The sequence below is a fragment of the Citrobacter sp. Cpo040 genome (assembly GCF_030332915.1).
GTDB lineage: Bacteria > Pseudomonadota > Gammaproteobacteria > Enterobacterales > Enterobacteriaceae > Citrobacter > Citrobacter portucalensis.
In genome coordinates, this window is sequence record NZ_JAOWGX010000036.1 from 745172 (window position 1) to 794576 (window position 49405).

Genomic DNA, 49405 nt, shown 5'->3' on the forward strand with positions numbered 1-49405 from the left:
TCGGGTGATCCACAGCGGGTTAAGCGGCAATGTATCCTGTTCACCGGTATAGCGAACGGCTTCACGGATCAGAACCTGCCAGGCATCGGGAGCGGGGTAAGGCAAATTATTGCGCATGGCAGTATGCGTGACCCATTGACACCACTGTGTCATGGTTTCGGCATCGACTATCTGCAGGTTGTCTTCAAATTCGCTGTAAATGGCCTGCTCAGCCAGTTCTGGCTCCATGTCCTGGAAATCCGCCAGCGATTCACGCTCACCCACCAAAATCACTTTCAGTTTAAGCGGCATAGGCGGAACGGAGACAGGCAGCGGACGAGACTCATCAAAAGCTACCCAGTCAAAACGCTCGTGGCTGACAATGGCTTTCAGGCGCATCCACAACAGGGGTTGGGCCAACAGCGTGCGCAATGAGATAACCAGCACACCCCCATTGGCCAGATGTACCAGACCTGGCTGCAGCGTAATTTCGCCATTGAACTGACGCAGACAGCCAAACAGTTGTTCGGCTTCGGCCCAGTCAGCGCTGACCACCTGCGTCAACGTCGCAAAATTGTCTTCCGCTTTCTCAGCTGTACGATAATGAATAGTGTGACCGGAGATGTCGTAATGACCGCCAGTCAGGCTTCCTGCATCCGTGTGCAAGGGACGTGCAGCCTTTGCAATAAGGTTGAGATACTCAAGCTCTTCCGGTGCTTTTACCAACATGAACGAGGATGTTGTCCAGTGCTGAAGAAGCTGCTCTAGCGCGAATTGTAAACGTGGCTGAGTATCACTAAGTAAGGTGTCGGTGTCGTCAGTGACGTGCGGCTGTGCAAATACTTCCTGATAACTGTCGGTATCAGGAACCAGATCACGCCATGCAAGTTTCGTAATGGTCAAAGTTGATGTTTTTTAGTCTGTTGTAAAAAACGAGATTATACCGTAACCCTCACCACTAAACACCTGGAAAGCGCCGCGAAACGCTTGTGATGACGCGCGGCAGTTCACAGGCTGGATATTCTTTTCTTCAGATGCCGAAAAAGCTGATATTCTGATAAGAGTTACACGGTAACATTGAGATCGCAATGAAATATCAACAACTTGAAAACCTTGAAAGCGGCTGGAAATGGAAGTATCTGGTGAAGAAGCATCGTGAGGGGGAATTAATCACCCGTTACGTCGAGGCCAGCGCTGCCAAAGAAGCCGTTGATTTATTGCTAACCCTCGAAAATGAACCGGTTCGGGTCAATAGCTGGATTGAAGAACACATGAATCCGGCGCTGCTTAATCGTATGAAACAAACCATACGTGCCAGGCGCAAGCGGCACTTTAATGCTGAGCATCAGCATACCCGGAAGAAATCCATCGATCTGGAATTTATGGTCTGGCAGCGTCTGGCAGGTCTTGCGCAGCGGCGCGGAAAAACGCTTTCTGAAACTATTGTGCAGCTGATTGAAGACGCAGAGCATAAAGAGAAGTACGCGAACAAAATGTCGACATTGAAACAGGATTTACAGGCGTTGCTGGGGAAAGAGTAGCGGTCGGCTGGTTTAATGCGTGGCTTACTTTGGATGAAAACAGATGAAAAAAAACCCCGCATAGCGGGGTTTTTTATAAGACGATAACTTAAGCCTGAGGCTGAGTTACAACGTCTTTGATGCCTTTAACTTCGATCTCAACACGACGATCCGGAGCCAGGCAGTCGATCAGTGCAGCGCGAGCTTTCACGTTGTCACAGGTGTTGCCAGTAACTGGGTTGGATTCACCCATGCCACGTGCAGAGATTTTGTCAGAAGGAATACCTTTAGAGATCAGGTAATCAACAACGGACTGAGCACGTTTCTCGGACAGACCCTGGTTGTAAGCGTCAGAACCGATGCGGTCAGTGAAGCCCAGAACCACTACGGAGCCGTCTTTCGGATCCAGGTTGCTCAGCTGGCTGTACATCTGGTCCAGAGCCTGCTGGCCTTCTGGTTTCAGAGTTGCTTTGTTGAAGTTGAACAGAACGTCAGACTTCAGAGTGAAGTGCTTGGTCTGTACTTCTGGAGCCGGAGCCGGAGCAACAACTACTGGAGCTGCTTCTTCCTGCTGGCCGAAACGGTAAGAAACACCAACGCTCAACAGGCCGTTATCTGGACGACCACCAACGGTGTTCGCGTCACCGATGTTGTTGGTCCACTGGTATTCCAGACGGGTAGCGATTTCAGGAGTAATTGCGTACTCTACGCCACCAGCGAATACTGGGGATACACCAGTGTCGTGGTCTTTGAAGCCGTTGCTGCTTTTAGCGTCTGCACGCCAAACCATACCACCCAGACGGGTATAAACGTCCAGATCGTCAGTGATTGGGTAACCCAGTTTAGCGGTCAACTGAACGCCCTGAGCTTTGAAAGCGCCATTTTGATTGGTAGTGTCGGCAGTGCCTTTGTACGGCATACGACCTAACCAGTCATAACCCATTTCGAAACCAACGTACGGGTTAACCTGATAACCACCGAACGCACCGGCACCCAGTTGGCTTTCGTGGGTAGGCCCGGTGTTATTGATCTGGTTGTTGCCAATATCATGGTACTGAGACCAGCCCATTTTAGCACCAGCGTACCAGGTGTTATCTTTCGGAGCGGCCTGCGCCACGGTAGCGAAACCAGCCAGTGCCACTGCAATTGCGATAGCTGTCTTTTTCATTTTTTGCGCCTCGTTATCATCCAAAATTCGCCATGAATATCTCCGAAGAGAGATAACACGGTTAAATCCTTCACCCGGGGACCAGTTCAATAGTTACTCTACCGATATCTGCGGCTTACGCCGAGCACCCCTGGCGATGTAAAGTCTACAACGTAGTTGAAAACTTACAAGTGTGAAGTCCGTCAGGCATATGAAAAAAAAAGGCTTGTATACACAATATTTAACATTTATAGCTGAACAAATGTACTGAGGATATCCTGAAAACCGCTTCAGACAGGCGTTCAGACGAAAAACACATTACAGCTCAAAGGCAAATTGAGTGATGAAAAAAAATTCCAGGATAAATCCTAATTTTACTCAATGATACAAATTCGAGTGAATTTTTAGCCCAGAATGCTGTCTCCCCGCAAGTGTCTGAGCGCGAACTGGACGCATGATAAATCCCATCGCATTACCTTCATCAGCCGCTTTGACAAGTTCGGCATGTTCATCTTCCGTTAATTCTTCCGCCAGCCAGCCAATAACGACGCTGTAATTACCCGTGCGCAGCGCACGAATCATCGATTCCAGCGTATTGCAGGGGGAGAGCTGACTAATTTGCATGACTTTCGTCAATGGAAGTCCAGCTGACTGCACCCACTCCCGGCTTAATTTTTGCTGAGGCGTCAGCCACAGCTGCCAGCGTGATTGTTGCCCTAACTGTTGCAGCAGGGGAAGCAGCAGCAGTTGTGTCATCATGGGCTGGTCCTCGCGATAGACCACTTCACTGATAAGCCCAGCGGTTGCGTTCTCTGATGAAACGCGCGCAATGTTGCTTGATGTGGAAGAGAACGACGAAGAACGATTTGCATAGCCTGAAGTGTACATAATCAATCCAGCCCTGTGAGTTACTGTATGAATATACAGTAACTCTGCCTTCAACAAAGATCAACCTTATTTTCGGAAACAGGTTCGCAATTTTTAGTCGTCGTCATGGGAAAAATAAAATTCATCTTGCCCCATACGCATAAGTTGCCTATTTTCGTCATTAACGGATCCGCTACTGAAAATCATTTGCTTACGTTATGATTTAAAAAGGATTTTTATGAAAGAGCTTTCTTATGCAAGGATCTATAAATCGCAGGAATATCTGGCTTCTCTGGGGACAATTCACTATCGCTCACTGTTTGGTGGCTACAGTCTGACGGTTGGCGATACGGTCTTTGCCATGGTCGCTAATGGTGAGCTGTATCTTCGCGCCTGTGAGCAGAGCGCCCAGTATTGTGTACAAAATTCTCCTGTCTGGCTGACATTTATTAAGCGCGGACGTCCTCTTGTACTTAATTATTACCAGGTGAACGATGCCCTGTGGCAAAACCAGCAGCAGTTGGTGTCGTTATCGCGATATTCGTTGGATGCAGCGGTTAAGGAGAAACAAAGTCGCTTTGCCCAGCATCGTCTGCGGGAATTGCCGAATATGACGTTTCATCTGGAGACTCTGTTGAATGAAGCTGGAATTAAAGATGAGGGGACCATGCGATCGTTGGGAGCACAAATGTGCTGGCTGAAACTTAGGCAAAATAATCCGGCTCTGACGGTAAAAGTACTCTATGCCCTTGAAGGCGCGGTAGGGGGGATACATGAAGCCGCGCTCCCGGCGACGCGTCGCCAGGAGCTGGTTGAGTGGGTAAGTTCTCTTACGCCGGAACCGGGGTATTAGACGGCAGCACGTCAATTTGCTGCTGTAATCGCCGGATTTCCGGGAGCAGAGCAATCAATAACCCAACTTGCTGAACGACCAGAGGCTCTTTACTGTCCGGGCGTGGTTCCAGGTGCTGAATTCGCTGCTTCAGCCCTTCTAACGCCTGGTATACACGCTGCTCGTCAGCGGGTTGATGGTGAAGGGCATCATCAACATAGCAAACAGCGTCATCCAGCAATGCCAAAACGTCTGGATTGGTCAACTGTTCGCGATGTGCGCCCAGCGCAGAAATATAGCTGGTAAACGTATGGTTGAGACACAGTAAACGGAACGCCGTTTCGCGCGTCTGGGCCGTGACATCAGGCTCGCTCGACATGTTTGACACCACGGAGGCGAGTTCAGCATCACGGTTATGCGCGTCACGGCGAGCGATACGGTAGGCCAGACGATTATCACGACCCTGATGATATTGTTCGAGAATTGCATCAAGGTAGCGGCAGTTAGCGTCAGTCGCCCGTTCAATTACCCGTGGTAGGTTACGAAAACGCCAGTCTGGCCAGATGAAACTGACAGCAGCCCAGGCGATAGCACAGCCAATTAGCGTATCGATGACACGCGGCAGCGCAACCTCAAAACCTTCGCCGAGCAGGTTAAAGCACAGTAACACCAGCAGCGTGATAAACATGGTGGCGTGTGCATACTGGACGTTGCGAAAGGCAAAAAACAGTACACCAGTGATCACCAGGAGTATCAGCTGCCCTTCGAGAGAGGGCACAAACCACAGGATCGGTAAACCAATGGCAATCCCAACCAACGTGCCGATAATCCTGAGCGCCAGGCGATGTCGGGTGGCGTTGTAGTTTGGCTGACAGACAAACAGGCTGGTCAGCAAGATCCAGTATCCGTGATTCATGCCGGTTATCTGGATAATGGCATAACCAACACAGAGCACTAACGACATGCGAACGGCATGGCGAAACAGAGCAGACTCAGGGGTGAAATTACGGCTCAGGCGTAACCAGATATCACTGAATCCATGGGGACTGTCATCGGCAAGCTGATTTTCAGACTCATTGCGCGAGAGTACCTGAGCCTGTTCAGACTCTATGGTAGCAAGCTGCGCGTCGATTGCCCGTAGGTTTGACAGTAAAAAACCCAGCGTATTGAGCAGGTCGGCAGGTTCACCACTGGCACGCATGCGCTCAAGTGCGGCATCTATATGGGTGAAGGCGCGCTCAAAGTGCGGATCGTGCTGGTAAGGTGTGCGCAATAAAATACAGCGAGATAATTGTGAACAGGCTTGCCCTTGCATCGACATCAACCGCTGGAAACGGAACATCACATCGCTGTGACGGAAATGATCGCGTAGCGTTTGATACTGAATATGTGAGGAGCTTGCGCGTTCATGAATATCCTGCGCCACAAAATAGTAATGTAGCGTGCGACGTGTTCCTCGTTGTCCACGGTCACCGCGCAGGCGCGTCAACAGCGACACTTTAGTCTGATTCAGCGTTGCCATCAGTTGGCCATTCGCGAGAGCTAAATCATACAACGGTGCCTGGCTTTCATCTTCTATGTCGGGGTCAAAAAGACGCGATTTCAGTTCCAGGTAGTGCGCTAACTGTTCGTAGCTGCGTGCAAGATTGTCCTGTAAGGGGCGGATGGGGAACAGAAGATGACCGGTGAGCGTCAGCAGGTTATACCAGATAGCGCCAGCGAGCAGCAGGATGGGTTGTTGATACCACTGATCGTAAAGCGAGGTGCCCAGCATCGTGTAAATGGCGATCAGCAATGCGCCAAAAGCAATAGTTGCATAGCGCTGGCCTAATCCCCCCAGCAGAATAAAGCCGCTGGTGGAAAGCGTTAACCCAATAGCAAACAGCCATGGCCATGGGAAGAGCAGCTCAACGGAGGCCGAGGCAATAAAAAAGCACACCAGTGTGATGATTAAATTGCGCAGTCGGCCTGCGAGACGATCGTCCAGATCGGTAAGTGCGGCAGCGACCATACCCAGCGTGAGTGGGATAGTCAGCTTGACGTCACCCAGCCACCAGGGGAGCGCCGTTGTGCCACATAGCGCGATAAAAATCCGCACGTAGTACAGCCAGGTGCTGTTCCAGGTATAGCGTTTGAGCAGAGGACTTAACATAAAGGCCATCGGTCCTGATTATTCAAAACGACGACGCGCATTGGCTTCACGCGCTGCACGGGCAACTTCTACTGAAACCACCCGGCGACCCACCGGCCAGAGCGCAATGGCAGCGATTTTAAAGTTTGCAATGCCAACCGGAATACCAATAATCGTAATGCACTGAGCAATACCAGAGATAATGTGCATCAGGCACAACCACCAGCCGAAGAAAATCAGCCAGAAAATATTGAGCACGGTGCCGCCGGTATTTAACAGGACGCTTTTACCGGCCGGATTCAGTTCATCGACATGAATCGCTTCGTTACCATAGGGAAACAGCGAAAGTCGGGTTATCTCCCAGCATGAACGGGTCAAGGGTAAAGTAAAAATAAGCACGACACTGACCAGCGTTGCCAGTAACCAGGCCAGGGTGGTGGCGAACCCCCCAAGCACAAAATTTAAAATATTCAGAACAGTACGCATAAACCCTCGGTTAACTCTGGTTTTCTGTGAATTCGGCAATTGTAACGTTTTTTTGGGCTGGAGCACGTTTTCTCTGGCGGTTACACTGATAAGCAAACCTCTTCGTGTGGATCCGCTTGAGTCTTATGGAACTGAAAGCAACTTCTCTTGGAAAACGTCTGGCACAACACCCTTACGATCGGGCCGTTATTCTCAATGCCGGGATTAAAGTTTCCGGCGATCGTCACGAGTATCTTATTCCCTTCAATCAGTTACTGGCTATTCATTGCAAACGCGGCCTGGTATGGGGCGAGCTGGAGTTTGTACTCCCGGATGAGAAGGTGGTTCGTCTTCACGGTACAGAGTGGGCGGAAACCCAGCGCTTCCATCATCATTTGAATGCGCTCTGGCAACAGTGGAGCCAGGAAATGAGTGACGTTGCTGCGAGGGTTTTACAGCAGCAGTTGGATGCGATAGCGGCGCGTACTAGTGAAAGTAAATGGCTGACGCGCGAACAAACGTCAGGGCTGCAGCAGCAGATTCGCCGTGCCTTTGCCGCGTTACCGCTCCCGGTTAATCGGCTGGAGGAATTTGAAAATTGCCGGGAGGCGTTACGTCAATGCCAGGCATGGTTGAAAGACATTGAAGCCTGCCGCTTACAGCACAATCAGGCGTACACCGATGCAATGCTGGAAGAGTATGCCGAGTTTTTCCAGCATATTGAATCTTCGCCGTTGAACCCTGCTCAGGCGCGCGCGGTGGTGAATGGTGAGCAATCATTGTTGGTACTTGCAGGTGCTGGAAGCGGTAAAACATCTGTGTTGGTTGCCCGGGCTGGTTGGTTGCTTGCGCGAGGAGAAGCTGCACCAGAACAAATCCTGTTGCTGGCGTTTGGACGCAAAGCCGCCCAGGAGATGGATGACCGCATCCGTGAGCGTCTGCATACGGATGCGGTCACCGCACGGACGTTCCATTCACTCGCGTTGCACATTATTTCGCAAGGCAGCAAAAAAGTTCCAACGGTGAGCAAGCTTGAAAATGATGCTATCGCGCGCAACAAACTCTTTATAACAACCTGGCGTCAGCAGTGCAGTGAGAAAAAGGCTCAGGCTAAAGGCTGGCGACAATGGTTAGAAGAAGAAATGCAGTGGTCTGTACCCGAAGGTAACTTCTGGGATGACGAAAAATTACAGCGGCGTCTGGCTTCCCGGTTGGATCGCTGGGTTAGTTTGATGCGTATGCATGGCGGAGCACAGGCGGAGATGATTGCTAATGCTCCGGAGGAGATCCGTGATCTGTTCAGTAAACGCATAAAGCTAATGGCGCCGCTGCTCAAGGCCTGGAAGAGTGCCCTGAAGGATGAGAATGCCGTCGATTTCTCCGGGTTGATCCATCAGGCTATTGTCATTCTGGAGAAGGGGCGGTTTATCAGTCCGTGGAAACATATTCTGGTCGATGAATTTCAGGATATTTCCCCTCAGCGCGCCGCCCTGTTAGCCGCCTTGCGTAAGCAAAACTCGCAGACCACGCTGTTTGCCGTGGGAGATGACTGGCAGGCCATTTACCGGTTCAGCGGAGCACAGCTTTCTCTGACAACCGCATTCCAGCAAAATTTTGGTGAGGGCGATAGCTGTAATCTGGATACGACTTACCGTTTTAATAGCCGTATTGGCGAAGTCGCAAACCAGTTTATCCAACAAAACCCACACCAGCTCACAAAACCGCTGAACAGTCTGGCGACCGGTGATAAAAAAGCCGTCACGTTGCTCGACGAAAGCCAGTTAGATCTGTTGCTGGATAAGCTGTCGGGTTTTGTAAAAGCCGAAGAGAGAATTCTGGTGCTGGCGCGATACCATCATCTCAAACCTGCCAGCCTGGACAAAGCGGCCACCCGCTGGCCCAAGCTGCAGTTGGATTTTATGACTATTCATGCCAGCAAAGGGCAGCAGGCGGATTACGTCATTGTTATGGGGCTTCATGAAGGGAATGACGGTTTCCCGGCTCCGGCCCGCGAGTCGATTATGGAGGAGGCGTTACTCCCGGCTGTTGAAGATTTTCCTGATGCAGAAGAGAGACGGTTGCTGTATGTGGCGCTAACGCGTGCGCGGCATCGGGTATGGCTACTGTTTAGCAAAGACGCGCCATCTTGCTTTGTTGATGAGCTTAAGCAATTAGACGTTCCGGTGACCCGGAAACCCTGAAAAGCAGGCGGCAGTTGCCTCCTGCTTAGCGTTTATTTGAGGCGTTCTGCAAGATAACGGACGTAATCCGGGATCAAGATATCTGTTGCGTCGTTGAAGTTTGGCGACTGGATAATAAAATCAGCCGTTGACACGTTGGTGGCGACTGGAATGTTCCAGACCGTGGCCAGGCGTAGCAGGGCTTTGACATCAGGATCGTGGGGAACGGCGTTGAGCGGATCCCAGAAGAAAATCAGCACATCAATTTTCCCTTCTGAAATCAGCGCACCCACCTGCTGGTCCCCCCCCATTGGGCCGCTCAGCATGGCGTTGACGTCCATTCCTGTCGCGCGTTGAATTAAGTTTCCTGTTGTTCCTGTTGCATACAGAACGTGTTTTTCCAGTAATGGCTGGTGGCGTTCAACCCAGCTCATCAACATCTTTTTGCAGTGATCGTGTGCGACCAACGCAATATGTTTCTGCGCTGGCAATGTGCGAGTCGTTAATTCCATAGTACAGCTCCCAAGTTAACCTTGTTACAGAGTACTGGAAGCACTTGACGCTGCAAGAGAAAGACAAAAAAAATGCGTATACGAACATAAATGTCACGATGGGGGTTGTTTCTCCGCCCATTGTAAGAAGTTACTTCGCGTTTGTGCGTCAGCCTGTTGAAACCAATATTTTAAGCGCTGCTCGGTCAGTGTTTGCGACTGAGGCGGCACGCGATCCAGTTCAGACACCCCGGAAAGCAGCGAACTGTCATCGGCCATCATCGTGGCAAATTGTGGTAAAGAAGCATGCTTAGCCGCTTTGTTATAGCGCTCTGTTTCCATTTCATAATCTACGATTTTTGCGGTGGACGTGATTGACAGAATATCCAGCTTAACCGGTATAGGCATGGAGTCCCCATCCAGCAGTTCTACGCGCGGGGCATCATCAAAATGCGTTGCATCCCGCTCGTTGCTCAGGCGTGGGAGGTGGAAATTAACCTGACTGACGAGTTGGGTATCAAAGCTGATGACCAACGGAGGCGAAATATACAGACGTTCTTCGTGGCTGGACAGGCGAATGGTTTTTTCTACGCGAAACACGAGCTGGTGCCGACCATTTTCCAGCTCAATACTGTCGGCACCACGCAGTAATGAGCTGGAGACTTTTTTTCCGTCCAGTACCAGAAGGTCAATATCATTGGACAGACGTAAAGAGGTAGCAAAAACGGTTGCCGGCAAACATAGGGCAATCAAGGCTGTCACAATGCCGGCTTTCATAGGTTTCTCCTGTCCAGAAAATATCTCTATAAGATGTATCTAAATTTTTCGATAATCATGTTTACTAACATATAGACATATTTTTGAGTTTAGCTCTCATGCGCCAGTATGGGATGAATGGTTGCAAAGTCAGGTTTGTCGTACACTTTGCTAAACAGCCTGGAGGAAAACGATGAAAGAGACCGATATTGCTGGCATTTTGACAACGACCCGTACGATTGCGCTGGTGGGGGCAAGCGATAAACCCGATCGTCCAAGCTATCGGGTGATGAAATATTTACTCGATCAGGGCTATCACGTTATTCCTGTTTCACCGAAGGTCGCTGGAAAAACACTGCTGGGGCAGCAGGGTTATGCGACGCTGGCAGATGTACCAGAGAAAGTGGATATGGTAGATGTCTTCCGTAATTCTGAAGCGGCGTGGGGTGTTGCTCAGGAGGCAATTGCCATCGGAGCGAAGACGCTATGGATGCAGCTCGGCGTGATTAACGAGCAGGCAGCCGTGCTGGCTCGCGATGCAGGGATGACGGTGGTGATGGATCGCTGCCCGGCGATTGAGATCCCGCGGTTGGGACTAGCGAAGTAAGGCTGATCTGTAGCCGAACAAAACGCACAGGCCCGATTAGCGAATCGCCATCGGGCCTGTGTTAGCATCAATTGCGCAGGCGCGGGGCCTGAAGCTGTTTTCGAATTGTTCGCGCCAGTTCATCCATCGACGGTTGTTCCGGATGTTCTTCCTGTAGCTCACTACTCAGCTGTGCTTCGGCCAGATACGTATGCACTGGCAGACCATTATCGTCTTCCATCACCACGTGATACCAGGGAGCGGCGCGAAGTTCGTCGTTAACCGCCAACTCATCGGCTGACGGTTGATCAAGCGAATATTCCGGGTCGATATCCACGACCACTCCGAGGTAACCTAACAGGGAATGGCGGACCTGCTGGCCGATACCGAATTTGCTGGCAATCATAGTCACCTCCCGGGAAATAGATACCCTTTATGTAAGGGTAATATTCCACTTTTCAAGTTACATGATGCGACAGGCAAACCCTTTCAGATACAGCCCTTCCGGGTAGGTAGCGATCACCGGGTGATCGGCGGCCTGACGGAACTGCTCTATAAATTGTACATCACGACCAGCATCTATTGCGGCATCAGCGATGATTTTCTGAAATAAATCGGTGGTCATTAGCCCAGAGCAGGAGAAAGTCAGCAGCACACCGCCCGGATTGAGCAACTGAATAGCCAGCATATTGATGTCCTTATAGCCGCGGCAGGCACCCATCAACTGGCTTTTGTTTTCGACAAATTTCGGCGGATCCATCACGATGACGTCGAATTTCTCACCACGATCGCGATAAGCACGCAGAAGTTTGAACACATCATCACGCACGAACTCAGCTTTGCTCAGATCCAGCTTGTTCAGTTCCACGTTCTGGCGGGCAATATCGAGCGCTTCCTGAGAGGTGTCAACGCTGACGACCTGACGGCATCCGCCCATTAATGCTGAGACCGCAAAGCCGCCGGTATAAGAGAAACAGTTCAGTACACGCTGATTTTCCACATAACGACGCGTGGCCAGGCGGCTGTCGCGTTGATCGAGGTAATAGCCGGTTTTGTGACCATGCTGAATATCAACCAGCAGCTTCATTCCGTGCTCTTCAATTGGCAGCAGGGCTGGCGGAAGCTCACCCGTTACTGGCCCTTGAGTCAGCTCCATACCTTCTTTTTTACGTACGGCCACATCGCTACGGTCATAAATGGCGCAGTCCGGGAAAACAATTTGCAGAGCGCTAATCAGCGCGGCGCGTTGGTATTCAGCCCCCGCACTGAGCAACTGCAACACCAGGAAGTTGCCGAAGCGGTCAATGGTGATGCCCGGCAGGCCATCGGATTCTCCGGCGATCAGACGGTAACTGTCCAGACCGTCTTTTTTCGCCAGCCAGTCACGCCATGTTTGCGCTTGTTGTAGACGACGGGTGAAAAAATCAATATCGATGGACTCAGACTTGTCGAAAGTCCAGACGCGTGCACGGATCTGCGACGCGGGTGAGTACGCGCCGCGTGCTAACCATTTACCCTGATGGTCAACAATATCGATGGTTTCACCGAGGTTGGCTTTACCTTCCATACGTGCGACAGCACCGGAAAATACCCACGGATGGCGGCGCAGTAATGATTTTTCGCGCCCTTTGGCTAACACTAAACGAGGATAATGTGGAATTGTAGATTCAGTCATGCGGAGCAACCTCTCACAAACAGTGACGCGGGCTGGAGTAAAGTACCAACCTGAAACCATTAAAATAAAATGGCGCGTAGAGTAGCACAGATGGTGAGGTCAATCATCAGGGTATGGCGTTGAGCGTTTCGGCACAAAACTCAATCACAGAGGCACAGTTTCTTTTATGCCCACCGTTTACATTGCTATTTCTTAATCAGAAAAAGGAAATGCAATGAAAGCTGTCTACTTTCTGGCTACCGCCGCCATTGTTGCGTTGAGTTTTAATACCTCTGCCGCCTCGACGTTTCGCCTCAACAGCACCGACATACCCGCTAACCTGAAGTTAACGCAAAAACAGGTGTTTAAGGGATTTGGCTGCAGTGGCGACAATATCTCCCCGCAACTGAGCTGGCAAAATCCGCCAGTTGATGCCAAAAGTTTTGCCATTACGCTGTTTGATCCTGATGCGCCAACGGGAAGCGGCTGGTGGCACTGGACCGTCGTAAATATTCCTGCTCAGATCCACACTCTTCCTGGCGGGGCCAGCATGGATAAGTTACCCGCTGGAGCAGTTCAGGGACGCAATGATTTCGGTTATGCTGGATTCGGTGGCGCCTGTCCACCGCCGGGCGATAAACCTCATCGCTATCAGTTTACCGTGTGGGCGTTAAATACAGACGAGTTGCCAATTGACAGTAACGCCAGCGGTGCCCTAGTCGGTTTTATGCTGAACAGCCACGTGATTGCTAAAGCTGAATTAACCGCCACTTACGCAAGAAAATAAAGAGGATACTCTGGTGCAGGATGTACATTTTCGCCATAACAACCTTACCACCGCTGAGGTGCGTTCCGGCCATCTGCACCACTTGCATCGGGTTAAACTGTTTTCTGCTGCTATTTGCCATATTACGCAGGGAAGTAAGGTCATTATTCAGGATGAAAATCGTCTGGTTGCAGGACCGGGTGAGCTGATTATCATCCCGGCGAATACGCCTCTGGAGATTATTAATCAGCCGGAACAGGGAGCATTTCGCTCGGATTTGTTGTTGCTATCGACGAGCATCATTACCGCGTTTAAAAATAACTGGGTCGAGGATTTCCCTCCGGCAAAATTGACGTCGCTATGTACGCCAATGAGCAACGGACTGGCTTTTATGTGGGAAAGCCTGCTGGATGCAGTACGCCAGGACTTACCTGCAAAATTGCAGGAGCATCAGGCGATGGGATTATTGCTGGCGCTACTGCATGATGGTATGGCAGGGCCTCTGCTTATCGAGCGACGGTTTAATCTTACTGAACAGGTGCGGCAACTAATTATGTTATCCCCTGCTAAGCTATGGACAGCTCAGGAGATTGCTGGTCGCCTGTCTATCGGTACCTCGACGTTACGCAGACGATTACAGATGGAATCGCAGAGTTACCGGCAGATAGTCGAGGAGGTGCGAATGTCCTGTGCGCTCTCTCAACTACAGTCGACCACGCTGCCGATTGGCGAAATTGCGTTACGCTGTGGCTATCTGTCAGGTTCACGATTTACTGCAAGATTTCGCCAGCATTACGGATGTCTGCCGAAACAGGTGCGATGAGGCCTCGGTACCTGTTCCTTCATTTACGTTAATAAGGAGAACCGCAATGTCGAAAGTCTGCATAATCGCCTGGGTCTATGGCCGGGTTCAGGGGGTAGGATTTCGCTACACCACCCAGCATGAAGCACAACGGCTGGGGTTGACCGGCTACGCGAAGAATATGGATGACGGCAGCGTAGAGGTTGTCGCCTGCGGTGAAAGCGACCGGGTTGAACAACTGATGAAGTGGTTGAAAGCCGGGGGGCCGAGCAGCGCCAGGGTTGACCGGGTTCTTAGTGAACCACATCGTCCTGGCGACGAGCTAAAGGGATTTAGTATCCGCTATTAAATACATTTCACCGGTTTCGGCAGGCCGGCAATTTTAGTTGCCTGCTTGGCCGGACCTTTCGGGAACAGGCGGTAGAGATAACGGCTGTTGCCTTTCTCTTCGCCAAACTTGTTGGCCATCGCTTTTACCAGCATGCGGATAGCGGGGGAGGTATTAAACTCCAGATAAAACTCGCGGACAAAACGCACCACTTCCCAGTGTTCCGCGGAGAGCGTAATGCCTTCGTTTTCGGCGATTCTCTCCGCCAGCGCCTCGCTCCACAGCGTGGTATCTTTCAGATAGCCTTCGCTATCGGTACTGATTTCTTTACCTTCAAAGATCAACATAATTCGTCACTGCGTTAGTCAAACTGGCGGCAGTTTACCAAAAAAGAAAGCCCCGCATAAGCGGGGCTGGATAATGCGTGTGGACATCTTAATCGCGGCTGGCGAAGCCCAGAATACTCAGCAGGCTGACGAAGATGTTGTACAGCGAAACATACAGGCTAACGGTGGCACGAATATAGTTGGTTTCACCGCCGCGGATGATATTGCTGGTTTCAAACAGGATTGCGCCTGAAGAAATCAGAATGAACACCGCGCTGATTGCCAGATGTAATGCTGGCAGTTGCAGGAAGATATTGGCAACCATACCAATCAACACCACTACAACACCCGCCATCAGCATACCGCCGAGGAAGGACATATCTTTACGCGTGGTCAGCACATAGGCCGAGCAGCTGAAGAAGACCAGCGCCGTACCGCCCAGCGCCATGGCGATAACATCACCCATGCCTGCGGACAGGTATGTATTCAGCATCGGTCCCAAGATGTAGCCCAGGAAGCCAGTGAAAGCGAACGCTGACAAAATACCAACCGGTTTATCTGCCGTTTTGTAAGTCAGGAACATCAGGCCATACATACCCACCAGCGTCAGAATAAGTCCCGGAGAAGGTAACATCAGTACGGTACTGGCGGTCGCAGTGATCGCTGAAAACGCCAGCGTCAGGCTGAGCAGGAAATAGGTATTGCGCAGCACCTTATGCGTGCTGAGTAGCGATGTACGCTCGCGCGAAGAACTAATAATACGATCCATGAGTCACTCTCTTATGACAGATGTAATTAATGATGGAGGATAATGAAATCAGGGGGAATGACACAGCGGTTTTACCCATCTTTACGCATTTTAGCCCGCCAGACTTAAGCATATTATTTCAACAAAAGTTCCCGAATTAGATGTTAGCACTGTATGTGCAAAAATGTCAGATCGCTATCTACCAGGTAACTGAAAAATATTGCGTTATTCCTGAATCTCTTTGACAGTGACAGCGGTGTCTACATAAAACAGAGCAATAAGGTAAAGGGAATGATTCAACATAAATCGAAGATATTGACGTTTACGCTGTTGGCTGTCTGTTTGATGTCTATAAACGGCGCGGCGAGGGCGGCAAATGTTCCCGCAGGAACACTACTGGCAGAAAAACAGGAACTGGTCAGAAACAACGGCAGTGAGCCGGCATCGCTGGATCCGCATAAAGTTGAAAGCAACGTTGAGTTTAATTTAATCAGCGATATGTTCGACGGTCTGGTGGCTGTCAAGCAGGATGGGTCTATCGAACCCCGTCTAGCCGCGTCCTGGGAGAATAAAGGCAACGCTGTCTGGACCTTCCATTTACGCCCGGGCATAACCTGGTCAGATGGATCTGCTATTACCGCACAGGATGTCGTCTGGAGCTGGCAGCGTCTGGTTTCGCCGCAAACGGCTTCACCTTATGCTTCGTATCTGGGCAACATGCACGTTGCGAACGCGGTTGATATTGCCCAGGGGAAAAAAGATCCCGCTACGCTGGGAGTCAAAGCCCTGGATGATACCACGCTGGAAATTACCCTGACGCAACCGACGGCGGCGTTTCTGGCGATGCTGGCGCATCCATCTCTGGTCCCGCTGGATAAAGTGTTGATAGGTCGTTTTGGCGATAAGTGGACCCGGCCAGAGCATTTTGTCAGCAGCGGGCCGTACAAATTATCGCAGTGGGTGGTTAATGAGCGCATCGTTGCCGAGCGTAACCCACATTACTGGGACGATCGGCATACGGTTATTAATAAAGTTACTTATTTGCCTATTAGCTCAGAGTCGGCTGACGTAAATCGCTATAAGGCCGGTGAAATCGACATTGTGTATAGCGTACCGGTTAACCAGTTCGCGCAACTGAAAGAAACAATGGGGGATGAACTGCATGTCTCGCCTCAGCTTTCAACGTATTACTATCAGTTCAATACAACCCGCGCGCCGTTTAATGATCCGCGCGTGCGCCGGGCGCTGAATATGGCGTTGGATAAAGACATCATTGCGCAAAAGGTGATGAGGCAGGGGCAGCGAGCAGCGTGGGTTATCAGCCAGCCGGAAATAGGTGGGGTGAAACTGCATGCGCCGGAGTATGCGTCATGGCCGCTCGAAAAACGTATTGCTGAAGCCAAAAAACTGCTGGCTGAAGCCGGTTTTGGTCCTGAGCATCCGCTTAGCTTAAATCTGCTCTACAACACCTTCGAAACGCACCAGCGTATTGCGATTGCCGCATCGTCGATGTGGAAGAAAAACCTTGGCGTCGAGGCGAAGCTGCAAAACCAGGAATGGAAAACCATGCTGGACACTATGCACACCGGTAATTTTGACGTCGTGCGCTATGCGTGGATAGCCGACTATGATGATGCCTCAAGTTTCCTCAATATCTTCCGGACCGGTGATAGCGAGAACACCACCAAGTACAGTAACCCCGCCTTTGATGAAGCGATGCGTAATGCGGCAAAAGCAAGTTCACGGGAAGAACGCGGCAAATACTATCAGCAGGCTGAAGACCTTTTAGGTGAGGATGTGCCCGCGATTCCGGTTTACCACTATGTCCGCACGCATCTGGTGAAGCCGTGGGTGGGGGGATTTGCGCCGGATAACCGGGGAAATTACTACACCAAAGATATGTACATCAAAAAACATTAAGCGCTATAGCCGGTATTCGTGCTGAATAAATGGTCAATCTGTTGTTATTTCAGTCGATTAACAACATTTTGGCTATTTTTCAGGCAAGCGAACACATTGGTGCTTTACAGGTCCGTTCGGGATGTTTATAGTGCGCCTCATTGGAAGCGTGGCCGAGCGGTTGAAGGCACCGGTCTTGAAAACCGGCGACCCGAAAGGGTTCTAGAGTTCGAATCTCTACGCTTCCGCCAAACATGAAAAGGGGTTACCGAAAGGTAACCCCTTTTTGCTTTTGAGAAAGATTTAAAACAGGGTGTCGTGAATGTCGGTGGTGCCGAAGCGCATTACATGCTCTATATTTGGCAAGTAAACTGAATAACGTAAGCAGCCATCATATTTTCCAGCCCAGCCTGAGTGAGCTATGGTAATCCCTGATATCACTTGAAATGACTGGTGTAGAAACTTCTTCAAAAACAAAGCCCTCCACATTTAGGTGTGAGGGCTTGTAATCGTTAATTGTTAAATTTACCTAAGTAGACGATAGCGGTGTTATCTGAGATGAATAATGAATAATATTCATTAGATGATACAGGTTTAATTCCTTTGTTAATCATATCTGCAAATTGATTTTTGCTTTCATTCACATCAGTATAACCATGTCGTGTTTGTGTTAATCCTTTATTGATCAATTGAAAGGACGCTAAGAATTCAGTGGCTGGGAAAACGAAGTAACCTATGAGCGGTTTGCTCTCTACTATTAGCTTTGCTCTTTCATTTATATTTAATTGACCTACAGTACCAATAGATACGATGTTTTTATGATTGGCAATATCTTGCGCAATCATGTTAAAAACAAAATCTTCGTATTCTTGTTGTGATTTCATTGTGTTGCTTAGTTGAGCACTAAAAGCAAGTGAAGCAATAACCGGTATCAATGCTGCATATTTAAAGCGTGGAGCAAAATGCATAATGGGTATAGCAATTATAACCAATATGACTGAAAATGATACTAAGGTACGGGGGAGTACCGGTGCATCCTGAAGTAATATAGTTGGCCCCATAAGAGATATAATGAATATTAAAAAAGACAATCCACTATACAAAATAAAGGATACTATACTCCCTATGTTTGTGCGATAAGAAATGAGCATAAACACCAGGCTAATTAGTATCGGAATAGCAAAGTAAATGTAAACAGGGTGGTAAAAATATGAAAGGGTTATTGCTTTTAAAGAGGTTAATGTTCCGATTAGGTGCTCAAATCCTCCCTTATCCAAAGATATTAACGCTGAGCGCGAGTTGTGTTTTGGAGAGAAGAAAATCATGTAGATAAGATAAAATGAGACAAATAAAATTGTTTTTTTAAATAAAAATATTACCGATTCTTTGATATGTGCCTGTTTTTTTATTGCGATAATTATTACGTCAACAGCCAGCAAACCGATGAAAATATTTGCACACGGTTGATACAATGTTAAGGATAATACACCCGCTATCAACTTTATTGCTATCTCTAGTGTCAAGTTTTTATTTTGGTATGTATATGCCACTACAGCCACGAAAAAGGAAATAGACATTCCCAGGCTATCGTATCTATAAGCGATATTTTGCAGGATAAATGGGTTGAATATTAAAAGTGCGGCAACTATTTTAGCGTTAGGTACATCTGATTTAATCAAATGTTTACTAAGTGCAAGTGAAGATGCTCCTAAGAGAATACAGGACGCGATCATGGTATAAGGAAATAAATCTAGATTGTAGTGGCCACTTGCAGAAAAAATTCTTGCTATAACATCCGCAAAAGGTCGACCTAAACCTCGCCAGCCGTAGTTTCCAGTGATCGATCTGTCTAAATCATCTCTATAATATATTCCAGCTTGAATTAGAGGGTAAATAAATAGGAGGGCCAGTCCTGAATAAATAAAAAATAATTTTTTATCGAATTTAGAAAACATGTTAAATCCCATCTTGTTTTTTAACTATGTAGCGCGGTCTTTGTTTGGTTTCAATATATATTCTACCTATGTACTCCCCGAGTACACCGATTCCAATTAACTGAATACCGCCTAGGAAAAGAATTGAAACAATAATAGATGGATATCCCGCTACCGGATTGCCCCAAAATATTTTGTCTATAATCATCCATGCGCCGAATAAGAAGGATAAAGTGGCGACAAAAAAACCAATGTAAGTCCAAATTCGGAGTGGGAACGTTGAAAAACTGGTAATACCTTCGAGTGCGAGATTCCACAATTTCCAGCCATTAAACTTTGATTTACCGGCTATGCGGCCTGCTCGAGTGTACTCCACTACGTCAGTACGACCTCCCACCCAGCTAAGAACACCTTTCATAAAGAGATTACGTTCCGGCATGAGTTTGATATTTTCTACGACATCGCGGGACATGAGTCTGAAGTCACCAACGTTCTCTTCGATCTTCGGGTCGCTTATTTTATTGTGCAATTTATAGAACCATTCAGCGGTTTTTCGCTTAAGTTTGCCATCTGTAGAACGGTCCGCACGCTTTGCCAGTACAATATCTGCACCCGATAACCATTTATTTATCATCAATGGAATTGTTTCAATTGGATCCTGTAGGTCGACATCGATTGGGATAACGGCTTCGCCAGTGGAACATTCCAGGCCTGCAAATATGGCGGCTTCTTTTCCAAAATTACGTGTGAATGAAACGGGAACAACGAGCGAATCAGATAAGGCAAGGGCATTAATAATTGATTCTGTAGCATCTTTGCTACCGTCGTTGATAAACACAATTTCAACATCGTACTTTTTTAGTTCTTCGTATCCTCGCACCGTCTTGTAGAAAATAGGTATTGTATCTTCTTCATTGAAGACTGGCACTATCAGAGAAATTTTCATTTCGGATCCCTAAAAACAACAAATTTAGAGTATACAAACCCACATACTAAGCTGATTGAGGAGAACTCAATCAGCGTTATGAGTGGGGAAATATTAAAGCGATCGGAAATCTGACCGGAGATGAAACTCAACAACCCCATAAAACCAACAAACAGTATGTATCCTCTGCTGGTGGCTTTTGCATTGAAGGTGAATTTTGCATTAGCAAAAAATGAAAATGTTACTGCGCATAAGAATGCCACTACATTGCTCACAGCTTGGTCATTTTTCATGATGTACACCATGATGCCGAACACGGCCCAATGCAATGCCGTGTTTACGATTCCGACGGAAATGTAGCGAGAAAGTAGTTTTATCATGATTAAAAACGCTTAACAGGAAGAAAGGGAGTTTAACATTGATGTAAAACCAGATCGACATGTTGACGCCAGTCAGCGCAGTAAGCAGAGTCATTTGGGGATGATTAAGGGGCTGTAAATGCCACAGCCACGTCATCTGTAAGAATAGGTTGCCGAAAGCCCCCGCTTTTTGCTTTATACTTTTGGCGCAAGTCAGCTGATATAAGGAGATTATGATGATAAAAGTTGGCACCTTGCTGGCGCTAAGCATTCTGTCATTGTCGGCGTACGCAGCAACGACTGGGCTAAACAGTCCAGCGCCGGGCGTATTGTGCGATAAAACCATCTGTGCCGATGAACACGGTTTGTCGGTGGCGTTGACCACGAAATATCTTGGCAAGCAGCAGGCCGAAAAACTGGCAGCTGCCGGACAGTTCGATACCTCGGCTTTTACATTCCGCGGTGGCCTGTTTTGTGACACCAACGAACGTTTGTGTCGGGATGACCGCTATTTCGGCACCGACGGTAAGCGCAGCGGTAAAATAAACACCCATTACACCGCGTTACTGTTCGGAAAGGTCGACAAGCCCTGACAATCTCTGACGTGTCCCCAGCCTGTATTGCGGGGCACTACAACACTAACTCTCAAAAATGAGAGGCCGATCCTCTGAGCAGGACTTTTGTCCTCAATCACCTCACAAACGTCTGGTTACAATCCCTGCATATCTTCAATACCCATAATTCAGGAATTGTTATGACTGCACATATTAATGCCAGGCCAGGTGATTTCGCGCCAACCGTTATTATGCCGGGCGATCCGCTCCGCGCTAAATTTATTGCCGAAAATTATCTAATGGATTACCGCGAAGTCACCAATGTACGTAATATGCTGGGTTACACCGGTTTATATTTTGGGCAACCTGTTTCGGTGATGGGACATGGAATGGGCATTCCTTCAATGACGCTTTATGCCCATGAACTGGTACATGATTTTGGTGTGCAAAGAATTATTCGCGTCGGCAGTTTAGGGGCAACACAACATCATGTCAAAATGCGCGATATTATCCTGGCCGTCGCCGCCGGAACGGATTCAGTCACAAATTTAAAACGTAGCGCAGGCTATGCGATGGCAACATCCGCCTATTTCCCATTATTGCAGCAGGCGTGGACGCTGGCACAGAAGGCCGATATCGATATTAAAGTCGGCAATGTTTTCAGCGGTGATCTTTATTACGATCCTGACGAAAATTTAATACCGGCATTGGAAAAATTCGGTGTGCTGGGTGTAGATATGGAAGTAGCAGGCTTATACGCTTTAGCGCATCAGTTTAATATTGAAGCGCTGGCTATTTTAACTGTCTCCGATCATTGTCTGACCGGTGAAGAAACAACCGCAGAAGAACGACAATTGACCTTTAACAACATGATTGAGCTGGCACTAAATACGGCTGTTACCGCTTAGTTCCGGCTTTTAATTGAACCAATCAGAGATGGCATTATATGAAGAATAAAATAGCACTTACGCTGATTAGTTTTCTGGCAAATTTTATTATGGCAGGGTTTGCCAGTCAGTTCGGTATGCTAATCGAACCGATTGCAGTACGCTACGGTGCCGATGTGAATACCGTTGCTTCGATATTTTCGTTGCTCAATGGTGGAGCATTAGCCGGCACCATCGCCGCCTTTTTCCTGATTGAGAAAATCGGTGTGAAGCGTATGACGCTCATTATCTATTCGATAGTGTTCCTTTGCGCTCTGGCAATGCATTTAAGCCCTGGCTTATGGCCGGTGATGGTCGCCATGACCCTGGTGGGTTTTTGCGGCGGGATCGGTTTGTGCGTGGCGGGAACGATCGTGGTTTCGGTTTGGCAGGATCGCATTCAAAGTACAATGCTGGTGGTGCAGGACGCCACCTTTAACGTCGCGGGCGTGGTTTTTCCGCTGATCACGACCTTCGCCCTGACGCACAATATGTCGTGGAGTTACAGCTATCTGAGCGTAGGTATGGTGGCCTTACTTACGCTGGGTGTTGTAGCGCTCACCCGCTTTACTACCTGCGAGGCGGCTCCCACGGCAGATCGGACAGACAAGGTAAAATCGGAGTGGAATCCAGGGATCATCAGCGGAGGCATTGGCCTGTTCTTAGGTATGCTGGCGCTGTACACCTTCCTGACCTGGGCACCATTATTTGTGAAGAACAAATTTGGCATTCCCTTTGAAGAAGCAGGAAATATTATTACGCAATACTGGGGCGCTGCACTGGTCGGGGCATTAGTATCAACCGTCATTGTTTCTCGGGTGAAGATACATTATTTCCTGCTAAGTATTATTTTGCTGGCTAGCATTATTACCACAATTATCGTCACGAAGGATAATATCTCCGGGCTTGATTATCTGGCCTACAGTTACGGGTTTGTCTGTGCTGCACTGTATAACTCATTTATTGCCTACGGTGTTTCTTTCGTGAAGCGCGCGAGCAGTCAGAACGTTTCTTATATTTTAATTAGCGGCAGTGCCGGGGCCATGTTTAGTCCGGCGATTAGCGCGCTCATGGAAAAAACAATGGGATTGCAGAAAATTATGTACGCAATACCGGTGTTGTATTTAATTATCTTTGTCATGTTGATGGTGACATTAAAACTCAAGCGTAATTAAAAGCACTAATAACACTTAGCTCTTTAATTAAATAGCCAGTCGCCACACTATTTATATGGTGGGGCGATACTCAACCTTACTCAAAGGAATTGAAAAATGCTGAAGAACAATAAGTTAATGATTAAAAAAACAATCCTGGGTGCAGTAGTGACAATGAGCTGTATGCAAGCATTCGCAGCTGACTATACTGATGGCAACATCCGTAAAAATGATTTTAACTGGATGCAGATGAACTTAATGCAAAGTGTGGACGCGAAAGTGCCATATGGTATTCGCAATGATACCTATCTGGAACTGGAGTTTGGTGCACGCTCTGGCATTATCGATCTGTACGGTTATGTGGATTTCTTTGATATTTTGGATCGCGAACAGGACGATCGTCATGGGGGGGATAACTTCTTTGCCAAGATATCTCCGCGTTTTTCCCTGGACGCCATTTTTAATAAAGATTTATCGGTTGGGCCGTTTAACGAATTCTATATTGCAACGGTAAATAACATTGGCGACCGGGAATTATTTGAACATTACGTTGGCCTGGGTACAGATGTGAAGGTCCCGTGGTTTGGTCTGGTGGGAATGAACATCTATGCGCACTATGTTCGTGAAAACTACGGCGCGGATAACGAAGGAAAGTGGGATGGCTATATGTTCTCGACTAACTGGTCGACGCCATTCTATACCTTTGCCAACGGCAGTTATCTGAACTATCAGGGGTACTTTGACTACCAGTTCGCCGCGAATAAGATTGCTAATCAACCGTTATACAGCAATAACGCAATTGAATGGTATAACGGTATCTACTGGCATTCAGAGCATTATGCAGTCGGTTATGGCCTGAAGTATTTCCGTAACATGGCATTGATGGAAAACCACGGCGGAGCAGGGCGTACCACCGGGCTCGGTCACTATTTCAGCCTCACCTATAAGTTCTGATTGCGCCGAAATGACACACCAATGTTCTGTTAACGAGAGTTGGTGTGTCAGTCAATGATGTCATTGCCGAGAAATTTACGCAGCCCATCCAGATCCTTAATTTCCAGTCCTTGCTTCGTTCGCGTTACCAGCCCGGCATCCGTCAGCGCTTTAACCGCCCGCCGATAGACCCGGTCGGTTGTGCCGAATCGCTCAGCTTCCTGGTATTTTTTATGGAAACCATCCATCGGCTGCTTGTTCTGATGCTGGCGATACAGGTCATACGCCACGTTATGTACGATAGGGTAGAGCATCCGGTGCAGGAAGATTTCCAGCATATCCTGATAATCAATCGCCATTGCACTGGCAAAAAATATCGCCAGTCTGGGGTGCTGATTCAGCGCTTCTTCCAGACGGTCACAGCTGCACACCGCTACGGTCAGTGGTTCTTCCGCGACGATATCAAGCTGGCAGCGATACCCGGTAAAAAACTCCATTTCACCAAACAGCTGCTCGTCGCATTCCATGGCGCCCAACTGGAATCGGCGGCCATTCTCCGCGCTATAACGCAGCGAAATTCTTCCGGATTGCACCATGATCAGTCGATCGACAACCTGTCCCTGGCGGTATAGATACTCATCTTCCTGGATAATCTGCGTTTCAGAGAGCAGTTCCTGAAATATCTTCTCAATCAAGGCATCATCCTGCTGCCAGATGTTGTGAAAACGACCTTTCGTGAGGGGTTTAAGCTGCATGACTTAACGTCTTATTGTTTAAGATAATTCTTATCTCAGACTGTATGCCATCTGCTGGGCAATGTCATTAAGAGCGCGGGGCGGATAATAAAAGGACCAGCACCATGCTGGTCCTGACATACTAAGGACGGCTGATAAAGCGAGACAGGCGCTGGCGCAGCAGGCGGTTTTCCTGGCGTAACTGAGCGTTCTCCTCCAGCAACGTCAGCGCAACGGCAATCCCTGGCCAGTCAAGTTCCAGCTCCTGACGCAGGCGCACCGCGCGACGCATTACTGTCAGCGCATGATCGTCAAACGTCTCGTCTTCATGGGGTTCTATCACCCCTAAGCCGACAATCTCATGCAGTTCTTCTTCTGACACACCGGTGTACAGACAAAATTCGGTAATGGTAAAAGTGACGGTAACGTTAGCCATTATGCTTTCCCCCACTCTTTGCGCGGATCAAAGGCCTTTTGTGCATCCGCCAGTTGTTGCCACAGGGCGGCACTGGCGTCGTCAGGTTTCGGTGGCATGACGATCTTTATCACCGCATACAAATCGCCGGTATGTTTTTTACTTACCAGACCCTTGCCCTTAATGCGTAGCCGCTGACCGGCCTGACTGCCTGCAGGAATGGTCAGCAGGATGCTCTCTTTCAGCGTCGGAACGGTTACTTTCGCACCCAGCGCAGCTTCCCACGGCGCGAGGGGAACGACAACTTCCAGATCCTGATTAACGATATCGAACAGCGGATGCGGTGCAATATGAATCACCAGCCACAAATCACCGTTCGGCCCACCGTTTTCGCCGGGGGTGCCCTGGCCTTTCAGACGGATACGCTGACCGTTACCGACGCCAGCCGGAATTTTCACATTCAGCGTTTTAGGAATTTCTCGTTCTACCATGCCAAACGCATTATAGACTGGCAGGTTGTAACTGATAGTGCGGCTATGTTCAGTAAGCGTTTCTTCGAGGAATACGGCAACTTCAATTTCGATATCGTGCCCGCGGCTGGCAGGGCGCTGGCGCGACTGGTGCGCACGCTGGCCAAAAATGGAGGAGAAGATATCGTCGAAATCTTCGGCGCTGTAGCTTTGATTCTCTCCTTGCTGGAATTGACGGCTGAACTGTGGGTCGTTGCGGTGCTGCCACAGCTGGTCGTACTCGGCGCGTCGCTGCTCATCACTCAATACTTCCCAGGCTTCTGCAACCTCTTTAAACCGGGCCTCCGCGTCAGTCTCTTTGCTGACATCTGGATGATATTTACGGGCGAGTCGACGATAGGCGGTCTTGATTGTCTTGAGATCGTCTGTCGGTTTCACGCCCATAATGGCGTAATAATCCTTTAATTCCATAGCGTTCTCTCGTGTAAATCAACACTTGCAGAAGGTGAACCCTGACAACAGGTATCACCGCTAAGTTTAGGGTAATCCTGATAACGGCGTATGCCAACCGGGAAGGGAGGATATTGCGATAAACGATGCAGGCATTGCACCACCAACAGCGCAGTTGAGGTTACGGCATCTGTTGTGTGGTGCGAAAAATGAGATTAGCTAAAAATCAGGATTTGCTTATCAGGAAGCGGACCGTACCAGCATAGTTTTGCACGAATGCATTAAGGTCATCTGACTTCAGTCCTTTTGGATTGATCATATATTTTCCGTTGATAAAAATGGCGGGCACACCGGTTAAATCAACTGCCTTCGCCATTTCTTGCTGCTTAGCGGTCAGTGATTTCACGGCAAAGCTATTCCATGCCGCATCATAATCACTGGCGCTGACGCCCGCGCTGATAAATACGTTACGAATATCCTCCGCTGTTTTAACGGTTTGTTTTTTCTGAACGGCATCAAAAAGCAACGGCTTAACTTTATCTTGTACGTTCAACAGCATGGCGACGGACCAGGCGTGGGTCATGTCTTGCCCCAGCGGACCTAAAAAGTCGACGTGGTATTCGGTGAGTTTGACATCTGCAGGCAATACTTTTTTCACGTTATCAGTGATTTCAAAAACTTCATCGTACTGATAACAGGAAGGGCAATAGAATGAGAAAAACTTCAGTGCGGCTGGAGCGGAAGCGACAGGTTTTTCCAGTGAGATATACTCTTTGCCGTCGGTAAATGATGCTGCCTGAGCGCTAACTGTAAAAAGTAACCCAATCAGGGGTAATAAATATCTTTTCATTTCCATATACTCTAAATAACATTTAATAAACAAATTATCTGCTAATGAATACGTTATTCATTGCGTCTGAATATAATAAGGTAATTCTCTGGAAATGCGCTGACCCTTACTTTCATTTACGCATCAGTACATGGTGGGCATTATTTGTGTACTGTCATGGAAATATCTACATGCACTCTTCGCAAATAGCGAATAATAACTTGCGTGATATTTTCAGGCGTACTTTTAGCAATGTTATAGTGTAATAAAAAAAGACGAAAATATGATTAATTATCATTTCGTTTTTAAAGCGTGAATTGCAGGTTGTTGCGTTAAGTTCTGCAAATAACTCCGTAGATTTTCTTTTTCTTGTCGCGCGTGAATGTATAGGGTAAGTGTCAGAGATGAGCAACCCAAATGGATATCGCTATGATCGACCACCTGGATCACCTGGTACTAACCACCAATCATGAAGAGGCTTGCGTTCGTTTCTATGTCGAGCTTTTAGGCATGAGGCTGGAAACCTTCGCGCAAGGTCGGAAAGCCTTCGTCTTTGGCAATCAGAAAATCAATCTCCACATTCGGGGAAAAGAGTTTGAACCCAAAGCCTACGCGCCAACGCCGGGGGCGCTGGATTTATGTTTTATCACCACGCGTACGCTGGGAGAGGTGATGGAGACGTTTCAAACCCACGGGGTCGAGATTATTGAAGGGCCCGTTGCACGTACCGGTGCGACAGGACCTATTCGCTCGGTGTATGTCAGGGATCCCGATCTCAATCTGATTGAAATCGCGGTATATCCAGCAGATGGCAGGACATAACTTTACAGCGTAAAGGTTGCCAAAAACCGGCGAGTGGTTAAGATAACTCGCATCAATGAGTGAGGGTATAATGGCGAAACGTCAACGGATGGGATGGTGGTTCCTCTGTCTGGCATGTGTTGTGGTGATGGTTTGCACCGCACAACGCATGGCGGGCCTGCATGCGTTGCAGATGGATACCGCCGTTACAAGCGTTGTCGCCAGCGCACAAGTGCAGACCGATGAGGCCTCACCCGTTACCCCTTGTGAACTGAGTGCGAAATCATTACTGGCTGCGCCACCAGTACTGTTTGAAGGTGCTATTCTGGTGCTGTGCCTGCTGCTGTCGTTGCTGGCGCCAGTGCGGGCGTTTCGTCTACCTTTTTTCCCACCGCGAGCCATCTCGCCGCCCACTCTCCGGGTGCATCTCCGATTTTGCGTCTTCCGTGAATGACAGAACAGCCGTTGCTGACTGTTAGATAATTATTCACGGAGAAAAACTATGATGACTGTTTTCAGGCAGGCACTGCTCTGTCTGTTATTGCTATGGCTGCCCGTATCCTGGGCGGCTGAACCCGGCTGGCTGCGTTCACCCGATAACGATCACGCCAGCGTGCGGTTACGCGCTGATACGTCCGCTGGCGGTGAAACCCGTCTGCTGCTGGATGTCAAACTGGAGGACGGCTGGAAAACCTACTGGCGTTCTCCAGGCGAGGGGGGCGTTGCGCCTGCTATCGCCTGGAAAGGGGAAATGCCCGCGGTCGACTGGTTCTGGCCGACCCCTGCTCGTTTTGAGGTCGCCAATATCACTACCCAAGGGTATCACGATAAGGTGACGTTCCCGATGGTGGTGCGCGGTAGAGCGCCCGCCACGCTAAGCGGCGTTTTGACGCTATCCACCTGTAGCAACGTTTGCCTGTTGACGGATTTTCCTTTTTCCGTGACGCCCACAGCCCAGGACCCGACTTTTGCACATGACTATGCTCAGGCGATGGGACAGATCCCACTTGCCAGCGGCCTGACCGATGCTCTGAGCGCTGGCGCACGGGCGGGAGAGTTAGTCGTCGAGGCTCGCCGTGCGGGAGGCTGGACTGAACCAGGGCTGTATCTGGATGCTGTTGATGATGCGGATTTTGGCATGCCGCAAATTCATGTTGCGGGGGAGACGTTACGCGCTACGGTACCTGTACATGACGGTTGGGGAGAAGGCGCGCCGGATCTGCGTGGTAAGTCAGTCACGCTGGTGCTGGCCGATAACGGTGTTGCCCAGGAGAGTCGTCTTGCGATTGGCGAAGCCCCGGTTGTTGAGAACGCCTCACTCCCACTGTGGCAAGTGGTGCTCATGGCACTGCTGGGTGGTTTGATCCTCAATCTGATGCCTTGTGTGTTACCGGTTCTGGGCATGAAGCTGGGCTCTATTTTGCTGGTCGAGGAAAAAAGTCGTCGCCAGATCCGTCGTCAGTTCCTCGCATCGGTAGCCGGAATACTGGTCTCGTTTATGGCTCTGGCGCTATTGATGACGGTGCTGCGTTTAACCAATCAGGCCCTTGGCTGGGGGATCCAGTTTCAGAATCCGTGGTTCATTGGTGTCATGGTGCTAGTGATGCTGACGTTCAGCGCCAGCCTGTTCGGGTGGTTTGAATTCCGACTCCCTTCTGCGATGACCACCACGCTGGCGACTCACGGCGGCAACGGACTGTCGGGACATTTCTGGCAAGGTGCATTTGCGACACTGCTTGCCACGCCGTGCAGTGCCCCGTTTCTGGGAACGGCGGTGGCGGTAGCATTGACCGCTTCGCTGCCGACGTTGTGGGGATTGTTTATCGCACTTGGGCTGGGGATGAGCTTACCGTGGCTGCTGGTGGCCCTGCGTCCCGGTCTGGCGCTGCGTTTGCCGCGGCCAGGGCGGTGGATGAATATTTTGCGACGTCTGCTTGGCGTGATGATGCTGGGTTCGGCTATCTGGCTTGCGACGTTGCTGCTCCCACACATAGGGTTTAGCGGACAAAGTAGCGCTAAAGAAAGCGTGAACTGGCAACCGCTAAGCGAGCAGGCGATTGAGGATGCGCTGGCGCAACATAAGCGCGTGTTCATTGACGTCACAGCCGACTGGTGCATCACCTGTAAGGTAAACAAATACAACGTGTTGCATAAAGAAGACGTACAGGCCGCATTGCAACAGCCGGATGTGGTGGCGCTGCGCGGCGACTGGACACTCCCTTCTGAAGCTATTACCGAATTTCTAAAAAAACGCGGCCAGGTTGCTGTGCCGTATAACCAAATTTATGGCCCCGGTCTGCCGGATGGCCAGGCGTTACCCACGTTGTTAACCCGCGATGCGGTACTGCAAACGTTGAATGATGCCAAAGGAGTAACCCCATGAAAATGATGATTGTTCTGCTGTTAACCCTGTTTTCTGCCGTCAGTATCGCGAAAGAGCCTGCGCCGTTTACCCCGGAACAGGAAAAGCAAATTGAAGCATTAATTCAGGAAGCCTTGTTTAACGATCCCAACAGCCCGCGGCTTGGCGCGAAGCAGGCGAAACTGACCCTGATAAATTTCACCGATTACAACTGTCCATACTGCAAGCAGTTGGATCCAATGCTGGAAAAAATTGTGCAGAAATATCCTGACGTGGCGGTGGTGATTAAACCGCTACCGTTTAAAGGTGAAAGTTCGGAACTGGCGGCGCGGACCGTGCTGACGACATGGCATGAGCATCCGCAACAGTCCCTGGCATTACATGAAAAATTGATGCAGAAGAAGGGCTATCATACCGACGTCAGTATCAAACAGGCGCAGGAAAAAGCGGGGGCCAGTCCGGTGACGCTGGACGCCCAAAGTGCTGAAACGCTGAGCACTAACCTGCAACTGGCGCGACTGGTGGGGGTGCAGGGAACCCCCGCAACGATTATTGGTGATGAACTTATTCCCGGCGCGGTACCGTGGGAAACCCTTGAGGAAGTGGTAAAAGAAAAACTGGCGGCGGCCAATGCTCAGTAAACTGCGCCGCTGGTTGCGCGAAGGGCTGATCTTACTGGCGCTGTTGGCGGGGGCAATGCTGCTGATGGATGCCTGGCGCGCGCCGCAGCTCCCTGCCTCCTTTGACAGCACGCCTTTACAAACACTGGATGGTGAAACCGTCACGCTGGCGGCGCTCAGCAAAGACGAGCCGGTGTTGCTTTATTTCTGGGCGAGCTGGTGCGGCGTATGCCGCTTCACGACGCCGGAAGTCGCCAGGCTGCGTTCGGAAGGGGAAAATGTGATGACCATTGCGTTACGTTCCGGAAATGAAGCTGAGGTATCTCGCTGGCTGTCGCGTAAAGGCGTGGACTTTCCGGTCATCAATGATGCGAACGGGGCCATTTCCCGCAGTTGGGCAATCAGCGTCACGCCCACGCTGGTGGTGATGTCACAAGGTCGGGTAGTATCAACCACCAGCGGCTGGACCAGCTACTGGGGCATGAAACTTCGGTTGTGGTGGGCGAAAACGTTCTGATAAATGTGCCGGGGAAACCCGGCATTTTTTATGGCGTCGCCCTCCCCAGGAAGGCATATTTCGTTGCCTGACGAAGCAAACACAGTGATTAACGTCCAGAATCAGTCATCTTCTCTTTTCCAGGAAAGTGCAACATGACGAGTTCTTTAGCGTTTGGACCCGCCCTGGTGGTGATGATTGCCGCCACATTTGTCCTCGCCGGGATGGTGAAAGGCGTTACGGGTATGGGGTTACCTACCGTGGCTATGGGGATCCTCGGATCGCTTATTTCGCCAGTTGCCGCGGCGGCCATGCTGTTATTGCCTTCGCTGATAAGCAATTTGTTCCAGTTTGGCGGTGGTGGAAATACACGCCAATTACTCAAACGACTGTGGCCAATGCTGCTGACAGTAGTGGTGGCGACACTGCTTGCCAGCGCCTGGATTACCGGTGGTGACACCACCCGAACTCAGTTTGCACTCGGCGTAGCACTGGTGGCCTACGCTATCTGGACGCTGGCGGGAAAGAAAATCGCGGTGGCCCCGCAGCGTGAAAAACCGTACTCCCTCGTTATTGGATTTGTGACCGGCTTTTTGACCGGCGGAACCGGGGTGTTTGTGATGCCCGCCGTGCCCTGGATCCAGTCCCTCGGCTTTGAGAAAGATGAACTGGTGCAGGCGCTCGGGATCTCTTTTACCTTTTCGACCCTGGCATTGGCGCTGGGTCTGTGGTGGCATAACGCGCTGCCCATACAATCGTTAAGTTTGTCGGCTTTGGCCATTGTTCCTGCGCTGATTGGCCAATGGATAGGTACCCGTGTGCGAAGGGTTATTTCTCCGCTCGTGTTTAAACGCTGTTTTCTGTTTTGTCTGGTCGGGTTGGGTACAGAGATGATGCTGCGTGCTGTGTGACCGGTGCGGTGACTTTGCGCGACTTTCATGGCATCGTTAATTCAGAGATTCAGGGCCAATGAGGTCGTTATGGCATCCGTGATGTTACATGAGGAAGAGGGCGATCTGGAGTCGAAAATGGCACTCACTGCGGCAGTGATGGCCGATAAATCGCGCTCACGTATGTTGTGCGCCCTAATGGATGGCTGCGCCTGGACTGCAACTGAGCTCAGCGCGGTGGCGGATATATCCGCGTCGACCGCCAGTGCGCATCTGGCGCGTCTGTGCGAACAACGTTTTGTTGTCGCGTTGGTGCAGGGCAGACATCGTTATTTTCGCCTTGCAGGTTCCGATATCGCTGAACTGCTGGAACGCCTGATGGGCGTTGCGTGGGCGACATCAACGCCCCGCAGAATCACTACACCGCCAGGTTTGCGGCATGCCCGCACCTGCTACGACCATCTCGCCGGAGAGGTCGCGGTGAGGTTGTTCGATACGCTGGTTTCCCGTCAGTGGTTAACGCCGGATGGTGAAACGCTGACTCCTCTTGGCCAGGAAAAGCTGGCACAGATGGGGATTGTCCTGGCGGCTGGCTCATCCCGGCGGAAGTTAACTTGCGGTTGTCTGGACTGGAGCGAACGACGTTATCATCCTGGTGGTGTGCTTGGCGCAACGCTGCTGCGCTGGTTCACTGAACAGCGATGGATAAAAACCGAACAGGGCAGCCGCCATGTCATCTTCACACCTCTTGGCATTCGTAAACTCGAAACCGAGTTTGGTGTTAAAACGACACGCTAGATGGTCTGTTTTGCGAAAGCGTTCCCGGAAATATGTCATATTTCTGTCACACTCTGTTGTGATTGATAACAACAAGAGGTCGTAGGGATGAATAAATCGTTAATCGCCACAGCCGTGGCAGGGGCTGTCTTATTGTCAACCGCCGCGCAGGCGCAGACCGCGCCGGAAGGCTATCAGCTTCAGCAAGTATTGATGATGAGTCGGCATAACTTACGCGCACCTTTAGCCAATAATGGCAGCGTTCTTGAACAGTCCACCCCCAAACAATGGCCAGAATGGGATGTCCCCGGTGGGCAACTCACTACCAAGGGCGGTGTGCTGGAAATCTATATGGGCCACTACATGCGAGAGTGGCTGGCAGAGCAGGGGATGGTGAAATCGGGCGAATGCCCGGCACCGAACACGGTCTATACCTATGCTAACAGCCTGCAGCGTACGGTCGCCACGGCGCAGTTCTTTGTTACCGGTGCTTTCCCTGGTTGCGATGTTCCGGTCCATCATCAGGAAAAAATGGGCACCATGGATCCCACCTTTAACCCGGTGATCACCGATGATTCCGCCGCCTTCAGCCAGCAGGCCGTTCAGGCCATGGAGAAAGAGCGCAGCAAAATGCAGCTCAACGATAGCTATCAGTTGCTTGAGCAAATGACCGACTACAAAGACTCTCCGTCCTGCAAAGAAAAACAGCAGTGTTCCCTGACCGATGCCAAAGATACGTTTAGCGCGAAGTACCAGCAGGAGCCAGGCGTTTCGGGGCCGCTGAAGGTGGGAAATTCGCTGGTTGATGCCTTCACGCTGCAATTTTACGAAGGCTTCCCGATGGACAAGGTTGCCTGGGGCGAGATTAAATCGGATCAGCAGTGGAAGGTTCTGTCGAAGCTGAAAAACGGCTATCAGGATAGCCTGTTCACCTCCCCGGAAGTGGCGCAGAACGTCGCCAAACCACTGGTGAAATATATTGATAATGCGCTGGTTACTGAACGCGCGAAAGCACCGAAAATAACCGTGCTGGTGGGGCATGATTCAAATATCGCTTCGCTGCTCACCGCGCTGGATTTTAAACCGTACCAGCTTCACGATCAGAACGAGCGTACGCCGATTGGCGGGAAGATTGTCTTCCAGCGCTGGCATGACAGCAATGCAAATCGTGATCTGATGAAAATCGAGTATGTGTATCAGAGCTCGCAGCAGTTGCGTAATGCAGACGTTCTGACGCTGAAATCTCCGGCGCAGCGCGTAACGCTGGAGCTGAAAGGATGTCCGATAGATGCGGATGGTTTTTGCCCGATAGATAAGTTCGATAGCGTGCTGAATGAGGCGGCTAAGTAAATGAAAACTCCCCCGTGTTCGCGGGGGAGTTAGCGCGCTAGACGTTTTTGCGTTCGATAGTCTGTTCACCCCAAAAGAGCGAGTCTTTGTCTGTTTTTTCAAAGGCTTTGATGAGTACCTCATCGCTACCTTCTTCCCAAATTTTTTCCGCCAGTTTCTCGTCATAATGTGCGACTTCAAAAATGGCTTCGGCTATTTCCGGCGATGTATTGCGCAGACTTGCCCATTCGCCGACGCGATGGGCTTTCGCTTCTTGAGTTGGCATTCGAATCCTCCTGTTGAAGATTAGCCGTTGAGTTTTACTGCCAGACCTGCGACATATTCACCCTGATAGCGGGCGATAGATAATTCTTCCTGACTTGGCTGGCGGGAGCCGTCGCCTCCGGCAATGGTGGTTGCGCCGTAAGGGGTACCGCCGCGAACTTGAGAGACATCAAACAGCTCTTGCGCCGCGTAACCGATAGGTACAATCACCATCCCATGGTGGGCAAGCGTAGTCCAAGTTGATGTAATGGTTTGTTCCTGACCGCCGCCGGTTCCCGTTGAGCTGAATACGCTGGCGAGTTTACCGTACAGGCCGCCAGAGGCCCACAGCCCGCCAGTCTGGTCGAGGAAGGTACGCATCTGACCGGACATATTACCAAAGCGCGTGGGGGTACCAAAAATGATGGCGTCGTAATCAGCCAGTTCTTGCGGGGTTGCGACTGGTGCGTTTTGTGTTTTGCCGCCAGCCTTAAGGAAAATCTCGGGCTGCATGGTCTCCGGTACACGCTTAATAATCACTTCCGCGCCATCTACCTTATTTGCGCCTTCTGCGACTGCGTGGGCCATAGTTTCAATGTGTCCGTACATGGAATAATAAAGCACCAGAACTTTTGCCATTTTACACTACTCCTCGAGTTAACCGTGTCCGTAGCGATTCGCTACCTACCTTTAAAGATATGACGTACTGTCAGGAGTGCAAATTTCACAATCACTTCTTTGATTTATAACAATTTTTATAACAACCTGCTTTGTAGCAAAATGATACATATTTAACCGGGTAGAATTCGGTAGTCATAAGAAAGACTTATTGATTTCTTATGGTGATTATTTCTTTGTCACTCCTGATCCTGTTGCAGGATATTACAGTAAGCGTCTGCCCAGGCCACACTTCACTATGCTTATTCCCACGCAGTTATTTCAGGGCCTCGCCCGTAACGCTGCGTGAGGTATCACTCCTCAGTACCTATGCAATATGATGTCTAATCAATGACGGAGGTCAGTAATGGCAAACCATCGGGGCGGTTCCGGCAACTTTGCGGAAGACCGCGAAAGAGCATCAGAAGCAGGTCGAAAAGGTGGCCAGCACAGCGGGGGCAACTTCAAGAATGACCCGCAACGCGCTTCAGAGGCAGGTAAAAAAGGGGGCAAAAATAGTCACGGCAACAACAAATCGTAATTGTCGGGCTATCTGTCAGATATGTCGTGACGGCTGAGAGTCAGAGACAGACGTTACGTAGCCACCGCCGCCGGGTCTTTCCGGCGGTTTTTTTTGTCTGCAAGGTTGAACTGTAACAAAACGCAACGCAGACTAATGACATTCAGTTAATCGGGTGTCTCATGTCATTACTTTCTCGTTATTCCTTCTCTGTTAAACCTCAGGAAGCGATCCTCATTGTGATCACCATGTTCTGGGGTGGCACGTTTTTGGCGGTGCAATATGCCGTTACCCTGAGCGGCCCTTTTTTCTTTGTCGGTGTGCGTTTTGCCACTGCCGCGCTGGCGGTCGCGCTTTTGTCATTACACACACTGCATAAGCTGACGTGGCTGGAAGTTAAAGCAGGGGTTGCAATCGGTATCGCAATTGCACTGGGCTATAGTCTGCAAACCTGGGGGTTACAGTTTATTCCCAGCAGTAAATCGGCGTTTATTACCGCGATGTACGTACCGTTGGTGCCGCTTTTACAATGGTTGTGTCTGGGACGCATACCAGGTCTGATGCCGTGCGTCGGCATTGTGCTGGCCTTTATCGGATTGATTTTTCTTGCCGGACCGGGAGGCAATTTACTGGCTTTAGGCGAAGGCGAGTGGATCACGCTCGCCGGTGCGGTGGCGATTGCGGCAGAAATTATCCTGATTAGCGCGTGGGCGGGAAAAGTGGATGTACGTCGGGTAACGGTAGTGCAACTGGCAACCGCTTCGATAGTGGCGTTTATGGCGATGGGACCGGCCGGAGAGACCGTACCACCAATGTCTACCGGATTGCTGGTGGTGGCGCTGGGGCTGGGGATTTTTAGCGCGATTATTCAGGTCACCATGAACTGGGCGCAGCGCAGCGTTTCGCCGACGCGCGCGACGGTTATTTATACCGGTGAACCGGTGTGGGCGGGGATCTTTGGCCGTCTGGCGGGTGAACGCTTACCGCTACTTGCATTGCTTGGTGCGGCATTCATTATTGTTGGCGTACTGGTCAGCGAGCTGAAGTTCAAAAAGAAAAAATCGCTTGGACAAGAGGCGCCGCCGGAATCGCTTTAATTTAACCATTCACCGCGTGATTTGGTATACTGACGCCCTCACAAGAAGGAGAGGGCGCATGGTCCAACGCGCAGAGAAAAAAACAGGTAAGCGCTCGCAGGCCGTCAGTGCAAAACGCCAGGCCATCTTAACCGCGGCATTAAATATCTTCTCCCAATATGGGATCCACGGCACGCGCCTGGAGCAGGTGGCAGAGCAGGCGGGCGTGTCAAAAACCAATCTACTTTATTACTACCCGTCAAAAGAGGTGCTTTATATCGCCGTTTTACGGCAGATCCTCGACATCTGGCTGGCTCCATTGAAAGCTTTTCGCGAAGACTTTGCGCCGCTGGTGGCCATTAAAGAATACATTCGCCTTAAGCTGGAAGTGTCGCGCGATTACCCTCAGGCCTCACGGCTGTTTTGTATGGAGATGCTGGCCGGAGCGCCTTTATTGATGGCAGAACTGGAGGGGGATCTCAAAACGCTAATTGATGAGAAATCCGCGCTGATTGCCGGTTGGATCAAAAGCGGAAAACTGGCTCCGGTCGATCCGCATCATCTGATTTTTATGATTTGGGCTTCAACTCAGCACTACGCCGATTTTGCCCCACAGGTAGAGGCGGTAACGGGCGCAACGCTGCGTGATGAAGCCTTTTTTAACCAAACGGTGGAGAGCGTACAGCGGATGATTATTGAAGGGATCCGCGTGCGTTAACTGGCCGGTGGTAACGGGCAGCTTAAATCGCCTTCTTCACACTGCAAAAGTGAGGCGAGAAACGCTTCGCGCTCGTTGGTCTTATCCGTCAGGCACTGGCTGGAAATCATCGCCTGAACGCTACCGCCTTCAGTGCCAGAACTGATTAACGCACAGTCCGCATCGCGCAAAGTTATCCAGGATACTTGCGCTTTTTTCAGTAAATCGCGCTGGGTTGGGGCGGCGCGCTTCAGCGCATTCTGATAAGTTTCATTAAGTTTGGCGTCGGCCGCTTTATACTGCTCTGCCGCACAGGTGTTCATCTCAATCTGCGTGTTCGCGTTGGCGCAGTCATCCGCCAGCGCCTGGCCACTCAGCAGCAATGCTGCACATGTCAGTACGATTCGTTTCATGCTTCCCTCTGGCTTCATAAAAAAAGGCCCCGTTACCGGAGCCTTAATTAACCACAACCTTAGCCGATTGTCATCAGGCTGGCGTTCCCCCCGGCTGCGGCGGTATTGACGCTCAGGGAGCGCTCAATATACAACCTTTCCAGCAGGATATTGCTTTCGCCGCGGGCAAAGCCCTGGACCGACACAATTGCCCCTTCGCGGGCCGCCACTGCTTCACACAGTGCGCGAAGCTGATCGGAATCGCCGTGGAAAATTACAGCATCAAACGGCTGCGTGGCGATGTTGTCCGCTTTGGCAAACTGAATGCGCCCGGTAACCGCGGTTGGCAGGCGTTTTGCCAGGTCGCGATGGAACGTATCATCTGGCCACAGGATTAAGCTACCAACGGAAGTTACAGCGGCAACCTGTACCAGTGCGTCCTGTTCATCATCGGCGATACACAGCACGCGTTCGCGCGGCAACAGTGTCCAGGTATTGCGCTCGCCGGTGGGTCCTGGCAGCAGGCGTTGCGTTCCGGCCTGCGCCAGTTCGCCAAACTGCTGGCAGAGCGCACGCAGTGCTGGACGGTCGGTTGCCCATTCGCTGAGTGCTTCCAGCGGCTGAACGAGCGCGGTTTTAAGCTGCGCATCGACCGGGTATTCCGCATCCTGACGGGCAAGGGTAATGCCTAACGCATTTTCCGGGCGGTTAGCCAGCAGGCGGTACAGATACAGCGGTCCACCCGCTTTTGGCCCGGTTCCTGACAAACCTTCACCACCGAATGGCTGTACGCCGACGACGGCGCCGACCATATTGCGGTTAACGTACAGGTTCCCCACATGTGCCGAGCCCGTGACCTGGGCGATGGTTTCATCGATACGGGTGTGCACGCCCAGCGTCAGGCCGTAGCCGGAGGCATTGATTTGCTCAATCAGGCTGCCCAGATTGTTACGGGTGTAACGCACGACGTGCAGTACCGGACCGAACACCTCTTTTTGCAATTCGTCGAAACTTTCCAGCTCGATAAGCGTTGGCGCGATAAAGGTACCGGTTTGCCATTCACGCGCATCGTCGCTGTTTTCACGCACGGCCTGGAACACCGGACGTCCTTTGGCGCGCATGGCCTGAATATGGCGCTCAATATTGGCTTTGGCTTCTTCATCGATAACCGGTCCAATATCGGTGGTCAGGCGACCCGGGTTACCCATGCGGCATTCCGCCATCGCGCCGCGCAGCATTTTCAGCGTATGGTCGGCGACATCGTCCTGCAGACACAGGACGCGAAGCGCGGAGCAGCGCTGCCCGGCGCTGTCAAAGGCAGAAGCCAGAACGTCGACCACCACCTGTTCCGTCAGCGCGGAGGAGTCGACAATCATGGCGTTCATCCCACCGGTTTCGGCGATAAGCGGGATTGGACGCCCCTGAGCATCCAGGCGAGTCGCGATATTACGCTGCAACAGCGTGGCGACTTCCGTTGAGCCGGTAAACATGACGCCGCGTACGCGCTCATCGGAAGTGAGCTGCGCCCCAACTGTTTCACCCTGACCAGGCAACAGTTGCACCACGCCCGGCGGTACACCTGCTTCGAGTAAAATGGCAATACCCTGGGCGGCAATCAGCGGGGTTTGTTCCGCGGGTTTGGCCAGCACGCTGTTGCCTGCCGCCAGCGCGGCGGCAATCTGTCCGCTGAAAATAGCCAGCGGGAAGTTCCACGGGCTGATACAGACCACCGGCCCTAACGGACGATGGGTTTCATTATCAAAGTCATCGCGGACCTGACCGGCATAATAGTGCAGGAAGTCTACCGCTTCGCGCACTTCCGCAATGGCATTGCTGAAGGTTTTGCCCGCTTCGCGCACCAGGATGCCAATCAATTGCTGCATCTGGCCTTCCATCAGAACGGCAGCGCGATGCAAAATAGCGGCGCGCTCTTGTGGCGGGGTGGCGAACCAGATCGGCGCGTTATTTACCGCGTTCTGCAATGCCTGCTCCACTTCGCTGTGAGTCGCTTCACGCACGTAACCGACAATGTCTTTCGGTTCGGCCGGGTTGACGACTGGCGTCATTTCACCGTCAGCAACCGGATGTTCGAGCATCGGTTTGGCGTGCCATTTTTGCAGTGCGCTGTTGAGTAGGGCAGAGGACAGCGAGGCCAGACGATGTTCGTTTGCTAAATCCAGACCGCCTGAGTTTTCGCGTCCTTTACCGTACAGATCACGCGGCAGGGCAATCTTCGGATGCGGCAGCCCGGCCAGGCCTTCCTGCTGCGCCAGTTTTTCAACGGCTTCGACCGGATCGGCTACCAGTTCATCCAGCGGCAGGGTAGTGTCTGCAATGCGATTGACGAATGAGGTGTTAGCGCCGTTTTCCAGCAGACGGCGTACCAGATACGCCAACAGCGTTTCATGCGTGCCGACCGGTGCGTAAATGCGGCATGGGCGGTTCAGTTTGCCATCGGCAACTTTGCCGGTGACCTGCTCATACAGCGGTTCGCCCATGCCGTGCAGGCACTGGAACTCGTACTGACCCGGGTAATAGTTTTGACCGGCCAACTGATAAATTGCCGCCAGCGTATGGGCGTTGTGGGTGGCGAACTGTGGGTAGATCAGATTCGGCACCGCAAGCAGTTTTTTCGCACAGGCCAGATAGGAAACGTCGGTGTACACCTTACGGGTATAGACCGGATAACCTTCCAGACCGTCCATCTGGGCACGTTTGATTTCGCTATCCCAGTAGGCGCCCTTAACCAGACGGATCATCAGGCGGCGGCGACTGCGGGTAGCGAGATCGATCAGATAGTCGATAACAAATGGGCAGCGCTTCTGGTAGGCCTGAATAACAAAGCCGATACCGTTCCAGCCCGCCAGTTCAGGTTCAAAGCACAGTTTTTCCAGCAGATCGAGGGAGATCTCCAGTCGGTCGGCCTCTTCAGCATCGATATTGATACCGATGTCGTACTGGCGGGCCAGCAGAGTAAGCGACTTCAGACGCGGATAGAGTTCATCCATCACGCGGTCATACTGCGCGCGGCTATAACGCGGATGCAGCGCCGACAGCTTGATAGAAATGCCCGGCCCTTCATAGATGCCGCGACCATTTGAGGCTTTACCAATGGCGTGGATTGCCTGTTGGTACGAAACCATATAAGCCTGGGCATCTGCGGCAGTCAGAGCTGCTTCACCCAGCATGTCGTAAGAGTAGCGGAAACCTTTTTCTTCCAGTTTACGGGCGTTAGCCAGCGCTTCGGCGATAGTCTCTCCGGTGACGAACTGTTCGCCCATCAGGCGCATCGCCATATCGACGCCTTTACGCACTAGTGGTTCACCGCTCTTGCCGATAATACGGTTGAGTGAGCGTGAGAGGCTGGCTTCATTATGCGTAGAAACCAGACGACCGGTAAACAACAGCCCCCAGGTCGCCGCGTTGACGAACAGGGACGGGCTGCGTCCAATGTGCGACTGCCAGTTGCCGTTGCTTATTTTGTCGCGGATCAACGCATCGCGGGTTGCCTTATCTGGAATACGCAGCAGGGCTTCGGCCAGGCACATCAGCGCGACCCCTTCCTGCGAAGAAAGTGAGAATTCCTGCAATAAACCCTGTACCATCCCGGCGCGGCCGCTGGCGGTCTTTTGGTTACGCAGTTTGTCAGCCAGATCGTACGCCAGCTTGTGCGCTTGCTCCGCGATGGGTTGCGGCAGACGAGCCTGCTCCATCAGCATCGGCACAGCATCGGTTTCGGCTCGGCGGTACGCGGCGGTGATTGCTGCGCGGGAAACTGACTGCGGCAGGATTTGTTCGGCAAATTCCAGGAAAGGTTGATGCGCTTCATTCTGCGGCGTGGTTGACTCCTCACCCTCATTCGCGGCACCCGCCAGCAGGGCCGGCAGTTCAGGAAGCGCGTCGTCATTTTCCAGTCTTTCGAGATAATTAAAGATGGCTTGCTTGATCAGCCAATGTGGCGTGCGATCGATTCGTGATGCTGCTGTTTTAATACGCTCGCGAGTGGCGTCATCCAGTTTAACCCCCATCGTGGTGGTTCCCATGCCGTTTACTCCTGTTGTACTGAAATACGGGTCTGATAGTTACCGAGAAATATCCACTATGTTGCAACTTTGTGCAACCGTGTTAAATGTGACTTGGTTTGCAAGCTTGGAAATGAATGAGATGTTAATAAATATGAGTCTTATGATGTGGGCTGTAAAAATTGCAAAATCTTTTTCTCTGCGGTAGTTAACACTTTTAAAAGGTGCAACCGGAAAAAGTGTGAGAGAGTGCAACCTACAGAAAAATGCTATCTACTCTGGATCAAATTTGATGTAAATGGTGTGTTAAATCGATTGTGAATAACCATCGCTTCCGGCAGGATACGGTCGCCCTGGTCAACATAGATATCTTTGCCACGTTCCGGCAGGGTAATAAAACGGCAAGCCACGGCATTGCTGATACATAATTTTGGAGAGTTTTGATGGCTATTAGCACACCGATGTTAGTGACATTCTGTGTCTATATTTTCGGCATGATATTGATAGGGTTTATTGCATGGCGTTCAACCAAAAACTTTGACGATTACATTCTGGGTGGACGCAGTCTGGGTCCATTCGTGACCGCGTTATCCGCCGGGGCATCTGACATGAGCGGCTGGTTGCTGATGGGTCTGCCTGGCGCGATTTTCCTGTCGGGGATTTCAGAAAGCTGGATCGCCATCGGCCTTATTTTGGGCGCCTGGATCAACTGGAAACTGGTGGCCGGACGTTTACGCGTACACACCGAATACAATAACAATGCGCTGACGTTACCGGATTACTTTACCGGTCGCTTTGAAGATAAAAGCCGAATTCTGCGTATTATCTCCGCGCTGGTTATTCTGCTGTTTTTCACCATCTATTGTGCTTCCGGTATTGTGGCAGGGGCACGTCTGTTTGAAAGCACCTTTGGCATGAGCTACGAAACAGCACTGTGGGCGGGCGCGGCCGCGACGATCATTTATACCTTTATTGGTGGTTTCCTGGCGGTTAGCTGGACCGATACCGTCCAGGCCAGCCTGATGATCTTTGCTCTGATCCTGACGCCGGTGATGGTAGTCATTGGTGTGGGTGGATTCGACGATTCGCTGGAAGTGATTAAACAAAAGAGCATTGAGAACGTGGACATGTTCAAAGGGCTGAATTTTGTTGCCATCATTTCCCTGATGGGCTGGGGTCTGGGCTACTTTGGTCAGCCGCATATTCTGGCGCGCTTTATGGCTGCAGATTCCCACCATAGCATCGTTCATGCTCGCCGCATTAGCATGGCCTGGATGATTCTGTGTCTGGCAGGTGCTGTGGCCGTGGGCTTCTTTGGTATTGCTTACTTTAACAACAACCCACAGCTTGCCGGTGCCGTTAACCAGAACGCCGAGCGTGTGTTTATTGAACTGGCGCAAATCCTGTTCAACCCGTGGATTGCCGGTATCCTGCTGTCTGCGATCCTCGCTGCGGTTATGTCGACCCTGAGCTGCCAGCTGCTGGTGTGCTCCAGCGCAATCACCGAAGATTTGTACAAAGCGTTCCTGCGTAAAAATGCCAGCCAGAAAGAGCTGGTGTGGATTGGCCGCATCATGGTGCTGGTTGTGGCCCTGGTGTCTATCGCGCTGGCTGCGAACCCGGAAAACCGTGTACTTGGTCTGGTAAGCTACGCCTGGGCGGGCTTCGGCGCTGCGTTTGGTCCGGTAGTCCTGTTCTCCGTAATGTGGTCGCGTATGACCCGCAACGGTGCGCTGGCAGGGATGATCATTGGTGCGGTGACGGTGATCGTCTGGAAGCAGTTTGCCTGGCTGGGTCTGTATGAAATCATCCCGGGCTTTGTTTTCGGCAGCATCGGTATTGTGGTCTTCAGCCTGTTGGGTAAAGCGCCTTCAACTGCTATGCAGCAACGTTTTGCCGAGGCTGATGCGCATTATCACTCAGCTCCGCCATCGCGTTTACAGGCAGAATAATCTGCCTCTGTCTTCAAGCCCGCCGCGAGCGGGCTTTTTTATTGCTTCCGTTGTAAACCTGCTTTAACCATTACCCGCTTAGCCTTTTACATTCATTCATCATTCTCAAAACATTCTGCTTGAGTTTTTCTTTTCTGTAATGATAATCACTATCACTGTAATTTACTTTTCTTTTCATCAATTGACCGAGAATAACGTTTAAGGGTTCTTCGCATGTTTGTTCCATTTCTAATTATGTTGCGCGAAGGGTTAGAGGCCGCGCTGATTGTCAGCCTGATTGCCAGCTACCTGAAACGGACTCAGCGTGGTCGATGGATTGGTGTGATGTGGATTGGTGTTCTGCTGGCGGCGGCGTTATGCCTGGCGTTAGGGATTTTCATCAACGAAACCACCGGTGAATTTCCGCAAAAAGAACAGGAGCTGTTTGAAGGCATCGTGGCGGTCATTGCCGTGGTGATCCTCACCTGGATGGTGTTCTGGATGCGTAAAGTTTCGCGCAACGTCAAAGTCCAGCTTGAACAGGCTGTCGATAACGCGTTGCAACGCGGCAACCATCACGGCTGGGCTCTGGTGATGATGGTCTTTTTTGCTGTTGCCCGTGAAGGGCTGGAGTCGGTGTTCTTCCTGCTGGCAGCATTCCAGCAGGATGTAGGTATCTGGCCGCCGTTAGGCGCGATGCTCGGGCTGGCTACCGCGGTGGTACTGGGTTACCTGATTTACCTCGGCGGCATTCGCCTCAACCTCGGGGCATTCTTTAAATGGACCAGCCTGTTCATTTTGCTGGTGGCTGCCGGTCTTGCCGCTGGGGCGATCCGCGCTTTCCACGAAGCTGGGTTGTGGAATCATTTTCAGGATGTGGCGTTTGACCTGAGCAGTGTGCTGTCGACGCATTCGCTGTTTGGCACATTGATGGAAGGCATTTTCGGCTATCAGGAAGCGCCAAGCGTTAGTGAAGTCGCTGTCTGGTTTATCTACCTGATTCCGGCGTTGATTATGTTTGCGTTACCGCCGCGTTCAGGCACTACGGCATCGCGTACCGCACCTTGATAAAAACGCGATGCAGAATACTTTTTAGTTACAACATACTTATTTATAGGGATAGGTTATGACGTTTAATTTTCGCCGTAGTGCGCTGCAGCTAGGTATCGCCGCGCTGTTTGCCTCCGCTTTTAATGCACAAGCTGCCGATATTCCGCAGGTGAAAGTCACAGTTAACGACAAACAATGTGAACCGATGATTATCACAGTTAATGCCGGGAAAACGCAGTTCATCATCCAGAACCATAGCCAGAAAGCGCTGGAGTGGGAGATCCTCAAAGGCGTTATGGTGGTTGAAGAGCGCGAAAACATTGCACCAGGCTTTAGCCAGAAAATGACCGCTAACCTCCAGCCTGGCGAATATGATATGACCTGCGGTCTGTTGACTAACCCGAAAGGCAAACTGATCGTAAAAGGTAGCGCAACGTCGGATGCCGCGCAAAGCGATGCTCTGCTGAGTCTGAGCGGCGCGATTACCGAATACAAAGCCTATGTGACAGCCGAAACCGCGCAGTTGGTTGCGGGCACTAAAGCCTTTACCGATGCGATTAAAGCAGGCGATCTGGAAAAAGCAAAATCCCTGTATGCGCCAACCCGTCAGCACTACGAGCGTATTGAACCGATTGCTGAACTGTTCTCCGATCTCGACGGCAGCATTGATGCGCGGGAAGATGATTACGAACAAAAAGCCGCCGATCCTAAATTCACCGGCTTCCACCGCCTGGAGAAAGCGCTGTTTGGCGACAATACCACCAAAGGTATGGATAAGTACGCCGACCAATTAAACAGCGATGTTCTTGACCTGCAAACGCGTATTAGCGAGCTGGCTTTCCCACCGTCTAAAGTTGTTGGCGGGGCAGCAGGACTGATTGAAGAAGTTGCTGCCAGCAAAATCAGTGGGGAAGAAGATCGCTATAGCCATACCGATCTGTGGGATTTCCAGGCCAACGTCGATGGTGCGCAGAAAATTGTCGATCTCCTGCGTCCTCAGTTGCAAAAATCCAATGCTGAACTGCTTGCGAAGGTGGATGCGAACTTCAAAAAGGTCGATACCATTCTGAGCAAGTACCGTACCAAAGACGGCTTTGAAACCTATGACAAACTGACTGATGCCGATCGTAATGCACTGAAAGGGCCAATCACGACGCTGGCGGAAGATTTGTCGCAATTACGCGGTGTTCTGGGTCTGGATTAAGCACTATGCAGCAAGATAATGAAAACGGCGTGAGCGAACCGTCACGCCGACGTTTACTGAAAGGGATGGGCGCCCTGGGTGGGGCGCTGGCGGGTGGGTGTCCGGTTGCCCACGCGCAAAAACCACAAAGCGCGCCGGGCACGTTGTCTCCGGATGCACGTAGTGAAGCGCAGCCGTTTTATGGTCAGCATCAGGCGGGGATCCTGACGCCGCAGCAGGCATCAATGATGCTGGTGGCATTCGATGTTCTCGCCAGCGACAAGGCCGATCTTGAGCGTTTATTCCGGTTGCTGACCAGCCGTTTTGCGTTTCTGACCACCGGTGGACCGGCGCCGGATACGCCGAATCCGCGTCTCCCCCCTATGGATTCCGGTATCCTCGGCGCATATATTGCGCCAGACAACCTGACGATGACGTTGTCAGTCGGCTCCTCGCTGTTTGATGAACGCTATGGATTGAAATCGCAGATGCCGAAAAAGCTGCAAAAAATGACCCGTTTCCCGAATGATTCACTGGATGCGGCGCTGTGCCATGGCGATGTGCTGCTGCAGATTTGTGCCAACACCCAGGACACTGTCATCCACGCGTTGCGCGATATCATTAAACATACGCCCGATCTCCTTAGCGTGCGCTGGAAACGTGAAGGTTTTATTTCCGACCACGCCGCACGTAGTAAAGGCAAAGAGACCCCGGTCAATTTGCTTGGCTTTAAAGACGGCACCGCGAATCCGGACGCTACGGATGCGAAGTTGATGCAAGACGTGGTGTGGGTTACGGACGGGCAGGGCGAGCCTGCCTGGGCACAAGGCGGAAGCTATCAGGCCGTCAGGCTCATTCAGTTTCGCGTTGAGTTCTGGGATCGTACGCCGCTGAAAGAGCAGCAAACGATTTTTGGTCGCGATAAACACACCGGCGCACCGCTGGGTATGCAGCATGAGCACGATGTGCCTGACTATGCCAGCGATCCAGAAGGTGAGGTGATTGCACTCGACAGCCATATCCGTCTCGCAAATCCGCGTACGAAAGAGACCGACTCCAGCCTGATGATGCGTCGTGGCTACAGTTATTCGCTCGGTGTGACTAATTCCGGTCAACTGGATATGGGACTGTTGTTTGTCTGCTATCAACACGATCTGGAAAAAGGCTTTTTGACGGTGCAGAAACGCCTGAACGGCGAAGCGCTGGAAGAGTATGTCAAACCGATTGGTGGGGGATACTTCTTTGCTTTGCCGGGTGTTAAAACCGCAGACCGTTATTTGGGACAATCCCTGCTAGAAGCCTGATAGTGATGCCCCGCCGTTTGGCGGGGCTTTTCCTGACATATTGATGAAGGAACAAACTATTTTTTATGATCGGTATGCGACTGAAATAATTCTGTCATCTCTGGGCAAGAAACTGTCTCTGGTGATAAGATAGAATTTAAGTTAATAACAAGTAAAAATATTGTTGCATCTGCGAAAGGTTATGATGTAATTATAAGTAATAGCGGTAGTTCCCGGCGGTGATTGTCATTCACTATGGAGATCGCGAATGGAAAAGTCCTGTACTGGACATGTTTTTCACAGTAACAGCAGTACCTTACGCGGACGTTTCTCTTCCGGTAGCCTCCTCGTCACCGCTAAATCTCTCTCTCATTCACTTCTTATCTTCGCAACTGACGCCCTGTACGGTGCGCGTAGCTGTGCGTGGCGTCTTATCCGAAAGCAAGCAATGGCTTACAAGGAAGCCAACCCTCAGATGTTCGTGCGCATAATCGTGCCGCCAACGGCGCGTGTGATGTATACCTACAACTCAAGGTGCTATCCATGGGAAGACAAAAAGCAGTGATCAAAGCTCGTCGTGAAGCAAAACGTGTGCTGAGGCGGGATTCGCGTAGCCATAAGCAACGTGAAGATGAATCGGTCACCTCGCTTGTGCAGATGGGCGGCGTAGAAGCGATTGGTATGGCGCGTGACAGTCGCGACGCCTCGCCAATCACGGCGCGGAATGAAGCTCAGGCGCACTACCTGAATGCTATCGAGAGTAAACAGCTGATCTTCGCCACCGGTGAAGCCGGGTGTGGTAAAACCTGGATTAGCGCGGCAAAAGCAGCAGAGGCCCTGATCCATAAAGATGTGGACAGGATCATTGTAACCCGTCCAGTTCTGCAAGCTGATGAAGACCTCGGCTTCTTACCTGGAGATGTTTCCGAGAAGTTTGCTCCCTATTTTCGCCCCGTGTATGACGTGCTTGTCAAACGGCTGGGAGCCTCCTTCATGCAATATTGCCTGCGACCTGAGATTGGTAAGGTGGAAATCGCGCCGTTCGCCTATATGCGTGGACGTACATTTGAAAATGCAGTGGTCATTCTTGACGAGGCTCAGAACGTCACTGCTGCGCAAATGAAGATGTTTTTGACCCGCCTCGGGGAGAATGTGACGGTGATTGTGAATGGGGATGTGACCCAGTGCGATCTACCAGCCCACGTTCGCTCAGGGCTTAGCGATGCGCTGGCCCGTTTCGAAGAAGATGAGATGGTTGGGATTGTTCGTTTCAATAAAGACGATTGCGTCCGCTCTGCGCTCTGTCAGCGGACGCTCAACGCTTACAACTGATAAGTACTCCGTCTTCAAGGCCCGGGAAACCGGGCTTTGTTGTTTGACGCCAGTACATGACCGGTCGGGGCTTCTCATCCCCCGCAGATGTGCAATATGCGAAAAAAAGCCCGTACTTTCGTACGGGCTCTTCTTAAAATATGGCGGTGAGGGGGGGATTGACTCGCTTTGCTCGCCCCTGCGGGGCAGCCCGTTCGCTGCGCTCCCGGTCTGTCCAACTGGCTGCGCCAGTAGTCGAACCCCGGTCGGGGCTTCTCATCCCCCCGTAGATGTGCAACATGCAAAAAAAAAGCCCGTACTTTCGTACGAGCTCTTCTTAAAATATGGCGGTGAGGGGGGGATTGACTCGCTTCGCTCGCCCCTGCGGGGCAGCCCGTTCGCTGCGCTCCCGGTCTGTCCAACTGGCTGCGCCAGTAGTCGAACCCCGGTCGGGGCTTCTCATCCCCCGCAGATGTGCAATATGCGAAAAAAAGCCCGTACTTGCGTACGAGCTCTTCTTAAAATATGGCGGTGAGGGGGGATTGACTCGCTTTGCTCGCCCCTGCGGGGCAGCCCGTTCGCTG

At 50.9% G+C, this 49405-nt stretch carries 50 protein-coding genes and 1 tRNA gene (1 of these 51 only partly in view); 29 read left to right on the forward strand and 22 right to left on the reverse strand.

Features of this window, described 5'->3' with window-relative positions; genetic code table 11:
• Positions 1-882 carry the 5' portion of an AAA family ATPase gene (locus OGX86_RS18420; protein WP_286640358.1) on the reverse strand. The gene continues 879 nt to the left of window position 1, outside the view, so the window shows 882 of its 1761 coding nt (coding positions 1-882); it begins with the start codon at positions 880-882; its stop codon lies off the left edge, out of view.
• 185 nt (positions 883-1067) lie between these two features.
• Between OGX86_RS18420 and matP the strand changes: the two genes are divergently transcribed.
• On the forward strand, positions 1068-1520 hold the full coding sequence (gene matP / locus OGX86_RS18425; RefSeq protein ID WP_032942905.1) for a macrodomain Ter protein MatP: 453 nt from the start codon (positions 1068-1070) through the stop codon (positions 1518-1520).
• A gap of 88 nt (positions 1521-1608) precedes the next feature.
• On the opposite strand, the gene ompA is transcribed toward matP, so the two are convergent.
• Positions 1609-2667 carry a porin OmpA gene (gene ompA / locus OGX86_RS18430; protein ID WP_048227017.1) on the reverse strand — a complete coding sequence of 353 codons (1059 nt, stop codon included), beginning with the start codon at positions 2665-2667 and terminating at the stop codon, positions 1609-1611.
• A 357-nt stretch (positions 2668-3024) separates the two neighbouring features.
• Positions 3025-3534 (reverse strand): SOS-induced cell division inhibitor SulA, encoded by a 510-nt coding sequence (gene sulA, locus OGX86_RS18435; RefSeq protein WP_008784287.1) that lies wholly within the window; start codon positions 3532-3534, stop codon positions 3025-3027.
• Positions 3535-3751: 217 nt separating this feature from the next.
• Here sulA and OGX86_RS18440 point away from each other — a divergent pair, with 217 nt between their 5' ends.
• Positions 3752-4366, forward strand: a complete 615-nt coding sequence (locus OGX86_RS18440) for a TfoX/Sxy family DNA transformation protein (RefSeq protein ID WP_003831996.1) — start codon at positions 3752-3754, stop codon at positions 4364-4366.
• Here OGX86_RS18440 and yccS read toward each other — a convergent pair.
• Positions 4344-6497: a YccS family putative transporter gene (yccS, locus tag OGX86_RS18445; RefSeq protein WP_003831997.1), complete on the reverse strand. Its 2154-nt coding sequence runs from the start codon at positions 6495-6497 to the stop codon at positions 4344-4346. The two genes, OGX86_RS18440 and yccS, sit on opposite strands and share 23 nt — an antisense overlap.
• An 18-nt stretch (positions 6498-6515) precedes the next feature.
• The gene (locus OGX86_RS18450) at positions 6516-6962 is read right to left on the reverse strand and encodes a YccF domain-containing protein (protein ID WP_003831998.1); all 447 of its coding nucleotides are present in this window, start codon (positions 6960-6962) and stop codon (positions 6516-6518) included.
• A gap of 125 nt (positions 6963-7087) precedes the next feature.
• Between OGX86_RS18450 and helD the strand changes: the two genes are divergently transcribed.
• A complete protein-coding gene (helD, locus tag OGX86_RS18455; protein WP_286640359.1) occupies positions 7088-9142 on the forward strand; it encodes a DNA helicase IV in 2055 nt (684 codons plus the stop codon).
• A gap of 32 nt (positions 9143-9174) precedes the next feature.
• Here helD and mgsA read toward each other — a convergent pair whose 3' ends face one another.
• Both mgsA and csgI read right to left on the reverse strand, forming a co-directional pair.
• Positions 9175-9633 (reverse strand): methylglyoxal synthase, encoded by a 459-nt coding sequence (gene mgsA / locus OGX86_RS18460; protein WP_286640360.1) that lies wholly within the window; start codon positions 9631-9633, stop codon positions 9175-9177.
• A gap of 93 nt (positions 9634-9726) precedes the next feature.
• Complete coding sequence (gene csgI / locus OGX86_RS18465) at positions 9727-10389, reverse strand: curli synthesis inhibitor (protein WP_008784291.1); 663 nt, start codon at positions 10387-10389, stop codon at positions 9727-9729.
• Positions 10390-10561: 172 nt separating this feature from the next.
• On the opposite strand from csgI, the gene OGX86_RS18470 reads away from it, so the two are divergent.
• Positions 10562-10975, forward strand: a complete 414-nt coding sequence (locus OGX86_RS18470; RefSeq protein WP_032942909.1) for a CoA-binding protein — start codon at positions 10562-10564, stop codon at positions 10973-10975.
• A 67-nt stretch (positions 10976-11042) separates the two neighbouring features.
• Here the strand turns inward: OGX86_RS18470 and hspQ are convergent, their stop codons facing one another.
• Together hspQ and rlmI are read right to left on the reverse strand one after the other, a co-directional pair.
• A complete protein-coding gene (gene hspQ, locus OGX86_RS18475) occupies positions 11043-11360 on the reverse strand; it encodes a heat shock protein HspQ (RefSeq protein WP_003035905.1) in 318 nt (105 codons plus the stop codon).
• 57 nt (positions 11361-11417) lie between these two features.
• Positions 11418-12629, reverse strand: coding sequence for a 23S rRNA (cytosine(1962)-C(5))-methyltransferase RlmI (gene rlmI, locus OGX86_RS18480; protein WP_048227015.1), 1212 nt, complete (start codon positions 12627-12629; stop codon positions 11418-11420).
• Positions 12630-12843: 214 nt separating this feature from the next.
• Here rlmI and OGX86_RS18485 point away from each other — a divergent pair, with 214 nt between their 5' ends.
• From OGX86_RS18485 to yccX, 3 genes are read left to right on the forward strand one after another with little or no spacing between them, the layout of a single operon-like run.
• Positions 12844-13395, forward strand: coding sequence for a YbhB/YbcL family Raf kinase inhibitor-like protein (locus tag OGX86_RS18485; RefSeq protein WP_048227014.1), 552 nt, complete (start codon positions 12844-12846; stop codon positions 13393-13395).
• Between the two features lie 13 nt (positions 13396-13408).
• A complete protein-coding gene (locus OGX86_RS18490) occupies positions 13409-14197 on the forward strand; it encodes an AraC family transcriptional regulator (RefSeq protein ID WP_136391700.1) in 789 nt (262 codons plus the stop codon).
• A gap of 46 nt (positions 14198-14243) precedes the next feature.
• Positions 14244-14525 carry an acylphosphatase gene (gene yccX / locus OGX86_RS18495; protein WP_020996508.1) on the forward strand — a complete coding sequence of 94 codons (282 nt, stop codon included), beginning with the start codon at positions 14244-14246 and terminating at the stop codon, positions 14523-14525.
• Here the strand turns inward: yccX and tusE are convergent.
• Both tusE and yccA read right to left on the reverse strand, forming a co-directional pair.
• A complete protein-coding gene (gene tusE / locus OGX86_RS18500) occupies positions 14522-14851 on the reverse strand; it encodes a sulfurtransferase TusE (protein WP_008784296.1) in 330 nt (109 codons plus the stop codon). The genes yccX and tusE overlap by 4 nt on opposite strands.
• An 88-nt stretch (positions 14852-14939) precedes the next feature.
• Complete coding sequence (gene yccA, locus OGX86_RS18505; RefSeq protein WP_008784297.1) at positions 14940-15599, reverse strand: FtsH protease modulator YccA; 660 nt, start codon at positions 15597-15599, stop codon at positions 14940-14942.
• A 270-nt stretch (positions 15600-15869) separates the two neighbouring features.
• Here yccA and OGX86_RS18510 point away from each other — a divergent pair, with 270 nt between their 5' ends.
• A complete protein-coding gene (locus OGX86_RS18510) occupies positions 15870-17498 on the forward strand; it encodes an ABC transporter substrate-binding protein (RefSeq protein WP_286640361.1) in 1629 nt (542 codons plus the stop codon).
• Positions 17499-17640: 142 nt separating this feature from the next.
• Positions 17641-17728: transfer RNA gene (locus tag OGX86_RS18515), tRNA-Ser, on the forward strand.
• Between the two features lie 261 nt (positions 17729-17989).
• On the opposite strand, the gene OGX86_RS18520 is transcribed toward OGX86_RS18515, so the two are convergent.
• The 3 genes from OGX86_RS18520 to OGX86_RS18530 are packed head-to-tail and all read right to left on the reverse strand — an operon-like array spanning position 17990 to position 20716.
• Complete coding sequence (locus tag OGX86_RS18520) at positions 17990-19432, reverse strand: glucosyltransferase domain-containing protein (protein ID WP_284105723.1); 1443 nt, start codon at positions 19430-19432, stop codon at positions 17990-17992.
• A gap of 1 nt (position 19433) precedes the next feature.
• Positions 19434-20357: a glycosyltransferase family 2 protein gene (locus tag OGX86_RS18525; RefSeq protein WP_048214496.1), complete on the reverse strand. Its 924-nt coding sequence runs from the start codon at positions 20355-20357 to the stop codon at positions 19434-19436.
• The gene (locus OGX86_RS18530) at positions 20354-20716 is read right to left on the reverse strand and encodes a GtrA family protein (protein WP_048214495.1); all 363 of its coding nucleotides are present in this window, start codon (positions 20714-20716) and stop codon (positions 20354-20356) included. The genes OGX86_RS18525 and OGX86_RS18530 overlap by 4 nt, the downstream gene beginning before the upstream one ends.
• Positions 20717-20928: 212 nt before the next feature.
• On the opposite strand from OGX86_RS18530, the gene OGX86_RS18535 reads away from it, so the two are divergent.
• The 4 genes from OGX86_RS18535 to OGX86_RS18550 all read left to right on the forward strand — a co-directional run bounded on the left by OGX86_RS18535 (position 20929) and on the right by OGX86_RS18550 (position 24283).
• Positions 20929-21288: a YcgJ family protein gene (locus tag OGX86_RS18535; RefSeq protein WP_103014513.1), complete on the forward strand. Its 360-nt coding sequence runs from the start codon at positions 20929-20931 to the stop codon at positions 21286-21288.
• A 161-nt stretch (positions 21289-21449) separates the two neighbouring features.
• Positions 21450-22157: a purine-nucleoside phosphorylase gene (gene deoD, locus OGX86_RS18540; protein WP_286640362.1), complete on the forward strand. Its 708-nt coding sequence runs from the start codon at positions 21450-21452 to the stop codon at positions 22155-22157.
• A gap of 38 nt (positions 22158-22195) precedes the next feature.
• Entirely contained in the window at positions 22196-23350 is a 1155-nt protein-coding gene (gene tsgA, locus OGX86_RS18545) for an MFS transporter TsgA (protein WP_284105717.1), read from the forward strand.
• Between the two features lie 96 nt (positions 23351-23446).
• A complete protein-coding gene (locus tag OGX86_RS18550) occupies positions 23447-24283 on the forward strand; it encodes a nucleoside-specific channel-forming Tsx family protein (protein WP_032942924.1) in 837 nt (278 codons plus the stop codon).
• A 47-nt stretch (positions 24284-24330) separates the two neighbouring features.
• Here the strand turns inward: OGX86_RS18550 and OGX86_RS18555 are convergent, their stop codons facing one another.
• From OGX86_RS18555 to dsbA, 4 genes are all read right to left on the reverse strand, one after another.
• Positions 24331-25017 (reverse strand): Crp/Fnr family transcriptional regulator, encoded by a 687-nt coding sequence (locus tag OGX86_RS18555; RefSeq protein WP_003832031.1) that lies wholly within the window; start codon positions 25015-25017, stop codon positions 24331-24333.
• Positions 25018-25138: 121 nt separating this feature from the next.
• Positions 25139-25432, reverse strand: a complete 294-nt coding sequence (gene cbpM / locus OGX86_RS18560) for a chaperone modulator CbpM (RefSeq protein WP_286640363.1) — start codon at positions 25430-25432, stop codon at positions 25139-25141.
• Positions 25432-26352 carry a curved DNA-binding protein gene (cbpA, locus tag OGX86_RS18565; RefSeq protein ID WP_128317619.1) on the reverse strand — a complete coding sequence of 307 codons (921 nt, stop codon included), beginning with the start codon at positions 26350-26352 and terminating at the stop codon, positions 25432-25434. Before cbpA ends, cbpM begins: the two co-directional genes overlap by 1 nt.
• Before the next feature lie 205 nt (positions 26353-26557).
• A complete protein-coding gene (gene dsbA, locus OGX86_RS18570; protein ID WP_286640364.1) occupies positions 26558-27181 on the reverse strand; it encodes a thiol:disulfide interchange protein DsbA in 624 nt (207 codons plus the stop codon).
• 396 nt (positions 27182-27577) lie between these two features.
• On the opposite strand from dsbA, the gene OGX86_RS18575 reads away from it, so the two are divergent.
• The 8 genes from OGX86_RS18575 to agp all read left to right on the forward strand — a co-directional run bounded on the left by OGX86_RS18575 (position 27578) and on the right by agp (position 34456).
• Positions 27578-27982, forward strand: coding sequence for a VOC family protein (locus tag OGX86_RS18575; protein WP_136391702.1), 405 nt, complete (start codon positions 27578-27580; stop codon positions 27980-27982).
• 70 nt (positions 27983-28052) lie between these two features.
• Entirely contained in the window at positions 28053-28415 is a 363-nt protein-coding gene (locus tag OGX86_RS18580) for a hypothetical protein (protein ID WP_008784315.1), read from the forward strand.
• A 48-nt stretch (positions 28416-28463) separates the two neighbouring features.
• Positions 28464-30344 carry a cytochrome c biogenesis protein CcdA gene (locus tag OGX86_RS18585; protein WP_286640365.1) on the forward strand — a complete coding sequence of 627 codons (1881 nt, stop codon included), beginning with the start codon at positions 28464-28466 and terminating at the stop codon, positions 30342-30344.
• Positions 30341-30964 carry a DsbA family protein gene (locus OGX86_RS18590; protein WP_048227006.1) on the forward strand — a complete coding sequence of 208 codons (624 nt, stop codon included), beginning with the start codon at positions 30341-30343 and terminating at the stop codon, positions 30962-30964. The genes OGX86_RS18585 and OGX86_RS18590 overlap by 4 nt, the downstream gene beginning before the upstream one ends.
• Positions 30954-31460 (forward strand): protein disulfide oxidoreductase, encoded by a 507-nt coding sequence (locus OGX86_RS18595; RefSeq protein WP_048214488.1) that lies wholly within the window; start codon positions 30954-30956, stop codon positions 31458-31460. Before OGX86_RS18590 ends, OGX86_RS18595 begins: the two co-directional genes overlap by 11 nt.
• Before the next feature lie 134 nt (positions 31461-31594).
• The gene (locus OGX86_RS18600; protein ID WP_128317624.1) at positions 31595-32350 is read left to right on the forward strand and encodes a sulfite exporter TauE/SafE family protein; all 756 of its coding nucleotides are present in this window, start codon (positions 31595-31597) and stop codon (positions 32348-32350) included.
• Between the two features lie 69 nt (positions 32351-32419).
• Complete coding sequence (locus OGX86_RS18605) at positions 32420-33127, forward strand: ArsR/SmtB family transcription factor (RefSeq protein WP_128317625.1); 708 nt, start codon at positions 32420-32422, stop codon at positions 33125-33127.
• A gap of 87 nt (positions 33128-33214) precedes the next feature.
• Positions 33215-34456 carry a bifunctional glucose-1-phosphatase/inositol phosphatase gene (gene agp, locus OGX86_RS18610; RefSeq protein ID WP_128317626.1) on the forward strand — a complete coding sequence of 414 codons (1242 nt, stop codon included), beginning with the start codon at positions 33215-33217 and terminating at the stop codon, positions 34454-34456.
• A gap of 37 nt (positions 34457-34493) precedes the next feature.
• Here the strand turns inward: agp and OGX86_RS18615 are convergent, their stop codons facing one another.
• Positions 34494-34721: a YccJ family protein gene (locus tag OGX86_RS18615; RefSeq protein ID WP_003036015.1), complete on the reverse strand. Its 228-nt coding sequence runs from the start codon at positions 34719-34721 to the stop codon at positions 34494-34496.
• Positions 34722-34741: 20 nt separating this feature from the next.
• Positions 34742-35338: an NAD(P)H:quinone oxidoreductase gene (gene wrbA, locus OGX86_RS18620; protein ID WP_003832057.1), complete on the reverse strand. Its 597-nt coding sequence runs from the start codon at positions 35336-35338 to the stop codon at positions 34742-34744.
• 385 nt (positions 35339-35723) lie between these two features.
• Here wrbA and OGX86_RS18625 point away from each other — a divergent pair, with 385 nt between their 5' ends.
• The 3 genes from OGX86_RS18625 (at position 35724) to rutR (ending at position 37670) form a co-directional block, all read left to right on the forward strand.
• Positions 35724-35897: a con-10 family general stress protein gene (locus OGX86_RS18625; RefSeq protein WP_003036022.1), complete on the forward strand. Its 174-nt coding sequence runs from the start codon at positions 35724-35726 to the stop codon at positions 35895-35897.
• A gap of 161 nt (positions 35898-36058) precedes the next feature.
• Positions 36059-36973 (forward strand): DMT family transporter, encoded by a 915-nt coding sequence (locus OGX86_RS18630; protein ID WP_008784322.1) that lies wholly within the window; start codon positions 36059-36061, stop codon positions 36971-36973.
• 58 nt (positions 36974-37031) lie between these two features.
• Complete coding sequence (rutR, locus tag OGX86_RS18635) at positions 37032-37670, forward strand: HTH-type transcriptional regulator RutR (RefSeq protein WP_003036026.1); 639 nt, start codon at positions 37032-37034, stop codon at positions 37668-37670.
• Here rutR and OGX86_RS18640 read toward each other — a convergent pair.
• Both OGX86_RS18640 and putA read right to left on the reverse strand, forming a co-directional pair.
• Positions 37667-38062 (reverse strand): lysozyme inhibitor LprI family protein, encoded by a 396-nt coding sequence (locus OGX86_RS18640; RefSeq protein WP_008784323.1) that lies wholly within the window; start codon positions 38060-38062, stop codon positions 37667-37669. The two genes, rutR and OGX86_RS18640, sit on opposite strands and share 4 nt — an antisense overlap.
• A 59-nt stretch (positions 38063-38121) precedes the next feature.
• The gene (gene putA / locus OGX86_RS18645; protein ID WP_286640366.1) at positions 38122-42084 is read right to left on the reverse strand and encodes a trifunctional transcriptional regulator/proline dehydrogenase/L-glutamate gamma-semialdehyde dehydrogenase; all 3963 of its coding nucleotides are present in this window, start codon (positions 42082-42084) and stop codon (positions 38122-38124) included.
• Between the two features lie 422 nt (positions 42085-42506).
• Between putA and putP the strand changes: the two genes are divergently transcribed.
• From putP to phoH, 5 genes are all read left to right on the forward strand, one after another.
• A complete protein-coding gene (putP, locus tag OGX86_RS18650; protein ID WP_032942939.1) occupies positions 42507-44015 on the forward strand; it encodes a sodium/proline symporter PutP in 1509 nt (502 codons plus the stop codon).
• Between the two features lie 213 nt (positions 44016-44228).
• On the forward strand, positions 44229-45062 hold the full coding sequence (efeU, locus tag OGX86_RS18655; RefSeq protein WP_003036041.1) for an iron uptake transporter permease EfeU: 834 nt from the start codon (positions 44229-44231) through the stop codon (positions 45060-45062).
• Positions 45063-45120: 58 nt separating this feature from the next.
• On the forward strand, positions 45121-46248 hold the full coding sequence (gene efeO / locus OGX86_RS18660) for an iron uptake system protein EfeO (protein ID WP_286562105.1): 1128 nt from the start codon (positions 45121-45123) through the stop codon (positions 46246-46248).
• A 5-nt stretch (positions 46249-46253) separates the two neighbouring features.
• Positions 46254-47531 (forward strand): iron uptake transporter deferrochelatase/peroxidase subunit, encoded by a 1278-nt coding sequence (gene efeB / locus OGX86_RS18665; RefSeq protein WP_286640367.1) that lies wholly within the window; start codon positions 46254-46256, stop codon positions 47529-47531.
• Positions 47532-48053: 522 nt separating this feature from the next.
• Positions 48054-48842, forward strand: a complete 789-nt coding sequence (gene phoH / locus OGX86_RS18670; RefSeq protein ID WP_003832078.1) for a phosphate starvation-inducible protein PhoH — start codon at positions 48054-48056, stop codon at positions 48840-48842.
• Positions 48843-49405: the final 563 nt, after the last annotated feature.

What these genes read in the sequence shown, in the direction of transcription:
- phoH (WP_003832078.1), top strand. Translation starts at nt 48,054, where the DNA reads ATGGGAAGACAAAAAGCAGTGATCAAAGCTCGTCGTGAAGCAAAACGT.
- OGX86_RS18485 (WP_048227014.1), top strand. Translation starts at nt 12,844, where the DNA reads ATGAAAGCTGTCTACTTTCTGGCTACCGCCGCCATTGTTGCGTTGAGT.
- deoD (WP_286640362.1), top strand. Translation starts at nt 21,450, where the DNA reads ATGACTGCACATATTAATGCCAGGCCAGGTGATTTCGCGCCAACCGTT.
- dsbA (WP_286640364.1), bottom strand. Translation starts at nt 27,181, where the DNA reads ATGAAAAGATATTTATTACCCCTGATTGGGTTACTTTTTACAGTTAGC.
- OGX86_RS18525 (WP_048214496.1), bottom strand. Translation starts at nt 20,357, where the DNA reads ATGAAAATTTCTCTGATAGTGCCAGTCTTCAATGAAGAAGATACAATA.
- mgsA (WP_286640360.1), bottom strand. Translation starts at nt 9,633, where the DNA reads ATGGAATTAACGACTCGCACATTGCCAGCGCAGAAACATATTGCGTTG.
- wrbA (WP_003832057.1), bottom strand. Translation starts at nt 35,338, where the DNA reads ATGGCAAAAGTTCTGGTGCTTTATTATTCCATGTACGGACACATTGAA.
- hspQ (WP_003035905.1), bottom strand. Translation starts at nt 11,360, where the DNA reads ATGATTGCCAGCAAATTCGGTATCGGCCAGCAGGTCCGCCATTCCCTG.
- OGX86_RS18640 (WP_008784323.1), bottom strand. Translation starts at nt 38,062, where the DNA reads ATGAAACGAATCGTACTGACATGTGCAGCATTGCTGCTGAGTGGCCAG.
- OGX86_RS18530 (WP_048214495.1), bottom strand. Translation starts at nt 20,716, where the DNA reads ATGATAAAACTACTTTCTCGCTACATTTCCGTCGGAATCGTAAACACG.
- rutR (WP_003036026.1), top strand. Translation starts at nt 37,032, where the DNA reads ATGGTCCAACGCGCAGAGAAAAAAACAGGTAAGCGCTCGCAGGCCGTC.
- OGX86_RS18600 (WP_128317624.1), top strand. Translation starts at nt 31,595, where the DNA reads ATGACGAGTTCTTTAGCGTTTGGACCCGCCCTGGTGGTGATGATTGCC.
- putP (WP_032942939.1), top strand. Translation starts at nt 42,507, where the DNA reads ATGGCTATTAGCACACCGATGTTAGTGACATTCTGTGTCTATATTTTC.
- yccX (WP_020996508.1), top strand. Translation starts at nt 14,244, where the DNA reads ATGTCGAAAGTCTGCATAATCGCCTGGGTCTATGGCCGGGTTCAGGGG.
- OGX86_RS18550 (WP_032942924.1), top strand. Translation starts at nt 23,447, where the DNA reads ATGCTGAAGAACAATAAGTTAATGATTAAAAAAACAATCCTGGGTGCA.
- ompA (WP_048227017.1), bottom strand. Translation starts at nt 2,667, where the DNA reads ATGAAAAAGACAGCTATCGCAATTGCAGTGGCACTGGCTGGTTTCGCT.
- OGX86_RS18440 (WP_003831996.1), top strand. Translation starts at nt 3,752, where the DNA reads ATGAAAGAGCTTTCTTATGCAAGGATCTATAAATCGCAGGAATATCTG.
- OGX86_RS18615 (WP_003036015.1), bottom strand. Translation starts at nt 34,721, where the DNA reads ATGCCAACTCAAGAAGCGAAAGCCCATCGCGTCGGCGAATGGGCAAGT.
- OGX86_RS18605 (WP_128317625.1), top strand. Translation starts at nt 32,420, where the DNA reads ATGGCATCCGTGATGTTACATGAGGAAGAGGGCGATCTGGAGTCGAAA.
- putA (WP_286640366.1), bottom strand. Translation starts at nt 42,084, where the DNA reads ATGGGAACCACCACGATGGGGGTTAAACTGGATGACGCCACTCGCGAG.
- OGX86_RS18590 (WP_048227006.1), top strand. Translation starts at nt 30,341, where the DNA reads ATGAAAATGATGATTGTTCTGCTGTTAACCCTGTTTTCTGCCGTCAGT.
- OGX86_RS18575 (WP_136391702.1), top strand. Translation starts at nt 27,578, where the DNA reads ATGGATATCGCTATGATCGACCACCTGGATCACCTGGTACTAACCACC.
- OGX86_RS18470 (WP_032942909.1), top strand. Translation starts at nt 10,562, where the DNA reads ATGAAAGAGACCGATATTGCTGGCATTTTGACAACGACCCGTACGATT.
- cbpA (WP_128317619.1), bottom strand. Translation starts at nt 26,352, where the DNA reads ATGGAATTAAAGGATTATTACGCCATTATGGGCGTGAAACCGACAGAC.
- OGX86_RS18450 (WP_003831998.1), bottom strand. Translation starts at nt 6,962, where the DNA reads ATGCGTACTGTTCTGAATATTTTAAATTTTGTGCTTGGGGGGTTCGCC.
- csgI (WP_008784291.1), bottom strand. Translation starts at nt 10,389, where the DNA reads ATGAAAGCCGGCATTGTGACAGCCTTGATTGCCCTATGTTTGCCGGCA.
- OGX86_RS18520 (WP_284105723.1), bottom strand. Translation starts at nt 19,432, where the DNA reads ATGTTTTCTAAATTCGATAAAAAATTATTTTTTATTTATTCAGGACTG.
- OGX86_RS18630 (WP_008784322.1), top strand. Translation starts at nt 36,059, where the DNA reads ATGTCATTACTTTCTCGTTATTCCTTCTCTGTTAAACCTCAGGAAGCG.
- OGX86_RS18580 (WP_008784315.1), top strand. Translation starts at nt 28,053, where the DNA reads ATGGCGAAACGTCAACGGATGGGATGGTGGTTCCTCTGTCTGGCATGT.
- OGX86_RS18595 (WP_048214488.1), top strand. Translation starts at nt 30,954, where the DNA reads ATGCTCAGTAAACTGCGCCGCTGGTTGCGCGAAGGGCTGATCTTACTG.
- yccA (WP_008784297.1), bottom strand. Translation starts at nt 15,599, where the DNA reads ATGGATCGTATTATTAGTTCTTCGCGCGAGCGTACATCGCTACTCAGC.
- OGX86_RS18585 (WP_286640365.1), top strand. Translation starts at nt 28,464, where the DNA reads ATGATGACTGTTTTCAGGCAGGCACTGCTCTGTCTGTTATTGCTATGG.
- efeO (WP_286562105.1), top strand. Translation starts at nt 45,121, where the DNA reads ATGACGTTTAATTTTCGCCGTAGTGCGCTGCAGCTAGGTATCGCCGCG.
- sulA (WP_008784287.1), bottom strand. Translation starts at nt 3,534, where the DNA reads ATGTACACTTCAGGCTATGCAAATCGTTCTTCGTCGTTCTCTTCCACA.
- agp (WP_128317626.1), top strand. Translation starts at nt 33,215, where the DNA reads ATGAATAAATCGTTAATCGCCACAGCCGTGGCAGGGGCTGTCTTATTG.
- OGX86_RS18555 (WP_003832031.1), bottom strand. Translation starts at nt 25,017, where the DNA reads ATGCAGCTTAAACCCCTCACGAAAGGTCGTTTTCACAACATCTGGCAG.
- helD (WP_286640359.1), top strand. Translation starts at nt 7,088, where the DNA reads ATGGAACTGAAAGCAACTTCTCTTGGAAAACGTCTGGCACAACACCCT.
- cbpM (WP_286640363.1), bottom strand. Translation starts at nt 25,432, where the DNA reads ATGGCTAACGTTACCGTCACTTTTACCATTACCGAATTTTGTCTGTAC.
- yccS (WP_003831997.1), bottom strand. Translation starts at nt 6,497, where the DNA reads ATGTTAAGTCCTCTGCTCAAACGCTATACCTGGAACAGCACCTGGCTG.
- rlmI (WP_048227015.1), bottom strand. Translation starts at nt 12,629, where the DNA reads ATGACTGAATCTACAATTCCACATTATCCTCGTTTAGTGTTAGCCAAA.
- OGX86_RS18625 (WP_003036022.1), top strand. Translation starts at nt 35,724, where the DNA reads ATGGCAAACCATCGGGGCGGTTCCGGCAACTTTGCGGAAGACCGCGAA.
- OGX86_RS18535 (WP_103014513.1), top strand. Translation starts at nt 20,929, where the DNA reads ATGATGATAAAAGTTGGCACCTTGCTGGCGCTAAGCATTCTGTCATTG.
- OGX86_RS18510 (WP_286640361.1), top strand. Translation starts at nt 15,870, where the DNA reads ATGATTCAACATAAATCGAAGATATTGACGTTTACGCTGTTGGCTGTC.
- tusE (WP_008784296.1), bottom strand. Translation starts at nt 14,851, where the DNA reads ATGTTGATCTTTGAAGGTAAAGAAATCAGTACCGATAGCGAAGGCTAT.
- efeU (WP_003036041.1), top strand. Translation starts at nt 44,229, where the DNA reads ATGTTTGTTCCATTTCTAATTATGTTGCGCGAAGGGTTAGAGGCCGCG.
- tsgA (WP_284105717.1), top strand. Translation starts at nt 22,196, where the DNA reads ATGAAGAATAAAATAGCACTTACGCTGATTAGTTTTCTGGCAAATTTT.
- efeB (WP_286640367.1), top strand. Translation starts at nt 46,254, where the DNA reads ATGCAGCAAGATAATGAAAACGGCGTGAGCGAACCGTCACGCCGACGT.
- matP (WP_032942905.1), top strand. Translation starts at nt 1,068, where the DNA reads ATGAAATATCAACAACTTGAAAACCTTGAAAGCGGCTGGAAATGGAAG.